Annotated in this window: 39 protein-coding genes and 1 pseudogene; 22 read left to right on the forward strand and 18 right to left on the reverse strand. The window is 74.0% G+C overall.

Going from position 1 to position 51,627, the window contains the following annotated elements; all coding sequences use genetic code 11:
* Positions 1-165: 165 nt before the first annotated feature.
* Positions 166-1,305, forward strand: coding sequence for a hypothetical protein (locus ACFY2K_RS38855; protein ID WP_387717349.1), 1,140 nt, complete (start codon positions 166-168; stop codon positions 1,303-1,305).
* Positions 1,306-1,330: 25 nt separating this feature from the next.
* On the forward strand, positions 1,331-2,191 hold the full coding sequence (locus tag ACFY2K_RS38860) for a DUF3592 domain-containing protein (protein WP_387717351.1): 861 nt from the start codon (positions 1,331-1,333) through the stop codon (positions 2,189-2,191).
* Positions 2,192-2,207: 16 nt separating this feature from the next.
* Here ACFY2K_RS38860 and ACFY2K_RS38865 read toward each other — a convergent pair whose 3' ends face one another.
* A complete protein-coding gene (locus ACFY2K_RS38865; protein ID WP_387717352.1) occupies positions 2,208-3,449 on the reverse strand; it encodes a CynX/NimT family MFS transporter in 1,242 nt (413 codons plus the stop codon).
* Positions 3,446-4,207, reverse strand: a complete 762-nt coding sequence (locus ACFY2K_RS38870; protein WP_387717354.1) for a FadR/GntR family transcriptional regulator — start codon at positions 4,205-4,207, stop codon at positions 3,446-3,448. Before ACFY2K_RS38870 ends, ACFY2K_RS38865 begins: the two co-directional genes overlap by 4 nt.
* A gap of 180 nt (positions 4,208-4,387) precedes the next feature.
* On the opposite strand from ACFY2K_RS38870, the gene ACFY2K_RS38875 reads away from it, so the two are divergent.
* A complete protein-coding gene (locus ACFY2K_RS38875) occupies positions 4,388-4,588 on the forward strand; it encodes a hypothetical protein (RefSeq protein ID WP_380523749.1) in 201 nt (66 codons plus the stop codon).
* Positions 4,589-4,667: 79 nt separating this feature from the next.
* On the opposite strand, the gene ACFY2K_RS38880 is transcribed toward ACFY2K_RS38875, so the two are convergent.
* Positions 4,668-5,540 (reverse strand): helix-turn-helix transcriptional regulator, encoded by an 873-nt coding sequence (locus tag ACFY2K_RS38880; protein ID WP_380593498.1) that lies wholly within the window; start codon positions 5,538-5,540, stop codon positions 4,668-4,670.
* 118 nt (positions 5,541-5,658) lie between these two features.
* Here ACFY2K_RS38880 and ACFY2K_RS38885 point away from each other — a divergent pair, with 118 nt between their 5' ends.
* Complete coding sequence (locus ACFY2K_RS38885) at positions 5,659-6,723, forward strand: aldo/keto reductase (RefSeq protein WP_387717356.1); 1,065 nt, start codon at positions 5,659-5,661, stop codon at positions 6,721-6,723.
* Positions 6,724-6,811: 88 nt separating this feature from the next.
* On the opposite strand, the gene ACFY2K_RS38890 is transcribed toward ACFY2K_RS38885, so the two are convergent.
* Positions 6,812-12,901 (reverse strand): beta-ketoacyl synthase N-terminal-like domain-containing protein, encoded by a 6,090-nt coding sequence (locus ACFY2K_RS38890; RefSeq protein ID WP_387717358.1) that lies wholly within the window; start codon positions 12,899-12,901, stop codon positions 6,812-6,814.
* A gap of 373 nt (positions 12,902-13,274) precedes the next feature.
* Between ACFY2K_RS38890 and ACFY2K_RS38895 the strand changes: the two genes are divergently transcribed.
* Positions 13,275-15,020: a carbohydrate binding domain-containing protein gene (locus ACFY2K_RS38895; RefSeq protein ID WP_387717360.1), complete on the forward strand. Its 1,746-nt coding sequence runs from the start codon at positions 13,275-13,277 to the stop codon at positions 15,018-15,020.
* A gap of 557 nt (positions 15,021-15,577) precedes the next feature.
* Complete coding sequence (locus ACFY2K_RS38900) at positions 15,578-16,399, forward strand: SDR family NAD(P)-dependent oxidoreductase (RefSeq protein WP_380523741.1); 822 nt, start codon at positions 15,578-15,580, stop codon at positions 16,397-16,399.
* 230 nt (positions 16,400-16,629) lie between these two features.
* Here the strand turns inward: ACFY2K_RS38900 and ACFY2K_RS38905 are convergent, their stop codons facing one another.
* Complete coding sequence (locus tag ACFY2K_RS38905) at positions 16,630-18,180, reverse strand: RICIN domain-containing protein (protein ID WP_380643879.1); 1,551 nt, start codon at positions 18,178-18,180, stop codon at positions 16,630-16,632.
* Positions 18,181-18,414: 234 nt separating this feature from the next.
* The gene (locus ACFY2K_RS38910; RefSeq protein ID WP_387717363.1) at positions 18,415-19,215 is read right to left on the reverse strand and encodes an SAM-dependent methyltransferase; all 801 of its coding nucleotides are present in this window, start codon (positions 19,213-19,215) and stop codon (positions 18,415-18,417) included.
* A gap of 201 nt (positions 19,216-19,416) precedes the next feature.
* On the opposite strand from ACFY2K_RS38910, the gene ACFY2K_RS38915 reads away from it, so the two are divergent.
* Positions 19,417-20,352 (forward strand): RimK family alpha-L-glutamate ligase, encoded by a 936-nt coding sequence (locus ACFY2K_RS38915; RefSeq protein ID WP_380593492.1) that lies wholly within the window; start codon positions 19,417-19,419, stop codon positions 20,350-20,352.
* A 29-nt stretch (positions 20,353-20,381) separates the two neighbouring features.
* Here ACFY2K_RS38915 and ACFY2K_RS38920 read toward each other — a convergent pair whose 3' ends face one another.
* From ACFY2K_RS38920 to ACFY2K_RS38930, 3 genes are all read right to left on the reverse strand, one after another.
* On the reverse strand, positions 20,382-20,897 hold the full coding sequence (locus ACFY2K_RS38920) for a nuclear transport factor 2 family protein (RefSeq protein ID WP_380593491.1): 516 nt from the start codon (positions 20,895-20,897) through the stop codon (positions 20,382-20,384).
* Positions 20,898-20,901: 4 nt separating this feature from the next.
* On the reverse strand, positions 20,902-22,308 hold the full coding sequence (locus ACFY2K_RS38925; protein WP_380643883.1) for an FAD-dependent oxidoreductase: 1,407 nt from the start codon (positions 22,306-22,308) through the stop codon (positions 20,902-20,904).
* A gap of 162 nt (positions 22,309-22,470) precedes the next feature.
* Positions 22,471-24,093, reverse strand: coding sequence for a PucR family transcriptional regulator (locus tag ACFY2K_RS38930; RefSeq protein WP_387717366.1), 1,623 nt, complete (start codon positions 24,091-24,093; stop codon positions 22,471-22,473).
* A gap of 154 nt (positions 24,094-24,247) precedes the next feature.
* On the opposite strand from ACFY2K_RS38930, the gene ACFY2K_RS38935 reads away from it, so the two are divergent.
* From ACFY2K_RS38935 to ACFY2K_RS38970, 8 genes are all read left to right on the forward strand, one after another.
* Positions 24,248-25,312, forward strand: a complete 1,065-nt coding sequence (locus ACFY2K_RS38935; RefSeq protein ID WP_380409523.1) for an ABC transporter ATP-binding protein — start codon at positions 24,248-24,250, stop codon at positions 25,310-25,312.
* Between the two features lie 40 nt (positions 25,313-25,352).
* A complete protein-coding gene (locus ACFY2K_RS38940) occupies positions 25,353-26,558 on the forward strand; it encodes an ABC transporter substrate-binding protein (RefSeq protein WP_387717368.1) in 1,206 nt (401 codons plus the stop codon).
* Positions 26,558-27,511: an ABC transporter permease gene (locus ACFY2K_RS38945; RefSeq protein ID WP_387717370.1), complete on the forward strand. Its 954-nt coding sequence runs from the start codon at positions 26,558-26,560 to the stop codon at positions 27,509-27,511. Before ACFY2K_RS38940 ends, ACFY2K_RS38945 begins: the two co-directional genes overlap by 1 nt.
* A 23-nt stretch (positions 27,512-27,534) precedes the next feature.
* Positions 27,535-28,347, forward strand: a complete 813-nt coding sequence (locus ACFY2K_RS38950) for an ABC transporter permease (protein ID WP_380523723.1) — start codon at positions 27,535-27,537, stop codon at positions 28,345-28,347.
* 381 nt (positions 28,348-28,728) lie between these two features.
* A complete protein-coding gene (locus tag ACFY2K_RS38955) occupies positions 28,729-30,639 on the forward strand; it encodes a putative Ig domain-containing protein (protein ID WP_380523720.1) in 1,911 nt (636 codons plus the stop codon).
* 135 nt (positions 30,640-30,774) lie between these two features.
* Positions 30,775-31,224 (forward strand): hypothetical protein, encoded by a 450-nt coding sequence (locus ACFY2K_RS38960; RefSeq protein WP_387717373.1) that lies wholly within the window; start codon positions 30,775-30,777, stop codon positions 31,222-31,224.
* 138 nt (positions 31,225-31,362) lie between these two features.
* Positions 31,363-32,520, forward strand: coding sequence for a serine hydrolase domain-containing protein (locus ACFY2K_RS38965; RefSeq protein ID WP_387717375.1), 1,158 nt, complete (start codon positions 31,363-31,365; stop codon positions 32,518-32,520).
* A gap of 54 nt (positions 32,521-32,574) precedes the next feature.
* Positions 32,575-33,360 carry a MerR family transcriptional regulator gene (locus ACFY2K_RS38970; RefSeq protein ID WP_387717377.1) on the forward strand — a complete coding sequence of 262 codons (786 nt, stop codon included), beginning with the start codon at positions 32,575-32,577 and terminating at the stop codon, positions 33,358-33,360.
* Positions 33,361-33,464: 104 nt separating this feature from the next.
* Here the strand turns inward: ACFY2K_RS38970 and ACFY2K_RS38975 are convergent, their stop codons facing one another.
* Both ACFY2K_RS38975 and ACFY2K_RS38980 read right to left on the reverse strand, forming a co-directional pair.
* Positions 33,465-35,117 carry an ABC-F family ATP-binding cassette domain-containing protein gene (locus tag ACFY2K_RS38975; RefSeq protein ID WP_387717379.1) on the reverse strand — a complete coding sequence of 551 codons (1,653 nt, stop codon included), beginning with the start codon at positions 35,115-35,117 and terminating at the stop codon, positions 33,465-33,467.
* A gap of 258 nt (positions 35,118-35,375) precedes the next feature.
* Positions 35,376-36,452 (reverse strand): alpha/beta fold hydrolase, encoded by a 1,077-nt coding sequence (locus ACFY2K_RS38980; RefSeq protein ID WP_380523710.1) that lies wholly within the window; start codon positions 36,450-36,452, stop codon positions 35,376-35,378.
* A gap of 186 nt (positions 36,453-36,638) precedes the next feature.
* Here ACFY2K_RS38980 and ACFY2K_RS38985 point away from each other — a divergent pair, with 186 nt between their 5' ends.
* Positions 36,639-37,190 carry a CGNR zinc finger domain-containing protein gene (locus ACFY2K_RS38985; RefSeq protein WP_380523708.1) on the forward strand — a complete coding sequence of 184 codons (552 nt, stop codon included), beginning with the start codon at positions 36,639-36,641 and terminating at the stop codon, positions 37,188-37,190.
* A 116-nt stretch (positions 37,191-37,306) separates the two neighbouring features.
* On the opposite strand, the gene ACFY2K_RS38990 is transcribed toward ACFY2K_RS38985, so the two are convergent.
* Positions 37,307-37,738, reverse strand: coding sequence for an organic hydroperoxide resistance protein (locus tag ACFY2K_RS38990; RefSeq protein WP_387717381.1), 432 nt, complete (start codon positions 37,736-37,738; stop codon positions 37,307-37,309).
* Positions 37,739-37,990: 252 nt separating this feature from the next.
* Positions 37,991-38,401 (reverse strand): DUF5662 family protein, encoded by a 411-nt coding sequence (locus ACFY2K_RS38995; protein ID WP_387717383.1) that lies wholly within the window; start codon positions 38,399-38,401, stop codon positions 37,991-37,993.
* A 118-nt stretch (positions 38,402-38,519) separates the two neighbouring features.
* Between ACFY2K_RS38995 and ACFY2K_RS39000 the strand changes: the two genes are divergently transcribed.
* The 3 genes from ACFY2K_RS39000 to ACFY2K_RS39010 all read left to right on the forward strand — a co-directional run bounded on the left by ACFY2K_RS39000 (position 38,520) and on the right by ACFY2K_RS39010 (position 43,724).
* Positions 38,520-39,467 (forward strand): ABC transporter ATP-binding protein, encoded by a 948-nt coding sequence (locus ACFY2K_RS39000; RefSeq protein WP_387717385.1) that lies wholly within the window; start codon positions 38,520-38,522, stop codon positions 39,465-39,467.
* Positions 39,464-40,840, forward strand: coding sequence for an ABC transporter permease (locus tag ACFY2K_RS39005; RefSeq protein WP_387717387.1), 1,377 nt, complete (start codon positions 39,464-39,466; stop codon positions 40,838-40,840). The genes ACFY2K_RS39000 and ACFY2K_RS39005 overlap by 4 nt, the downstream gene beginning before the upstream one ends.
* 136 nt (positions 40,841-40,976) lie before the next feature.
* Positions 40,977-43,724, forward strand: coding sequence for an alkaline phosphatase family protein (locus tag ACFY2K_RS39010; protein ID WP_380593160.1), 2,748 nt, complete (start codon positions 40,977-40,979; stop codon positions 43,722-43,724).
* Between the two features lie 67 nt (positions 43,725-43,791).
* Here ACFY2K_RS39010 and ACFY2K_RS39015 read toward each other — a convergent pair whose 3' ends face one another.
* On the reverse strand, positions 43,792-44,685 hold the full coding sequence (locus ACFY2K_RS39015; protein WP_380643897.1) for an NADP-dependent oxidoreductase: 894 nt from the start codon (positions 44,683-44,685) through the stop codon (positions 43,792-43,794).
* 80 nt (positions 44,686-44,765) lie between these two features.
* Here ACFY2K_RS39015 and ACFY2K_RS39020 point away from each other — a divergent pair, with 80 nt between their 5' ends.
* Positions 44,766-45,422 carry a TetR/AcrR family transcriptional regulator gene (locus tag ACFY2K_RS39020; protein ID WP_380643896.1) on the forward strand — a complete coding sequence of 219 codons (657 nt, stop codon included), beginning with the start codon at positions 44,766-44,768 and terminating at the stop codon, positions 45,420-45,422.
* Between the two features lie 100 nt (positions 45,423-45,522).
* Here ACFY2K_RS39020 and ACFY2K_RS39025 read toward each other — a convergent pair whose 3' ends face one another.
* Complete coding sequence (locus ACFY2K_RS39025) at positions 45,523-46,518, reverse strand: hypothetical protein (protein WP_380523694.1); 996 nt, start codon at positions 46,516-46,518, stop codon at positions 45,523-45,525.
* A gap of 212 nt (positions 46,519-46,730) precedes the next feature.
* Between ACFY2K_RS39025 and ACFY2K_RS39030 the strand changes: the two genes are divergently transcribed.
* Entirely contained in the window at positions 46,731-49,181 is a 2,451-nt protein-coding gene (locus tag ACFY2K_RS39030) for a helicase C-terminal domain-containing protein (protein ID WP_387717390.1), read from the forward strand.
* Between the two features lie 68 nt (positions 49,182-49,249).
* On the opposite strand, the gene ACFY2K_RS39035 is transcribed toward ACFY2K_RS39030, so the two are convergent.
* Positions 49,250-49,756, reverse strand: coding sequence for a GNAT family N-acetyltransferase (locus ACFY2K_RS39035; RefSeq protein ID WP_387717392.1), 507 nt, complete (start codon positions 49,754-49,756; stop codon positions 49,250-49,252).
* Entirely contained in the window at positions 49,750-50,217 is a 468-nt protein-coding gene (locus ACFY2K_RS39040; RefSeq protein WP_387717394.1) for a rhodanese-like domain-containing protein, read from the reverse strand. The genes ACFY2K_RS39035 and ACFY2K_RS39040 overlap by 7 nt, the downstream gene beginning before the upstream one ends.
* Before the next feature lie 174 nt (positions 50,218-50,391).
* Here ACFY2K_RS39040 and ACFY2K_RS39045 point away from each other — a divergent pair, with 174 nt between their 5' ends.
* A complete protein-coding gene (locus tag ACFY2K_RS39045) occupies positions 50,392-51,450 on the forward strand; it encodes a hypothetical protein (RefSeq protein WP_387717396.1) in 1,059 nt (352 codons plus the stop codon).
* A 77-nt stretch (positions 51,451-51,527) separates the two neighbouring features.
* Here the strand turns inward: ACFY2K_RS39045 and ACFY2K_RS39050 are convergent.
* Positions 51,528-51,627 (reverse strand): annotated as a pseudogene (locus ACFY2K_RS39050) (IS481 family transposase); the annotation flags it as partial.

Raw genomic sequence — 51,627 nt, forward strand, 5'->3', positions numbered from 1 at the left:
GCCAGCGGACCGGTGCCGGCGGCCTCGGGGGCCCCGGCGGACCAGGTCCGCCGGGACCGCCGAGGTCAAGAGGGGAAGGCGGTGCGGGAGTTGTGATCGGCTTGTGACCGTTCCGGGTACCCGCGGGACTGTCGGCGGTTGCCCGGGACGTGCACAATCTGCCGCATGACGACAGCCGCGGGCGGACCGCCCTCGCCGAACACGCCGTCCAAACTCGCCCTGGGCCTGCTCACCGGTGCCGTGATCGGGGCGTCGCTGGCCGGGTTCGTCAGCGGCTGCGTGCTCGGGCGGACCTCGTTGATCGTCCTGTCGCTCGCACTGCCGGCGGCCTACGGGCTGGTGGCGTTCCTCGCCTCGCTGCCGCGCTGGGGCCGGGAGGCGGCGGCCGTGCCGGTACGGGCGCTGGCGCTGATCGAGGAGCGGGAGGCGGTCAGGGGCGAGAGCAGTGACGTCCCGGTGCAGTTCGAGCTGAGCGTGGTGCCGGACGGCGCGCCCGGGTTCCGGGTGGGGATCCGGCAGGAGATCAACCTCGTCGAACTCCCCGACTACCGGCCGGGCGGGATCGTGGTGGTGGAGTACCCGCCGGACCGGCCGTGGAAGGCGCGGATCGTGAAGCGGCCCACGCCGGAGTGGGAACGGCGCGTGGCCGGGGCCAGGTTGGACTCGGTGCCCGGCCCGGCGATGCGGGAGGAGAGCGGGCCGGGCTGTGCGGGTTGCCTGCTGACCGTCCTCGGCCTGCTGCTGGGCGTGGGCGCCGTGCTGCTGCCGTTCCACACCGAGCTGTTCGCCGTGGTCGAGGACGGGACCGGCACGGCCCGGCCGGCCGTCACCTCCTCCTCGGAATCCTCCTCCTCGGAATCCTCGTCCGCCACGATCACCGTGACCTCGGCGACCGGCACGGTCGCCCTCGGCCCGGGGCAGTCCATGCTGGACCAGGGCGAACTGCGCAAGGCCGTCGAGTCGTTGACCCCGGGTGGCGAGCCGCGCCAGGCACTCGCCGTCGTCGTGCAGGACCGTCAGCTGACGGTGGTCCTCAACCCGGCCGACGGTGTCCCGGGTGCCGGTGCCCCGGGTGCGGGGAAGGGTCCCGGGTTCGATCCGCGCTCGCTTCCTTACGAGCGGATCCCCGGCCTGGTGGAGGAGGCCCGGAGCACCCTCGGCGTCAAGGCTCCGAAGAGCTGGCAGCTGACCGCCGACGGGACCACCGGCGCGCTGACGCTCAGGATCGTGGTGACCGGCGAGAGCGGCTCCGCGACGCTGGAGGCGGACGGCCGGGGCCAGGTGCTGCGGCGCAACGGCGGCTGACCGGTACGGACGGAGGAGGAGTGCGATGGGGTGGGACGAGATCCTGCTGCTCTGGTGCGGGCTGTGGGCCGTGGTGGCCCTGGTCGGGCTGGTCAGGTCGCTGGCCGGGGTGACCGCGGACCAGCGGAAGGTCCGGCTGACGGGGCGGATCGTCCGGGTGACCGAGCCCCGGCACGGTGGCTCGGGCAAGGGCGGGATCCCGGTGGTCGTCCGCTACCGGGACCCGGTCTCGGGTGAGGAGGTCGAGGTCACCAACGACGGCGAGCGCGGCGAGATGATCACCGTCGCGTGGGAGGGCCGGGAGCTCGGCATCGGGTACCCGCCGGGCCGCCCGCACGCCTACCGGTTCTCTCCCGTCGACGAGGAACCCGGCCGCGGGCTGGGTCGGCCGGGCCTCGCGCTCTTCCTGGTCTGTGCCGGGCTGGTGGCGTTGGCCGCCGTCCGCTGGGGGTGGCCGTGGGCCCTGATCGGTGTGGCCGGCCCGTGGGCCGTCGCCGGGATCGTCCTGCTCCCGCGAGCGGTACGGGAGAAGGCCGACCGGATCACCAGGCTGGCGGCGCTGGAGGCGGTGCCCGGCCGGGTCGTCGCGGTGCTCAGGGACGTCAGCGTCGACGAGGACGGCGACACCTCGACCACCATCACCCCGGTGCTGTCCTTCACCACCCGGGACGGCACGGTCGTCACGGCGCACTGCCGGAACGATCTCCCGGGCCCGCCCCGGACGTACGGCCTGGAACTGACGGTCCATCATGATCCTGCGGATCCGGCCGTGTTCATGCTGGACCGGTCCGCCGGGCAGCGCTCGGCGGAGCGGGGCGTGCTGTACCACGCGATGATGATCGTGGTCCTGGTGGCCACGACCGTGGCGGGAGTGGTCCTCCTCTGAGCCGGGAGCGCCGGGCTCAGCGGGCGGGCGGCCTCACGTGGCGGTCCTGGCCCGCGCCGTACCCGACGGCCGCCATCGCGGTGCTCAGGACGGCCAGGAGCCCGAGGGGGAGCGTCCAGCTGCCGGTGGCGTCGTGCAGGATGCCGAGCAGGAGCGGGCCGGCCGCCGCCACGAGGTAGCCGACGGACTGTGCCATGCCCGCCAGCGCGGCCGCCTCGCCGGCGCTGCCGACGCGTTCGCTCTGGAAGCTCAGCGCCAGGACCAGGCACACGCCGGTGCCCAGCCCGAGCAGGGTGCAGGCCACGACGGTCAGGCCCGGGGCCGACAGCAGGACGGCGAAGCCGGCGGCGACGACGACCGAGGCCCCGGCCGCGGTCCACCGCTGGTCGTGGTGGCCCCGGGTGAGCAGCGGAAGGGCGCTGCTCGCGGCGAGCGCGATCACCTGGTAGTAGAACAGCATCCAGCCGACCGTGGTGCTGTCGGCGCCCTGGTGGAGCAGGATGCTGGGCAGCCAGGCGACGGCGGTGTAGAAGCCCAGGGACTGCAGGCCCATGAACAGGCTCACCTGCCAGGCCAGCGGGGACCGCCAGGGCGCGGGGGAGTGGGTCGCGCCGGTGCCCGCCCCGGGGCGGTCGTGCCGCAGCCGGGGCAGCCAGACGATGAACGCGGCGACGGTGAAGGCGCTGCCCCAGGCCAGCGCGGTGTGCCAGCTGCCCGGCAGGCTGTGCGCCAGCGGTGCGGAGATCCCGGAGGAGAGCGCGGCCGTGAGGCCCATGACCGTCACGTAGAGCGCGCTGACGCCCTGGATGCGGTGGGCGGGCACGTTGCGCCGGATCAGCGCGGGCAGCAGGACGTTGCCGAAGGCGATCGCGGCGGAGAGGACCACCGTCCCGGCGAACAGGCAGGCCACCGAGGGGAGCGAGCGGATCACCGTCCCGACGGCCAGCGTCCCGAGTGCCGCCACCAGCAGCCGGGCGCTGCCGAACCGGTGGGAGGCGAGGGCCACCAGGGGGGAGGTGGCGGCGAAGGTCAGCAGTGGGAGGGTGCTCAGCAGGCCGCCCCAACTCGACGTCAGGCCGCTGTCCTGCTCGATCGCCGGGAGCAGTGTGCCGACACCGGTCAGACCGGTGCGCAGGTTCGCCGCGACCAGGCAGATCCCGATGACGAGCCCGACCGACACGGCGGGGCGGGTGCGGTCCGGGGTCGACGCCTCGGCGGTGGGGCGTTCGGTGGACACCGAGGGGGACGGGGAGCTCACTTCGTCACCTCCGCACCGGAGTTGTGGCCACCGGAGTTGTGGCCGCCGGCGGTGCGGCTGCCGGTTCCACGGCCACCGGCCTCGTGGTCACGGGTGAGCCGGACGATCGCGGCGGCCGCGTCGCGGGCCCCGTCCTCGTCCCGGCCGTCGATCGCGTCGACGAGCCGCCGGTGCAGTCCGGCGTGCTCCTCGGCGTGGGCCGCGTCCCAGGGCAGGCCGCCGAGGGAGGCGGTGAGCGCGGTGCCGAGGTGGTCGTACACCTCGATCAGCAGGCCGTTCCCGCTCGCCCGCACGACGGCCCGGTGGAACAGCGCGTCCACGCTGCCGGCCAGCGACAGGTCCCCGCCCGCGGCGGCCGCGTCGGCGTCGGCCAACAGCTCCCGCAGCCGCTGCACCTGCTCCTCGTCGCGGCGCAGGGCGGCGGCCCCCGAGGCGTACTCCTCCAGTACGGTCCGCAGTTCGAGGACGTTCGCGCGCTGGGCGGTACCGGCCCGGCGCAGCATGACCGCCTGGAGCTCGCTCGACGAGCGGACATAGGTGCCGTCCCCCGCCCGGGCCTCCAGCAGTCCGAGGTGCACGAGCGCCCCGATCGCCTCCCGCAGGGTGCTGCGGCCGACCCCGAGTTCCTCGATGAGGGCCTGCTCCGACGGGATCCGGGTGCCCACCGGCCAGCCGCCGGCCTCGATGTGCGAGCGCAGGCTGTCCACGAGTTGCGCGGACAGGCTCGCCGTCCGACGCGGTGTCTTGATGCGTGTCATGGGAGCACCATAGCCAAACATCAGACATTTGAACATCACACTTCTTGTCCCTGCGGGAGTGGGGCGGTCCTGGCCCGCCCTGCCCCCGCTCATCCCTCCTTCACTTGCCTGGACTTTGCAAACTCTTTAAGGTCCTGGATGTCACCGACCGCAGGTCACACCTCCAACGCAAGGGCGGACATGTCGCCGACAGGACGCAGGGACCGCCGAGCCGCCGCCGTGGACCTGGCGGTGCTCCTGGTCGCACTGGTCGCCACCACGCTGGTCTGCCGCGGGCTGGGGGCCGGCCCCTGGCCCGCGATCCTGATCGGCGGGTGCGCGGGGGCGGCCACCACCCGCCTGGGCCTCGGCGCCCGGCTCCTGCGCGGACGACGGGACTGACCGACCGCCCCCGGGCCGCCGCCCCGGGCCGCCGCCCCCCGGGGCCGCTGTCACCGGGCCGCCGCCCCCCGAGCCGCTGTCACCGCGCGCACAGCCGGTCCAGGGCGGCGCGGCTCTCCTCGTCCGCGGCGCGGTAGATCAGGAGCCGCAGCTCCGGGTCCTCCAGCGGCAGCAGCACCTCGAAGTCGACGGCGATCGCCCCGACGACCGGATGCCGCAGCAGTTTGCGGCCGCGTCCGTTGACGCGGACCTCCCGCTCGGACCACAGGCGGGCGAAGTCCTCGTCCTGGGTGGTGAATTCGGCGATGAGGTCGGTCAGCGCCCGGTCCTGCGGGTGCGCGGCCCACGCCGCCCGCAGGTGGGCGACCCCGTCCCGCAGCGCACCCTCGCGGTCGGCGTAGAAGCCGCGCATCGCCGGGTGCAGCAGGCAGAGCCGCATCGCGTTGCGCCGGACCGGCGACGGGGTGTCGAAGCCCGGGAGCAGCCGGGCCAGCTCGGGGTTCCAGGCCAGGATGTCGTAGCGGTGGTCCAGCAGCATGGCCGGTAGCGGCGAGAGCTCGTCGACCAGGTGGGCCAGCGACGGCGCCGCGCCGGGGGCGGGCCCGTCGGTACGGCCGGGGCGGCGCCGTCCGGCCAGGTCGAAGAGGTAGTCGCGTTCGCCGGGGTCCAGGCGCAGGGCCCGGGCCAGCGCGGCCAGGACCTCCGCCGAGGGCCGCAGCCCGCGGCCCTGCTCCAGCCGGACCACGTAGTCGGTGCTGACCCCGGCGAGTTCGGCGACCTCCTCGCGGCGCAGCCCCGGTGTCCGCCGGGACCTTCGGCGCGACGGCAGGTCCGGCCGGTCCGGCGCGGAGCGTTCGCGTCGGCTCCGCAGGAAGGCGGCCAGCTCCTGGGTGGTCTGGGTGGCCTGGGTGGTCCAGGTGGTCCGGGTGGTGTCCACGGTTCGGGTCGTCATGGCCGGTCCAACCGTGAGGGTGGGACTGGCCTTCCCAGGAAGGGCCTTCCCTTACCCCCGGCCCGCCGCCGCCACAGACTCGGTCCCGACAAACCGATCACGACCGCAGGAGAACCTGATGGCACTGACCCTCGACGACTACCGGCTGCTGGGCCGGTCGGGGCTGCGGGTCTCACCGCTGGCCCTGGGCACGGCGACCTTCGGCACCGAGTGGGGCTGGGGCGCCGAACGGGACGAGGCCCGGAAGCTGTTCGACCGTTACGTCGAGCTCGGCGGCAACCTCCTCGACACCGCCGACACCTACACCGACGGCAGCTCCGAGCGCCTGCTGGGCGAGTTCGCCCACCAGGAGCGCGAGCGCCTGGTGCTGGCGACCAAGTACTCGACGCTGCGCCGCCCGGGCGACCCCAACTCCGGTGGCGCGCACCGCAAGGCGCTGTTCGGCTCGGTGGAGGGGAGCCTGCGGAGGCTGGACACCGACTACCTCGACCTGCTGTACCTGCACGTCTGGGACTTCCGGACGCCGGTCGAGGAGATCCTGCGGGGGCTGGACGACCTGGTCCGGCAGGGCAAGGTGCTGTACGTGGCGATCTCCAACACCCCGGCCTGGCAGGTGTCCCGGATGCAGGCGATCGCCGACCTGCGCGGCTGGTCGCCGCTGGTCGCGCTGCAGACCGAGTACAGCCTGATCGAACGCACGGGGGAGCGCGACCTGATCCCGATGGCCCGCGAGCTGGGCCTGGGCGTAGTCCCGTACTCGCCGCTGGGCGGCGGGGTGCTCAGCGGCAAGTACCGCCGGGAGGACGTGGCCGCGACCGACGCCGGTGCGGGGGACGGCACCCGCAGGAGCCTCAACCTCGCGCTGGGCACGCTCACCGAGCGCAACCTCGCCGTCGTCGGGGTCGTCCGGGAGGTCGCCGCCGAGCTGGGCCGCACCCCGGCCCAGGTGGCGCTGGCCTGGACCCTGCGGAACCCGGCGGTGACGACCTCGCTGATCGGTGCCCGCACCCTGGCCCAGCTGGAGGACAACCTGGGCGCTCTGGCGGTCGAGTTCTCGGCCGCCCAGCTGGACCGGCTGGACGCGGCGGGCGCGGTCGACCTCGGCCAGCCGCACGAGGTGCTGGCGAGCGACCACCTCCGCCGGGTGACCATGGGCGACCTGCGGATCGAGACCCGCCGGTGACGGCCAGGCCCTGTCCGGCGGAGGCCCTGTCCGGCCGACCGGACAGGGCCTGTCCGGACAATGCCTGGCCGGACAGGGCCTGGGCCGGTCACCGTCCGGGGCCCACCGTCCGGGCGAGCCAGGTCCGGATCGCCTCGGCCGTCGTCGCCACGTGCTGGTCGAGCACCGAGAAGTGGTCCCCCGGGATGTCGCCGGGCCGTAGGTGCAGGGTCGGTACGGTCGTCTCCTCCGGCCGGCCGAGGAAGACGCGCACGTACGCGCCCAGGGCCGCGAGCGCGGGCTCGTCCAGGCGGAGCGCGGTGCGGGCCGCCAGCTCGGTGAGCCGTCCCTCGTCCCGGACGGGGTGGGTGTCCAGCAGCACCACGGCCTCGGCACCGACCCGCTCCGCGACGGCCTGCGCGACCAGGCCGCCGGTGGAGCGGCCCAGCAGCACCACCGGCCGGTCGAGCCGCTCGATCGAGGCCGCGTGCGTCCGCACCAGGGCCTCCACGTCCTCCGGTACCGGGCCGCCCCGGTACCCCGGGTGCGGGAGCAGCCACAGGCCGGGCAGGTGCCGGGCCAGCGGACCGTACTCCCCGGGGGGCGAGGTGAAGGCGGGGAAGCAGACGATCGCCGGGCCCGCGCCGTCGCTGAGCCGCTGCGGGGCGACCGGCGGGAAGGCCGCCGCCGACGGCAGTGCCCAGGAGGCGGAGACGAGCAGGTGCATGGCCTCCTGGTGCCGGCCCAGTCCGCACAGCCGGTGGTAGAGGTCGGCGAGCGTTCCCGGGGCCGGCGGCGGGCGCAGCTGGTCGGCCAGGGCCCTCGGGGTGGGGGAGTCGAACACCACGGTGGCGGGCAGCCGCAGGCCGGTTCGCTCCTCCAGCCGGTTGCGCAGCTCGATCGAGGTCAGCGAGTCGAAACCGAGGTCGGGCACCGGGGTGTCCGGGTCCACCTCCGGATAGCTCAGGACGGCGGCGACCTCGGCGCACACCAGCTCCAACAGGTCCGCCGGACGGACCGGTTCCGGTGCGCGCCGCGGCTCCGGGTGGGGGGCGAGGTCGCGGGCGAGGTCGTGGGCGCGGTCGAAGGCGATCGGCACCAGGACCGGCTCGTCGGTGCCCAGCGCGGCCTCTAGGAGCGCCACGCCCTCCGCCGGGGTGAGCGGCAGCAGTCCGGGACCGGCGGACCGGTCGGCCGCCATCCCGACCGTCCACGGGCCCCAGGCCAGCGACAGCGCGGGCAGGCCCAGGCGCTTGCGGTGGCGGGCGAGTTCGTCCAGGTAGCTGTTGGCCGCCGCGTAGTTGGCCTGCCCGGCGTGGCCGAGCACCCCGGCCGCCGACGAGAACAGCACGAAGGCGTCGAGGTCCCGGTGCGCGGTCAGCTCGTGGAGGTGCCGGGCCGCTTCGGCCTTCGGGCGCCACACGGTCGCCAGGCGTTCCGGGGTCATCGAGGTGAGGATCCCGTCGTCCAGGACGCCCGCGGTGTGGATGACGGCCCGCAGGTCCTCGATCGAGTCGACCAGGGCGGCCAGCGCGGCCCGGTCGGTGACGTCCAGCCGGGTCTCGCCGCTGCGACTGGCGACGACGACGCGCACGCCCCCGGCCCGCAGGTGGCCGGCGACCGCGCGTCCCAGCGCGCCGCCGCCGGTGACCAGGACGGTCCCGCGCCAGGCGAAGGAGTCGCCGCCCGCCACCGGGACCAGCTCGGCGCGCTCGGCGACGGTCTCCGGCTCCCCGTCGGCGACCTCGGCCAGGGTGAACCGCCCGGGGTGCTCGGTCTGCGCGACCCGGACCAGCCCGGCCACCGCGGCTCCGGCGAGGTCCCCCGGCCGCACCAGGACGGTCAGGTGCTCGTGGCCGGCCTGCAGCTCCCGCAGCGCGAGCGCCAGGGCGGCGGGCGGGTCCCCGGCCGGCACCTCCAGCAGCTTCCCCCGCGGCTGCCCCGTGACCCGCCGCCACTCCGGACGGAACAGGGCGCCCCGGCCGGTGCCGGCCGCCCGCGCGGTGAGCGACTCGACGCACGCCACCGGCCGGCCCGTACGGTCGGTCAGGTCGATCCGCCCCGCCCGGATCCGGACCCGCAGGGCCGTGGCCCCCCGGGCCAGCAGGTGCACGCCGCGCAGGACGAACGGCACCCCGCCGGTGAGCAGCCGGGCCGGGTGCAGGGCCGCGTCGAACAGGGCGGGGTGCAGGGCGTACCGCCCGGCGTCGGGGAAGTCGCCGCGGACCTCGCCGAAGAGCTCGTCGCCGCGCCGCCACAGGCGGCTCAGCCCGCGGAACGCCGGGCCGTAGTCGGCGTGTTCGACGTCGAGTTCCTCGGCGCCCGGCGGGGGCCACTCGCCGGTCTCCACCTGCGGGGCCGGCCGTGCGTGGAGCCGGCCGTCGGCGCAGCGGACCCCGTTCGCGTACACCTCGAACGCCCGGGTGCCGTCCGGCGCTTCGGGACGGACGACGATCTCGGCCCGCCTGGTCCGGGGCAGGGGCATCGCGGTGTGCAGCACCAGCTCGTCGATGCCGGTGCACCCGGCCCGCTCGCCGGCGTGCAGGACCAGTTCCAGCACGGCCGTGGCGGGCACCAGCGCCGTCCCGTCCACGACGTGGTCGAGCAGCCAGGCGGGGCTGAGGTCGGCGACGCACACCACCTCGCCGGATCCGGGGACGACGACGGTCGACCCGACCAGCGGGTGCTCGGCGCCGGGGTCGAGCCAGTAGCGCCGGCGCCGGAAGGCCCGGGTGCCCCGCAGTCGGGCCGCCGCCCGCTCGGGGTCGGCGGTGGGGACGACGCCCTCGACGAGCGCACCCAGCGTGCTGCCCGGGCCGAGTTCGACCAGGGTGGCGCCCCCGACCGCGGCCACCTGGTCGGCGAAGCGGACCGGCTCGCGCAGGTGCCGCACCCAGTGGGCCGGGTCGTCCGGGCGGGCGCCGATCACCGGGATCGCCGGGGGACGGTACGTCAGGCCCTCCGCCACCCGCGCGAACTCCGCCAGCTGGGGGTCCGTCAGGGGGGAGTGGACGGCGTGGCCGACGGTGAGCAGCAGCCGGCCGCGGGCGGTGACCAGCCGCGCGGCGTCGGGCAGCGACAGGACGCCCGCCAGGTGGGCGGCCGCGATCTGCCCGGCGGAGTGCCCGATCAGGGCGTCCGGGTGGTAGCCCCAGGACTCCAGCAGACGGAACATCGCGACCTCGTAGGCGAACAGGGCCGCCTGGGCGAAGTCGGTGCGGTGCACCAGCTCGGTGTCGAGGGCCTCCCGCAGCGCCGGGTCCAGATGGGCGCAGGCCTCCTCGAAGGCCGCGGCGAACACGGGGTGCCCGGCGGCCGACTCCCGCCCCATCCCCGGCTTCTGCGCCCCCTCCCCGGGGAAGAGGTAGGCCGTCCGCAGCTGCTCGTACTCCTCGACGATCACGTGCGCGTTGGTCCCGGAGATCCCGAACGCCGACACCGCGCCACGGCGCGGACGGTCCCGGGCCGGCCAGGGGGTCGGCTCGGTGACCAGCCGGAGCCGGCCGGCGGTCCAGTCGACCTCGCGGGAGGGTTCGCCCACGTGCAGGGTGGCGGGCACCGTCCGGTGGCGCATCGCCATCACGGTCTTGATCACCCCGGCGACCCCGGCGGCGGCCTGGGTGTGCCCGAGGTTGGACTTGACGGTGCCGACCAGCACCGGATCCGGCCGGGCCTGGCCGTAGGTGGCGAGCAGCGCGGCCGCCTCGACCGGGTCGCCCAGGGCGGTTCCGGTGCCGTGGGCCTCGACCACGTCCACGTCGGCGCCGGTCAGTCCGGCGTCGGCCAGTGCCTGCTGGATCACCGCGGCCTGGGCGGGGCCGCTGGGCGCGGTGAGTCCGTTGGACGCCCCGTCCTGGTTGACCGCCGAGCCGCGCAGCAGGGCCAGGACCGGGTGGCCGTTGCGCACCGCGTCCTCGACCCGCTCCAGGAGCAGCAGCCCCACCCCCTCCGACCAGACGGTGCCGTCGGCGGCCGCGGAGAACGGCTTCACCCGCCCGTCCGGGGCGAGGCCGCGCTGGCGGCTGAACGCGACGAAGCTGTCCGGGCTCGCCATGACCGTGGCACCCCCGGCCAGGGCCAGGTCGCACTGCCCGCCGCGCAGCGCGTCCGCCGCGAGGTGCAGGGTCACCAGGGAGGAGGAGCAGGCCGTGTCCAGGGTGAGGGCCGGCCCGTGCAGGCCCAGGCCGTAGGCGATCCGCCCGGAGGCCATGCTGCCCGCCGACCCCAGCGCGATCTGGGGCAGGAGCTCGTGGTCGGTGCCCCGGAACCGGCCGGCGTAGTCGTCGTACATCAGGCCCACGTACACGCCCGTGCTGCTGCCGCGCAGCGACTCGGGGGCGATGCCCGCCCGTTCGACGGCCTCCCAGGCCGTCTCCAGCAGCAGCCGGTGCTGGGGGTCGGTGGCCAGCGCCTCCCGCGGTGACATCCGGAAGAACGCGGCGTCGAAGTCGGCCGCGTCGGCGAGGAAGCCGCCGCGGGTGACGTAGCTGGTGCCGACGTGGTCGGGGTCGGGGTGGAACAGCTCGTCGAGGGGCCAGCCCCGGTCCGTGGGGAAGTCCGTGACGGTGTCCCGGCCGGCGGCGACCACCCGCCACAGGTCCTCGGGGCCGGCGATCCCGCCGGGGTAGCGGCAGGCCATCCCGACGATCGCGACCGGCTCGGTGGCCCCGCGCGCGGGGGGCGGCGCGTCGGTGGCCCCGCCGGTCAGGTGGTCCGCCATCGCGCGGGGCGTGGGGTGGTCGAACACCAGCGACGGGCGCAGCGAGACCCCGAGCGCGCTGCCCAGCCGCTCCCGCAGCCGTACGGTGCCGAGCGAGTCCAGACCGGCCTCGGCGAACGGCTGGTCCACCTCCGGTGCCCGGCCGGTGATCCCCTCGGTCTCCCGGCGGACCAGGTCCAGCACGTACTGGAACCGCAGTCGGCGCCGGGCCGGCTTGCCGGAGGAGGTCTGCGGGATGCGGCTGACCGGGCGGATCGCCGCCGGCACCCGGTGCGGGGGCAGGTGCCGGCGGCAGAAGGCCAGGACCGCCGCCGGATCCACCGCGCCGACGACGTAGCCGACCGGTACCTCCCCGAGCACCGGGTCGGGTTCGCCCGCCACGGCCGCTGCCCGGACGTCCGGGCAGCGGGCCAGCACCTGTTCGATCTCGGCGGGGTGGACGTTCTCCCCGCCCCGGATGATGATCTCGCTCGCCCGACCGGTCACCACCAGCCGGCCGCCCTCCTCCCGGCCGAGGTCCCCGGTGGCCTGCCAGTCGACGGCGCCGGGCAACCGCAGCCGGATCTCCCCGTCGACGAACCGGGTCTCGATCCCGGGCAGCACGACGCCGTCGACGGCGACCTTCCCGGAGGCCTCCGTGCTGCCGTACCCGTCGTGCAGCTCGTGGCCGGACACCCGGCGGAACCGCTCGCGCAGCTCCGCCGGCAGCGGGGCGCCGGCCGACAGGCAGAGCGGCGGCAACCGGGCCCCGGCGTCCAGGAGTTGGGCGAAGACCGCGGGCACGCCGCCCAGTGCGGTGAAGGGCGTCCGGCGGAGCAGCCCGGCGGCCGCCTCCGGGGTGAAGCGGTCCATCACGTGGGCGCTCGCGCCCAGGGCCAGCACGCCCACCACGCACATCGAGTGCCCGAAGGCGTGGAACAGCGGCAGCGGCCACAGCAGGTGGTCCTCGGCGGACATGCCCAGCAGGCCGCGGTAGGCGTGGTCGGCCGACCGGAGCCAGGCCCGCTGCGTCGACAGCACGCCCTTCGGGTCCCCGCTCGTTCCCGAGGTGTGGTGCAGCCAGGCGGGCTCGTCCGGAGCGAGGTCGTCGCGGGGCGGGGCGCCGGTGGGGGAGAGCAGCTCGTCCACGGTCACCACCCGGACCCCGGCGACCCGGCGGGCCTGCGCCAGGTGGGCGCGGTCGGTGACCACCAGGTCGGCGCCGCCGTCGGCCAGGCGGAACCGGAGCTCGTCGTCGCCGAGCCGCGGGTCGATCGGCACACCGACGGCGGCGGCGCGGGTGACGCCGAGGGTGGCGGTGATCGCGGGCACCCCGCCGGACAGCTGGAGCGCGACCCGACTGCCGCGCTCGACCCGGAGGTTGCCGGCCACCAGGGCCGTGCGGCGGGCGAGGTCGCCGTAGCTCACCGCACCGCCGGAGTCGGTGAAGGCCGCCCGGTCCGGCTGCTCCGAGGCGTGACGGAGGATCAGCTCGTGCATCTGGCACCCCTGCATTCCGCGGCGTGGTGAACGGGTTCCGGCAACCGTCACCCGCGGCATGATCGTGCGTCAAATCCACTCCGCCCCGGGGCCGGGGCCGGACCGGGCGTTCCCGCGGCCGGCCGGCGGTTGGTCCGATCGGACCCCGGCGGCCCGGGGCGGCGGGCCGGGGTGGTGGACGGGCGGCCGTCCGGGTGGCTCAAACCGTGAGTGGTCCAGACCTTAATGGTCCAGACCTATTGACCAACTCCGGCTCCCCTCCTACGATCCGGTCCGGCACAGCCCCACATGTCCCCCACCTCACCCACGGCCGGGCGTCACGCCCCCACGCGTCGGTCACGTCCCTGGCGCCCCGGTCGGAAGGGAGCACAGCATGTTCCGTCGGAGGTCCCGAACCCCACGCCCGTCGGGCGGTTCCCACCCCGCTCCGGAGGCCGGCCGTCCCGGCGGGGAGCCGCGCCGGACGGGTCTGGAACGCGCGTCGCGGCCCACACCCCGGGCCGCCCAGCACCGTCCGAGCGCGCTGGTCCGCTCCCTCGCCGTGGTCGGGACGGCCGCCCTGGTCGGCGCCGGCATCGCGGTGACCGGCTCCGTCACCGCCGGCGCCGCGACCCCCAACCTGGTGGCCAACCCCGGCTTCGAGAGCGGACTCTCCAACTGGACCTGTTCGCCCGGCACGGCGGCGGTGGTCGGCAGCCCGGTGCACTCCGGCAGCGCCGCCCTCCGATCCACGCCGACCGGCCAGGACACCGCCCAGTGCTCCCAGACCATCAGCGTGCAGCCCAACTCCGCGTACACGCTGAGCGCCTACGTCCAGGGCAGCTACGTCTACCTGGGCGCCAGCGGCACCGGCGGCAGCGACCCGTCCACCTGGGCGCCCGGCAACGCCTCCTACGGGCAGCTCAGCGTCAACTTCACCACCGGGCCCGGCACCACCTCGGTGACGGTCTACCTGCACGGCTGGTACGGGCAGCCCGCCTACTACGCGGACGACGTGTCGCTCACCGGCCCCGGCGGCAGCAGCTCCACGCCGCCCACCACCCCGCCGACCACGCCGCCCACGACGCCTCCCACGACCCCGCCGACCACGCCTCCCACCACGCCTCCGACCACGCCCCCCACCACCCCGCCCACGACGCCTCCCACCACCCCGCCGGGCGGCGACACCTGCCCGACCAAGCCCCGGCCCACGGGCAAGGTCCTCCAGGGCTACTGGGAGAACTGGGACGGCGCCGCCAACGGCGTCCACCCGGGCCTGGGCTGGGTGCCCATCACCGACAGCCGGATCGCCGCGCACGGCTACAACGTGATCAACGCCGCCTTCCCGGTGATCCTCTCCGACGGCACCGTGCAGTGGCAGGACGGCATGGACGCCAACGTCAAGGTCTCCACCCCCGCCGAGATGTGCCAGGCCAAGGCGGCCGGGGCGACGATCCTGATGTCCATCGGCGGTGCCGCCGCCGGCATCGACCTGAGCTCCAGCACCGTCGCCGACCGCTTCGTGGCGACCGTCGTCCCGATCCTCAAGAAGTACAACTTCGACGGGATCGACATCGACATCGAGACCGGCCTCTCCGGCAGCGGCGACATCAAGACGCCCTCCGCCTCCCAGGCCAACCTGATGCGCATCATCGACGGCGTGCTGGCCCAGATGCCCGCCGGCTTCGGCCTCACCATGGCCCCCGAGACCGCGTACGTCACCGGCGGGAGCGTCACCTACGGCTCCATCTGGGGCGCCTACCTGCCGATCATCAAGAAGTACGCCGACAACGGCCGGCTGTGGTGGCTGAACATGCAGTACTACAACGGCAGCATGTACGGCTGCTCCGGAGACTCCTACCAGGCCGGTACGGTGCAGGGCTTCACCGTCCAGACCACCTGCCTGAACAACGGCCTCACCATCCAGGGCACCACCGTCAAGGTGCCCTACGACAAGCAGGTGCCCGGCCTCCCGGCCCAGCCGGGTGCCGGCGGCGGCTACCTGGACCCGGGCTCGGTCGGCCAGGCCTGGGGCAACTTCGGCGGCGCCTTGAAGGGCCTGATGACCTGGTCGCTCAACTGGGACGGCTCGAAGGGCTGGACCTTCGGGGACAACGCCAGGTCGCTCCAGGGCCGTTGACGCCGGACCGATCACCGCTGAGACACCGCTGAACCACCACTGAACCACCACCGAAGGCCCGCGCCCCGCCACCCCGGGGCGCGGGCCGTTCAGTTCCCCGCACCACCCCCCGGAGCGCCGCCGGGCCCGCCGTCAGCCGGGCCCGCGTCAGGGAGGCGTCAGGAGTTCGTCAGGGCGGGTGACGGAGCTTGCCCCGGGCATCGGCGCGGGCTTTGATGGACGGCATGCACCGCTCGACCCGCCACCACGACCGCCCGCCGCATAGCCGGCCGCGGTTCGTCGTCGCGGTCGCGGTCGCCACTGCCGTCCGGTAGTACCGAGCTCCTTCCCGCCGGTCACCGGCCGCGCGTACGGGCCCGGGGCAGTCCCGCCGAGCCCGTGCCGATCACCGCCGCCCGTCCTCCGCCCCGTTCGGCTCCGGGGCGGGGGTGGGCGGTCGTCTCCGCAGTACACCTTTCTCGCACCACACTCCTTCTCGCACCGGCGGCCCCGGCGCGGGCGGCCGCGCGCCGCCCCGTCGCCGTACCCCGCCGGTGCCCAGCACCCTTGGATGGGTCATGTCCGACACCGTTCTGTCCGCCCGTACCGCCCTTGTCACCGGCGCCTCCTCCGGCATCGGTTGGGAGACCGCCCGGCTGCTCGCCGGGCGGGGCGCGAACGTCCTGGTGCACGCCCGCACCGCCGCCGAGGCGGAGGACGCCGTCGACCGGCTGATCGCCGCCGGCGCCCGCCGTGACCAACTCGTCGAGCTGGCCGCCGACTTCACCCGGCTGGCGGAGGTCGCGGTGCTGGCCGGCACGGTCGTCAAGCACTACCCGGCGCTGGACCTGCTGGTGAACAACGCCGCCGTGATGGCGCCCGAGCGCTGCACCCTGACCGACGACGGCAACGAGCTCTCCCTGCAGGTCAACTTCCTGGCCGCGCACCTGCTGGCCAAGCTGCTCCGGGCCCCGCTCTCGGCCGCCGGGGACGCCCGGATCGTCAACGTGTCCTCCTCCCTGCACCGCACCGCGTCGATGAACTGGTCGGACCCGCACCGGGTGAAGAAGTACTCCCGGGTCGCCGCGTACGCCCAGTCGCAGCTGGCGCTCACCATGGCGACCGCCGAGATGGCGCCGGCCGGCTCCGGCGTCACCGCCGTCAGCCTCAACCCGGGCCTGTGCGACACGGCGCTGCTGCCGCTCTACGGGCGGGTCGGCGCACCGGCGGCGGAGGGCGCGGCGGCCGTGGTCCGGCTCTGCCTGCCGGATGCCGAGATCGCCAACGGCGCCTACTACGACGGCGGCGTCGCCGCGCCGACGGCCCAGGCCGCCCAGGAGGAGCGCTCGCAGAAGCGCCTGGTGAAGCTCGCCGACCAGCTGGTCGGCCGGGCCGCCTGAACCGCGTCCACCCACCCAGGACCAGGAGGAGCACGGTGTCCAAGCGCGCCCGCAAGAAGAAGGCCCGGCGGAAGAAGAAGGCGAACCACGGCCGCAAGGCCTGTCAGTGACCGCGTAGCGGAGCCCCGGGCCCGCCGTCCTCAGCGCTGAGCGAGGACGACGGGCCCGGGGTCGTGCTGCCGGGGCCTTGGCCCGGCGCCTCGGGGCGTGGTCCAGGGCCCGGGAGCGGCTCAGGCGAGGGTGGCCCAGTCCTGGGTGTTGGCGTTGCCGGCCGCGTTGACGACCACGGCCGCTCCGGTGCTCACGGCGGCGCTGTCGAGCACGTAGCCGGTCGCCGGGTTGGTGATCGTCAGGGTGCCGCTGCCGTTCTGGGTGACCTGCCACTTCTGGTACTGGCTGGCGGAGTTGAAGGCCTGGAGGGTGACCTGGCCGCCGGCCGCGGCGGGCGCGGTGAGGGTCAGCGGGGTCGGGCAGCTGTCGTAGATCCGGGTGGTGCCGTCCGCGTTCGGGTCCAGCTTCCACTTCTCCGAGGCGTGGGTGGAGTCGTAGGTGTCGAGGTCGGCGACCACGTTGGTGGAGTTGGCGCACTGCCCGGCGTGCTCCAGGGCCAGGCCGCCCCCGTTGGTGAAGGCGTGGTACTGGTTGTCGCCCACCGGGTTGGGCCCGTAGTCGACGGTGTGGGCGGCCAGGTAGTTGAGCGCGCTGCCGGTGGTGGCGAGGTTGCCCAGCGGTCGGTCGTTCTTGAAGTAGTCGGCGAAGGTCGACGGGGCGTGCGAGGTCAGCAGGGCGACGGTGCCGTTCCAGCCGCCGTCGACGTTGTTCCACAGGTCGAGCAGCGAGCCGTCCACGTTGCCCTGGACCTGGTCGCCGGTGTTCCAGCCGGTGGTGTAGGTGAACGGGTAGCTGCTGCCGTCGGGCCAGACGTAGCGGTAGTCGCCGAGCAGGTAGGCGGCCGTGGAGTCGGCGAAGCCCTCGGTCCAGGCGCAGCTCGCCGAGCTGACCAGGTTGACGTAGTGCGGGCTGCAGTTGCTCACCGCGGGGAACACGCCGTTGTACAGGCGGTGCATCAGGAAGTGGCCGGACTCGTGCAGCACGGTGTGCTCGGAGTCCGGGTCGGCGGCGGCCAGGTGGACGGTGCCGGCCAGGTCGTAGTACGTCCCGTCGGCCGAGTTCGCCGTCCAGCGGACGGTGAGTTCGGTGCAGGCGTTGTTCGCCTCGTGCGAGGACCAGCAGGCGGTGGCGGGGTTGTTCCGGTGCTGGTAGAGCAGGTTGACGGTGTCGAAGGCGTGCCAGGCCCGGGCGGTGGCCGCCGGGGGTTTGACCGTGCCCAGCGAGGTGCTGGCGGCGATGTTGTTCTGGGTGGCGGAGTCCAGCGTGTACGGGGTGCCCGTGGTGTCGGCGACCTTCCAGTACTGGTTGCTCTCGGTGCGGAACCGCACCCACAGGCTGCTCATCGAGGTGGTGGCGGCCGGGGTGTAGCAGAGGTTGAAGCTGCCGTCGGCGGCGCTGGTCAGCTGGTAGTCGGCGGTCAGCTGGTGGGCGGTGTCGGTGACCTTCTCGGCTCCCCACAGCTGGGCGTCCGCGCTGCGCGCCGGTTTGGTCTGGGTGGGCTTGGCCGGGCCGGCTTCGGCCGACTGGTAGTCGTACTGGAGCGTACCGCTGAGACAGATCGGGCTCGCGGCCCGGGCCGGCGTCGCGGTGAGCGGAACGACGGCGGAGACGGCGAGGAGGACGGCGCCGAGGGCGGCGGAGCCGTGCGACAGCCGGATGCCGAAGGCCATGGAGGGCTTCCTCTCCTGGGGAACACGCCTGCGGAGGTGACACGGTTCGATGACGACCGAGTCCGCAGCCCAGGATCGGGGCCCGACACCTCAGGGGGTAAGAGCGCGCGGTTGCGCGCCGATGAGCCGGTAGTCGGATGGAATCACTCTGGTGGTGAACGCGACGGCGCCCGCTCCGGGCGCCGTCGGCGCGCCGGTGCGCTGCGGCCGGCAGGTCGGCCGTCTGTCCGGCCGTCAGTTCCTGCGGGCCAGGCCGCAGGAGATCAGCCGCTCCCACACCGTCAGGTCGCCGGTGTCACCGTCCCCGGGATCCGGGCGCCACGAGGAGCAGAACTCCAGCCCCGGTTCGAGCAGTTCGAGCCCGCCGAACAGGCCGAGCAGCTCCTCGTCGGTGCGCCAGCGGCCGCGGCCGAGACTGCCCTGGAGCTTCTGCTCCGCGAGCCGGGTCTCCTCGTTCGCGCCGGAGCGGAAGTGGGAGACGTACACCAGGCTGCCCGGGGCCACCCGGTCCGCCCACCAGCGCACCACGTCGGCGGGCCGCTCGTCGTCGTTGAGGTGGTGCAGGACGGCGCTGAACAGGACGCCCACCGGCCGGTCGAAGTCGATCAGGCGCCGCACCTCGGGGTGCTGGCGGATCGTCTCCGGCGCGCGCAGGTCCGCCTGAACCACGGCGGTGCGCTCGTCGGTGGCGAGCAGCGCGCGGCCGTGGGCCAGCACCATCGGGTCGTTGTCGACGTAGACGACGTGCGCGTCGGGGGCGTGCCGCTGGGCGACCTGGTGCACGTTGTCGGCGGTCGGCAGCCCGCTGCCCATGTCGATGAACTGCCGGATGCCGTCGTCGGCCATCGCGCCCACGGCCCGCACCAGGGCCCGGCGGTTGGCGAAGGCGATCGCCACCGAGCCCGGCAGGTCCCGCAGGAAGAAGTCGCCGATCTCGCGGTCGACGGGGAAGTTGTCCTTGCCGCCCAGCAGGTAGTCGTAGACCCGGGCGATGCTCGGCTTCGACCGGTCGATCCCGCTGCTCTCATCGGCCATGCTGGCAACCCCGTCCTCGGCGTCCGTCGTGGGCCCGATCGTAGGAGAACGTCCTGGTCCCGGGCGGTAACCGACGGTTGATGTCGCGGAATCGGGCAGGTCCTGCCTGCTCCTGCCTGGTCCTGCCAGAGCCTGTCCGGATCTGTCCGGGCGGGTGAGGCGGTCTTGTCCCGGGCGGGCATCGGCCGTCCAATGGCCGGTATGGCATCGAGCGAGCTCGTCCTGATGACCGATCACAGCTCGACCGAGGGCAGCCGCGACACCCTCGTCGCCGCGGTGCACGCCCTGACCGGCCGGGCCCCCGCCCTGCTGGACGCGCGACACTTCACCCCCGGCGGCAGCGGTCGGATCCGCACCGACGGCGAGGAACCGCGGCTGGAGGCGGACGGGGTGAGCGTGGGTGCCGACACCGTGCTGGTCTACGAGATCCCGCCACACCGGCGCCGGGACTTCGAGACGGTCCAGCACGGGCTGCGGGCGGCCGGCGTGCGCTCCCTCGGGACGAACGCGGCGGCCTGGCGGGCGGCGACCGAGAAGGACCGGACCGTCGCGTGCTTCACCCGTGACGGCATCGCCCACATGCCGACCGTGGCCTTCACCCGGCCCGACGCCGAGGAGGCCGCCGAGGCGTTCGAGCGGCTGGGCCGCGACGTCTGGGCCCGCCCGACGATCGGCATGGGCGGTACCGACGTCTTCCACGTTTCCACCCATGCCCAGCTCCGGGCCGCGGCCGAGTTCTACGCCCGTGCGGGCACCGGTTGGCTGATCGCCCGTGACGCCCGGAACTTCGGGCCCGACGGGCGGCGCCACCAGTACCGCGTGGTGGTGCTCGGCGGACGGGTCCTGCGGGTGGTCGAGCACGTCCAGCCGGACCCGGACGCACCGTGCAACGAGAGCCGGGGCGCCGTCTCCACTCGCCTGGAGCCGGGGGACCTGCCCGCCGGCCTGGCCGAACTCGCCGTCGCCGCGGCCGAGTCGCTCGGCCTGTCGTTCGCCGGGGTGGACCTCGCCGCGGAGAGCGGCGGCGTCGTCTTCGAGGTCAACGTCCACCCCGCGTTCGGCACCGACCGCGGCCTGGAGACCGTCGCCGTCCCCTACGTCGCCGCTCACCTGGCCGCCGGCGGAGTGTCCGGCTGAACCGTGCTCCGCTGCCCCCGGAGAAGTCCTCAGCCGGACGGGGTGGTCCCGGTGAACGGTGTGGCGGGCGCGGCGTGCGCGGTCGGCGCGGCGGCGGAGTCGGCGGCGGAGTCGGGGAGGACGCCGAGCTGTTGCAGGACGCCGGCCCGGTCGTAGGCGTCCACGGAGCGGGCGATCCGGCCGTCCTCGGCGAACTCGAGCAGGCTCATCAGGTAGAGCGAGAACCGCTTGCCGCGGCTGGACTCCGGGAGGCAGAGGAAAGGCTCCCGGACGGTGGCGCTGTAGTGCACGTGGGCCACCGCGTGGGACGGGCCGACCACCACGCCCTGGCTGACCGAACGGATGTCGGAGAAGAGCTCGCCGGCCCGGCTGAAGTACTCGTGCAGCTCCCGGTGGCCCCGGTAGGTGTGGTCGAACGCCTTGTCCTCGATCACGGCGTCCTCGGTGTAGTACTCCATCGCGTCGGCGGGGGCGGTGGGGGAGTCCCACATGGTCACCCAGCGTTCGACGAACGCCTTCCGCTCGCTCGGGTCGAAGTCCGGCACGGGTTCAGTCCTTTCCACGCGGGGGCGCGGTTCGAGGGGTGGGGCCCGGAGACCAGTGCCGGAGCACGGCGGCCATGACCCGTGGCGCCGCCAGTTCGGCCGGTGAGCCGGTCAGGCTGACGGCGTTCCACACGGCGGTGGCGACCCGGGCGTCCTCGGCCGCGGCGCGCATGGTGGCCTGGAAGGACCTCGCCAGCAGGCCGGCGACGGCGGGGTGGGTGCCGGGGACCTGGGGCATGGCCCGGTCGGCCATGGTGGAGAACAGCCACGGGAGCCGTACCGCCCGGGCGGCCTCCCGGTAGAAGCGCCGGGGCAGGCCGGCCGGACCGGCGGCGAGGCACCTGCGGAGCGCCCTGGCCTCCAGGGCGGCGACCGTCATGCCCGCGCCGTAGATCGGGTTGAGGCTGCACAGTGCGTCGCCGGTGGAGATCAGCCCGTCGGGGAGCCGGCGCAGCCGGTGGAAGTCCCGGCGCAGGGAGGCCGGGTAGGCGAAGGAGGAGACCCCGGTGATCGGCTCGGCGTTGCGGAGCGCGGTCGACGTCCCGGCGGGGAGCAGGTCCTCGGCGAAGTCGAGGAACCGCTCCGGCGAGAGGGGCGGGTGGTCGTCCTTGCCGAAGCCGTAGAGGGAGAGCACCCAGGCGTCGTGCTCCTGCTGGGTGAGGACGGCGCCGCGGGGGCGGGTGGTGGTCGCTCCGATCAGCACGCCCTTGGCTGCTCCCAGGGCGCCCGGGGCGACCCGGTAGCGGCGGCTGGCGTAGGCGACGTCGACGGCCAGGCGGGCCGTGGACGGCGCCCGGTACCCCAGGGACCTCAGCCAGGCCGCGCCCCGGCCCGCGCGGCCCATCGCGTCCACGACCAGGTCCGCGTGGACGGCCTCGGCGGAGTCGGGCTCGCCGGGGCGGGCCAGCCGGACCCCGCCGACCCGGGCCGGACCGGCGGTGATCGGGTCGGCGGTGATGGGGGCGGTGGCCTCCAGCCCCGACCGCAGGGTGACGCCGGGCAGCGCGCGGACCCGCTCGCGCAGCCGGTCCTCCAGGAAGGGCCGGCTCACCTGGAGCACCCGGCCGAGCGGCACCTGCCGTAGGCGCGACCCGAAGAAGACGATGTCGAGCTCGTCCAGGGCCCCGGCCAGGGTGCCGCCGTCGGCCGCCAACTCCTCGACTAATCCCGGGAAGAGCTCCGCCAGGACCTGCGCGCCGCCCGGCGTGAGCGAGTGGACGTGCGCCCCCTGCGGGACGCCGCGCCGGACGTCGGGGGGTTGCGGGTAGGTGTCCCGCTCGACGACGGTGACGTGCTCGAAGAACCCGGAGAGGGCCCGGGCGGCGCACAGGCCACTGATCCCCGCACCGAGCACGAGCGCGTGGCCCGCTCCGCCGCGACTGCCGCTGCGCCTGCTTCGCCGTGGACCCACGGTCGGCTCCGATCCCTCGCCGCCCGCCGACGGACGGGCGCCCCCACCCTGCCACCCGGCTCCCGGCCCGCACCACCGGGCAGTCACCCGTCCGGGTGATGGCGGCGGACCGGGCTCACCCGATCGGGTCCCCACCGCTGGCGGGGTGCCGGCGCGTTGGGGTCAGTCCTGCGGCTGCACGGCCGGTTGGCGCTCGGGGTAGGCGGCGAGCAGGGCCAGCCAGAGCTGGAAGCGGTCCTGCATGGAGGCCAGGGAGCGGCCGGTGAGCCGCTCGATCCGGTCCAGCCGGTAGCGGACGGTGTTGCGGTGGACGTACAGCCGGTCGGCGACCGCCTGCACCGAGCAGTCCGCCGCCAGGTAGGCGTGCAGGGTCGTGACCAGGTCGGCGCGGTTGGCCTCGTCGAAGCGGGTGAGCGGGCGCAGCACCTCGGCGGCGAGCTGCTTCAACGGCAGGTCGGGGCTGGACAGCAGCAGGCGGGGCAGGTTGAGCGGGTCGCCGCCGTGCACCCCGGGGCCTTTGGCGAGGGCGGCCTGGGCCTCGAACCAGCTCCAGCGCAGCCCGTCGACGCCCCGGTAGCAGCCGCCGACGCCGACCGCCGCGCGGGTGTCCAGGCCGGAGAGCGCGGTGCCGAGGCGCCGGGCCAGGTCGTCGACCGGCGCGGAGCGGGGGAGCACCGCCACCAGGTACCGGTTGACGACGGCGGTGAGCACCGGCTCGGCGGAGTCGGGGTGCTCCGCCGGCAGCCAGGGCAGCCGGGCGAGCCGCCGGTCCGCCTCCGGCCCGCCGCGTCCGTCCGCGGCCCGCCCGTCCGCCTGCGCCCCGGCCCCGGCCCCAGAGCCGGACCCGGACCCGGCCCCCTCCGGCGCCAGCCGGCCCAGCACCACCCGGTGGGCGGCCCGGGGGTCGAGCCCGAACGCGGCGAGCCGGCGCTCGGCGGTGGCCGGCGCGATCACGTCCCGCACGATGTCCTCGACGACCTGGCCGACCAGCTCCCGCCGCCCGGCCAGGTGGGCCTGACGGCGGGCCAGCTCCAGCCCGACCAGCCGGACGGCGTACGGGAGGACGTCCGCCGCCGGGCCCGCCGAGCGCAGGCAGAGGAAGGCCGCGACCGCGCCGTCGACCTGCACCGGCAGCCGCAGCGGCCCGGCGCCGCCGGGCACCTCCGGGCCCGTCCGCCCGGCGGCCAGGTGCTCCGGCCGCCCGGCCGCCCGCAGCTCCGCGAACAGCGCCTCCGACCGCTCCGGACTGGCGGCCAGCACCACCCCGTGCCGGTCCACCACGGCGACCTCCGAGCCGGTGGCCCGCCGCAGCACCCGCAGCAGCGCGGTCAGGCCCTCGCCGCCGAGCAGCGCCTGGACCAGCAGGTCGTGCTGGTCGACCAGCCGCCGCTGCGCGCTGTGGTCCTCGGCCGTGATCCGTTCGGCGACCAGCCGGTTCACCGCGATGAACGGCGTCTCGTACGGGACCTCCAGCACCGCCAGGCCCTGCCGTTCGGCCTCGGCGACGGTGGCCCGGGGCACGGCGGGGTGGCTCAGTCCGGTGCCGAAGCCGATCCCCGAGGCGCCGGCGGCCGCCACCCGTTGGACGAAGGCGGTCTGCGCGGCGGCGCCGCGCTGCCGCAGGCCGGTGGTGAGGAGCAGCTCGCCGCCCGTCAACCACTCCGTCGGGTCGGCGAGTTCGGTCACCGCGACCCAGCGCACGACCCGGTCGAGCCCGGCCGTGCCGGTGCACAGTCGCAGGCCGAGGCCCTCTTCCCGAAGCAGATCGCGCAGCGTCACCGGCATGCGCCGGACTGTAGCGCCGCACAACTCGCCGACGGAAGACCGTGCGGGCGTCCATAGCCGGGCGGGGTGATCCCTTCCTAGGGTTCCGTGCGAACCGACACGACAACCCGTCCGTACCGTCCGCTTGTCGTACCAGCCAGAAGGGCCACCGGAGTTGAGCAGCCACGACCGTCCACCCCGACCGGAACCGGCCCCCGGCGCGGTCCGGCTCGAAGGGCTGGCCAAGACCTTCGACGGCCAGGTCCGCGCGGTCGACGGCGTCGACCTGGACATCGGCGAGGGCGAGTTCTTCGCGATGCTCGGGCCCTCCGGCTCGGGGAAGACCACCGTGCTGCGCATGATCGCCGGCTTCGAGGCCCCGAGCTCCGGCCGGGTCCTGCTGGGCGGCGCCGACGTCACCGGCCTGCCGCCGTTCGACCGGGACGTCAACACGGTGTTCCAGGACTACGCGCTGTTCCCGCACATGACGATCGAGCAGAACGTCGGCTACGGCCTGATGGTCCGCCGGGTGCCGAAGCCCGCACGGGCCGAGCGGGTGCGTGCGGCGCTCGCCATGGTCCGGCTGGAGGGCTTCGAGCGCCGCCGCCCGGCCCAGCTCTCCGGCGGCCAGCGCCAACGCGTCGCGCTGGCCAGGGCGTTGGTGAACCGCCCGAAGGTGCTGCTGCTGGACGAGCCGCTCGGTGCGCTCGACCTGAAACTGCGGCACGAGATGCAGGCCGAGCTCAAGCGGATCCAGCGCGAGGTCGGGATCACCTTCGTGTTCGTCACCCACGACCAGGACGAGGCCCTGACGATGAGCGACCGCGTCGCGGTGTTCAACGCGGGCCGGATCGAGCAGGTCGGCCCGCCCGCCGAGGTGTACGAGCACCCGGCCACCGCCTTCGTGGCCGGCTTCGTCGGCACCTCCAACCTGCTGGACGGCCCGGCCGCCGAGCAGGTGGTGGGCGAGGCCGGGCTGTTCAGCGTCCGCCCGGAGAAGATCCGGATAGCGCACCCGGACGACCCGGCCGGGCCGGACGAGCTGTCCGCCACCGGGCGGGTCGCCGAGGTCGTCTACGCGGGCGGCCACACCCGCTTCCTGGTCGACCTGGAGGCCGGCGGGCGGCTGACCGCCGTCCGGCAGAACGTCGACGAGGGCTCCGCCGACGTCCTGCGCCACCGCGGCGCCGAGGTCGTCCTCGCCTGGCAGCGCCGGCACACCGTCCGGGTCGGCTCCTGACCCACCCCCACCCCCTCACCGAAGAACGGAACACCCCGCCATGCGCATCCCCCTGATCGCCCGCGCCGCGGCCGCCGCCACCGCCGCCGTCCTGCTCGCCGCAGGGTGCGGCAGCAGCAGCGGCGGCACGGGCGCCGCGAACGGCTCGCACGGGCTGAACCCGCCGAAGCTGCCGATGCTCCAGTCCCTGGGCGCCGGGGAGGGCCAGGTGAACCTGGTCGCCTGGGCCGGGTACGCCGAGGACGGCTCGGACGACAAGGGCGTCGACTGGGTCCACCCCTTCGAGCAGCAGACCGGCTGCAAGGTCAACGCGAAGATCGCCGGGACCTCCGACGAGATGGTCTCGCTGATGAAGACCGGCCAGTACGACGCCGTCTCGGCCTCCGGCGACGCGACCCTGCGGCTGATCGCCGCCGGTGACGTCGCCCCCGTCAACACCGCCCTGGTGCAGAACTACGCGGACGTCTTCGACGGCCTCAAGAACCAGCCCTGGAACTCGGTGAACGGCCAGATGTACGGCATCCCGCACGGCCGCGGCGCCAACCTGCTGATGTACCGCACCGACAAGGTCACCCCGGCCCCCGACTCCTGGAGCGTGGTCTTCGACGGCGCCGCGCCCTACGCCGGCCACGTCACCGCCTACGACTCCCCGATCTACATCGCCGACGCCGCGCTCTATCTGATGAAGACGAAGCCGGAACTCGGCATCACCAACCCGTACGCGCTGGACGCGACCCAGCTCAAGGCGGCCGTCGACCTGTTGAAGACCCAGCACAAGGCGATCGGCGAGTACTGGAGCGACTTCCAGAAGTCGGAGAACTCCTTCAAGACCGGGGACACCGTGGTCGGCACCAGCTGGCAGGTGATCGCCAACCTGGCCCAGGCGGACAAGGCGCCGGTCAAGGCCGTGCTGCCGAAGGAGGGCGCCACCGGCTGGTCCGACACCTGGATGGTGTCGGCCAAGGCCGCCCACCCCAACTGCGCCTACCAGTGGATGAACTGGATCGTCTCGCCGACCGCGAACGCCCAGGTCGCCCAGTGGTTCGGCGAGGCGCCGGCCAACTCCAAGGCCTGCGACCTGACCACCGACAAGGGCTTCTGCACCACCTTCCACGCCGCCGACGAGGCCTACTGGAAGGACGTGTACTACTGGACCACCCCGGTCAAGAGCTGCCTGGACGGCCGCACGGTGGCCTGCACCGACTACGCCGCCTGGACGTCCGCCTGGACCGAGATCAAGGGCTGATGACCGCGACCGGCACGACCGGACCGACCGGCCCGGCGACCGGCCCGACCGACACGGCCGCCGCACCCGCCCCGGCACCGCAGCCGCGGCGGGGCGGCGTGCGGCGGGCCGCCTCCGTACTGCACCGGCACGCCGGGCTGCGGCTGGCGCTGCTGCTGTCCGCCCCGATGGCCTGGCTGCTGCTCGCCTACCTGGGCTCGCTGGCCGTCCTGCTGCTGTCGGCCTTCTGGACGGTCGACGACTTCACCTACGACCTCGTCCGGGTCTGGAACACCGCCAACTTCCACACCGTCCTCACCGAGCCGGTCTACCGGACGATCGCCCTGCGCACCCTCGGCATCGCCGCCGCCGTCACCGTCATCGACGCCGTGGTGGCCTTCCCGATGGCCTTCTACATGGCCCGGATCGCCCGGCCGCGCACCCGCAAGCTGCTGGTGGTGGCCGTCCTGACGCCGCTGTGGGCCAGCTACCTGGTGAAGGCCTACGCCTGGCGGGCCATCCTCGGCCAGGGCGGCGTGCTGGACCGGCTCGGTGCCCCGTTCGGGCTGTCCAGCCCGGGGTACGGCACCACGGCGGTGATCCTGGTCCTCGCCTACCTGTGGCTGCCGTACATGATCCTGCCGGTCTACGCCGGACTGGACAACCTGCCCGGCAACCTGCTCGACGCCTCCGCCGACCTGGGCGCCTCCGCCTGGCGGACCTTCCGCTCGGTGGTCCTCCCGCTGGTCCTGCCCTCGGTGTTCGCCGGGTCGGTGTTCACCTTCTCGCTCAGCCTGGGCGACTACATCACCGTACGGATCGTCGGCGGCAAGACCCAGGTGCTGGGCACCGCGATCGCCGACAACGTGACGCTCAACCTGCCGCTGGCCGCCGCGCTGTCCTGCGTCCCGGTGGTGATGATCGTCGGCTACCTGCTCGCCGTGCGCCGCACCGGCGCCCTGGACTCGCTGTAGGACCCCTTCGGAGGCGTACCCCCGTGATCCTCTCCCGCCGCACCCGGATCGCGCTGCGCGCGGCCACCTTCCTCGGCCTCGCCGTCGTCTACCTGCCGCTGCTGCTGGTGCTGGTCAACTCGTTCAACCGGGACCGCTCCTTCGCCTGGCCGCCGACCGGGTTCACCACCGAGTGGTGGGTCCGGGCCTGGCAGTCCGAGGGCGCCCGCAGCGCCCTGGTCTCCTCGCTGCAGGCCGGGGCGGGGGCCACCCTGGTGGCGCTGGTCCTGGGCACCATGACGGCCTTCGCCGTCCAGCGGTACCGGTTCTTCGGCCGCCAGGCGGTGTCCTTCCTGGTGATCCTGCCGATCGCGCTGCCCGGCATCGTCACCGGCATCGCGCTCAACGCCGCGTTCCGCACGGTGCTGGGCCCGGCCGGCATCGGCTTCGGCCTGCTCACCGTGGTGATCGGGCACGCCACCTTCTGCGTGGTGGTGGTCTTCAACAACGTCCTCGCCCGGCTGCGCCGGCTGGCCCCCTCGGCCGAGGAGGCCTCGGCGGACCTCGGCGCCCACACCTTCCAGACCTTCCGGCACGTCACCTTCCCGGCGGTGCGGTCGGCCCTGCTCGCGGGCGGCCTGCTGGCCTTCGCGCTGTCCTTCGACGAGATCGTGGTGACCACCTTCACGGCCGGTCCGACCGTCCAGACCCTGCCGGTCTGGATCTACGCCAACCTGGCGCGCCCCAACCAGGCCCCGGTGGTGAACGTGGTGGCGGCGGTGCTGGTGCTGCTCTCCGTCGTCCCGGTGTACCTGGCCCAGCGGCTGTCGGCGGACAGCGCCGGCGGGCGGTTGTGACGGGTGTTGTGCGACAGCTGGTTCCGAAAAAGCTGCAATGTTGAAACGGTGACGTTTCACCGAATGTCGAAACAGTCTTCCGAGCGATATTCAGTGAATGTGAAGGGCGGCGAATTGACTTCCCATCACTCCCTTCACCTGCCCGGACGCCGTTCTTAATGTTTCCTTACCCGCAGCCGTTGACCACCGTTCATCAACTCTGCTTTCCTTCATCCCCAAGCAGCTGGCCCCACCGAGAGACCGTCAATTCCGGCTGTCCGGAAGATAGAACCGGATTCGGCGCTCGGTGGATTCCGCCTGCTGCTCCTTCCCCACAAAGGGATCGTTCGCGGCCCCCCGGCCGCAACGGGCGATCGGTAAGCAGAGAGGCACCCTCACCCCATGGGTCACTCCCCCAGAATGCGGCGCGCGAAGAACGCGGCGCTCACCGGCCTGGCGTCCATCGCGCTCGCCGCCGCCGGTCTCGCCGGCGCGGCCGGACCGGCCGCCGCCCAGGACATCTCCAGCTCCTCGGGCAGCGTCAACAACGAGTTCAACCCCTGGAGCCCCCAGAACGGCCACCCGTACCGCCACGGCGCGGTGATGGGCAAGCAGCAGCAGAAGAAGTACAAGGAGTGGATGGCCGCCCACAACCAGGCGGCGGCCACCGGCCAGGAGACGCTCTCCTACGGCGGCGGCGTCGACGGCATCGGCGTGCAGAGCGGCCACTCCAAGGTCTACCTGGTCTTCTACGGCACCCAGTGGGGCACCCAGAGCACCGACGCCAACGGCAACGCCAAGTTCTCCGGCGACTCGGCCGGCGCGGCCGGTGCCACCCAGCAGATGTTCAAGGGCATCGGCACCAACGGCGAGACCTGGTCGGCCGACCTGACCCAGTGGTGCGACGGCCCCAACGTCGCCTCCGGCGCGGTCAGCTGCCCGTCGAACGCCAACTTCATCCCGTACCAGAGCGGCGGCGTGCTCTCCGGCGTCTGGTACGACAACGCGGCCGCCTCGCCCGCCTCGGCCAGCGGCAACCAGCTGGCCCAGGAGGCCGTCAAGGCCGCCGGCCACTTCGGCAACACCACGGCCGCCGCCAACCGCGACGCGTACTACATCGTCCTGTCGCCGCACGGCACCAACCCGGACGACTACCAGAACCCCACCACCGGGTACTGCGCCTGGCACGACTGGAACGGTGACACCACCCTCAACGGCGGCGCGGCCAGCTCGCCCTACGGCGACATCGCCTTCTCCAACCAGCCGTACAACATCGACCAGGGCAGCAGCTGCGGCGTCGGCTTCGTCAACTCGCCCGGCACGCTGGACGGCTTCACGATGACCCTCGGCCACGAGTGGCACGAGATGATGTCCGACCAGAACCCGGCCGGCGGCTGGACCAACCACGTCTCCGGCAGCTCGTACAACGGCCAGGAGAACTCGGACGAGTGCGCCTGGATCCAGCCCGGCTCGACCGGTGGCGCCGCCAACGTCTCCTTCGGCTCCTACGGCACCTTCGCCGAGCAGGCCAGCTGGTCGAACGACACCAACTCCTGCGCCATCACCCACGCCATCCTGAACCACGGCGGCGGCACCACCAACACCGTCACGGTGACCAACCCGGGCAACCAGTCGGGCACCGTCGGCACCGCGGCCAGCCTGCAGATCGGCGCGAGCGACTCGGCCTCCGGCCAGACCCTGACCTACTCGGCCACCGGCCTGCCCGCCGGCCTGTCGATCAACTCCTCGACCGGCCTGATCTCCGGCACCCCGACCGCCGCCGGCACCGCCAACGTGACGGTCACCGCGACCGACACCACCGGCGCCGCGGGCAGCACCACGTTCAGCTGGACCGAGTCCGGCGGCTCCGGCGGCGGCAACGCCGTCACCAACGGCGGCTTCGAGACCGGCAGCCTGAGCGGCTGGACCGCCGCCGGTACCACCTCCGCCACCACGGGCGCGGCGCACAGCGGCAGCTACGGCGCGATGGTCGGCTCCACCAACCCGACCGGGGACTCCTCCGTCGCCCAGACCTTCACCGCCCCGACCGGCTCCAGCAAGCTGTCCTTCTGGTACAGCAACACCTGCGACGACACGGTCACCTACGACTGGGCCACCGCCACGTTGAAGGACAACACCACCGGCACCACCACCACGGTCCTCGCCAAGACCTGCACCACCACCGGCAGCTGGACCAACAAGACGGCCGCCGTCACCCCGGGCCACTCGTACACCCTCACCCTGAGCAACCACGACGACAACTACCCGGGTGACCCGACCTACACCTACTACGACGACGTGACCGTCTCCTGACGATCGCCTCGGCTCGACGCACCGGGGTGGGCCTCGCGCCCGCCCCGGTGCGGTACTTCCGCATTCGGGGGGATCCGATCCGGCGTCCCGCGCGTCGAACCACCACCGCTTCCACCCCGACCCGGAGGAACCCCCGTGAATCTCGGCAGACCCCTCACCCTCGCCCTCGGCTGCGCCGCCGCCCTGCTGGCCCTGACCGGCTGCGGCTCCACCGGCGCGCCCGCCCCGGCGTCCCCCACAGCCCTGGTCACGATCAAGCCGGCCGCCGTGACCGCCGACGAGAAGGCCAACCACACCACGGTGAAGGCGACCGTCGGGGCCACCGTCTCGGTCGAACTCCAGGGGACGTACTGGTCCGCCGCCACCAGCTCCGCCCCCGAGGTGCTCTCCCCGCTCGGCTCCCCGACCACCGCGCCGTCCCCCTCCTGCCGCCCCGGCGGCGGCTGCGGCACCGTCACCACCTCCTTCACCGCCCGCACGGCGGGCACGGCCCACCTGACCGCCTCCCGCACCGTCTGCGGCGAAGCCCTCAACTGCACGCCGAAACAGCGCAGTTACGACGTGACGATCGAGGTCACCGGCTGAGTCACCGGCTGAGTCCCCGGCGCGGTGCGCAGCGCCGCTGTGAGCCGGATCACGCTTGAGCCCGCCCCTGGGGCAGGGTGGAGATTCGTCGCAGCAGCCGGACAGCGGTCCGGGCACGACGAACACCGGGGAGCACCCATGGCCACCACCCACCCTGACCGATCCGCCGGCCCCGACCAGGGGCAGGACCGACCGGAACTGCTGCGGGCGATCGAGGAGCTGGCCGGCTCCGGCTTCCTCGGCGTGCAGCTGCGGGTGAGCGACGAACGGGGCAGCTGGGCCGGCAGCGCCGGAGCCCGCGAACGGGGCGGCGACGCCCCGGCGCTGACCGACGGGCACTTCCGGATCGGCAGCAGCACCAAGAGCTTCGTCGCCACCACCGTGCTGCTGCTGGTCGCCGAGGGCCGGATCGGCCTGGACACCCCCGCTGACCACTACCTGCCCGAATTCGGGCTGGACCACCGGATCACCGTACGGATGCTGCTCCAGCACACCAGCGGGGTGTTCAGCCACACCGGCGAGCTGCTGGCGGACGGCACGGTCGAGCCCGGCGTCCCCTGGCGGGGCAAGGAGTGGGTGGACCTGCGCTTCCACACCTACCGGCCCGAGGAACTGGTCCGGCTGGCGCTGTCCCGGGCGCCGAGGTTCGCGCCGGGGGAGGGGTGGAGCTACTCCAACACCAACTACGTGCTGGCCCGGCTGGTGATCGAACGGGCCACCGGCCGGACGTTCGCCGAGGAGCTGCGGCGGCTGGTGCTGGCCCCGCTGGGGCTGACCGGCACCGTGGCGCCGGGCAGCTCGCCCGAGCTCCCCGAGCCGCACCACCACGGCTACTACCGCTACCGGGACGGCGGGCAGGAGCGCACGGTCGACGTCACCCGGCACGACCCCAGCTGGGTCGCGGCCGGCGGCGACATGATCTCGACCACCCAGGACCTGCACACCTACTTCGCCGCGCTGATGGGCGGCCGACTGCTGCCCGCCGGGCTGCTGGCCGAGATGCGCACCCCGGAGGAGCGGGCCGGCTACGGCCTCGGCCTGTTCGCCCAGGACCTCGGCCCGGCCGGCGGCACGATCTACCACCACAACGGCGCCACCATCGGCTCGGCGGCGCTGATGTACGGCTCCGCCGACGGGAGCCGGGTCCTGACGGCCGGTCTGAACTTCGTGGACGACCCGGAGATGTCCGTCGCCGCGGGCTTCCAGCGGGCCCAACAGCTGCTGGTGGGCGCGGTGTTCGGCGGCGAGCAGGCCGGGCCGGCCGGGCCGGCCGGGCCGGCCGGGTCGGCGGGCTGACCGGCCGACCGTCGGCCGCCGGGCCCGGGCCCGATCGCACGGGAGACTTGGCGCATGATGAGCGGAGTCACGATCGGTCAGGCGGCGTCCTTCCTCGGCGTCTCGGTGAAGACGGTGCGGCACTACCACGAGCACGGGCTGGTGGCGGAGCCGCCGCGGGACGGCTCCGGCTACCGGCGGTACGGCTCGGACCACCTGCTGCGCCTGGTGCAGGTGCGCACGCTGGCCACCGCCGGGGTCCCGCTGGCCGAGATCGGGCCGCTGCTCGACGCCGGGGCCGAGGAGTTCACCGCCGCCCTGGCCGACGTCCGACGACGGCTGGCCGAGCGGATCGCCGAACTGGAGCAGCGCCGCGCCACGCTGCACCGGCTGGCCGAGGGCGACCGGGCCCTGCTGCCCGACCGCGCCTGCGCCGTCCTGGACCGGATGGCCGGACTCGGCTTCGGCCCGGACTACGTGGCCGGGCAGCGCGAGGCGCTGGTGCTCGCCCGGGTGCTGGTGCCCGGCGGCTTCGAGGCCTTCCTCGCCCAGCTCGAACGACAGCTGGACGACCCCGGTTTCGTCGACCTGGCCCAGCGGGCCTGGGAGGCCGAGGGCTGGGAGCCGGACGATCCGAGGATCGAGGAACTCGCCGACGCCATGGCCGAGCGCTACCTCGCCAACCCCGCGCTGCTGGCCGATCCGGCCGGTCTGGAGGCCTGGAGCAGGGCCGCCACCCAGTACCGGCTGATCGACCGCCACCGCGAGGACCAGACCCCGAGCGCGGCCCGGCTGACCGCCCTCACCGAGGCCAGGCTCCGCTCGGCAGGGGCGCCGGCGCCCCGGGTGCCCCGGCGGTGAACCGCGTTGGGGCCGCCTCGGGGGTGCGCGACGCCCGGAGGGCAACGGCCCGGCGGCCGGCGGGGCTCGGCGCGGCCCCGCCGGCCGCCGCGGGGGAGCGGGCCTCAGGCGGTCGGGGCGCCGGTCTCGGTCAGCGTGCCGTCCGCCAGCCGCAGCCAGCGGTCGACGCCGATGCCGGCCAGGAAGCGTTCGTCGTGGCTCACGACCAGGAACGCCCCCTGGTAGGAGTTGAGGGCGCCCTCCAACTGCCCGACGCTGACCAGGTCGAGGTTGTTGGTCGGCTCGTCGAGCAGCAGCAGCTGCGGTGCGGGCTCGGCGCACAGCACGCAGGCCAGGGTGGCGCGCAGCCGCTCGCCGCCGGACAGTGCCCGCACCGGCAGGTGGGCGCGGGCGCCGCGGAACAGGAAGCGGGCGAGGATGTTCATCCGCTCGGCCTCGGGGCGCTCCGGCGCCGCGGCGGCGAAGTTCTCCGCCACGGTGCGGTCCTGGTCCAGCAGGTCCAGCCGCTGGGAGAGGTAGGCGACCCGGCCGTCGGCGCGCTTGACCTGGCCCTCGTCCGGGGCGAGGTCCCCGACGAGCAGGCGCAGCATGGTCGTCTTCCCCGCGCCGTTGGCGCCGAAGAGGGCGATCCGCTCCGGGCCGCGGACGGTCAGGTCGATCCCGCCGTCCGCGAACAGCGGGCTGCCGTCGCGCCAGACCTGGAGTTGCTCGCCGATGAAGAGGTCGCGCCCGCTGGGCACCCTGGTCCCGGAGAGGTCGAGGGTGAGCCGCTGCTCCTCGCGCACGGCGCGCCCGGCCTCGTCCAGCCGGGCCTTGGCCTCGTCGACCCGGGCGGAGTGCACCTGGCCGGAGCGCCCGGCCGACTCCTGGGCGCCGCGCTTCATGTTCCCGGCGAAGATCCGGGGCAGCCCGGCGTTCTTGAGGTTGCGCGCGGCGTTGCCGGCCCGGCGTTCGGCGCGCTCCCGGGCCTGCTGCATCTCGCGCTTCTCGCGCTTGAGGTCCTGCTCGGCGTTGCGGACGTTCTTCTCGGCGACCTCCCGCTCGGCCTGGACCGCCTCCTCGTACGCGGTGAAGTCGCCTCCGTAGAGGCGCAGTTCGTGCGAGTCGAGTTCGGCGATGCGGTGCATCCGGTCGAGCAGGGCGCGGTCGTGGCTGACCAGCAGCAGGCAGCCGTTGAAGTCCTCCAGCGCGTCGTACAGGCGGTGCCGGGCGCCGAGGTCGAGGTTGTTGGTGGGCTCGTCGAGCAGCAGGACGTCCGGTCGCTTCAACAGCTGGGCGGCGAGTCCGAGTCGGACGACCTGGCCGCCGCTGAGGGTGCCCAGTCGGCGGTCCAGCGGCAGCGCGCCGAGGCCGAGGCGTTCGAGCTGGGCGAGGGAGCGCTCCTCGATGTCCCAGTCGTCGCCGATGGTGGTGAAGTGCTCCTCGGCGACGTCCCCGGACTCCACCGCGTCGATGGCCCGGATCACCCCGGCCACGCCGAGCACTTCGGCGACCGTGAGGCCGGCCGTGAGCGGGAGGTCCTGCGGGAGGTAGGCGGCCGTGCCGTTGATCGTCACCGACCCGGTGGAGGGGCGCAGTTGACCGGCGATCAGCTTGAGCAGGGTGCTCTTGCCCGAGCCGTTGGGCGCGACCAGGCCGGTGCGGCCGGTGCCGACGGAGAAGGAGAGGTCGTGGAACACGGGGGTGTCGTCCGGCCAGGAGAAGGACAGCTGGGAGCCGACGACGGACGCGGAGGACGCAGAGGACGCAGAAGACATGGAGGACTACCTGGAAGTGAGCGGGCGGAGACGAGTCCGGCCCGGATGAGACAGGGGGACTGGGTACGACGATTCCGACCGCTGCACTGGGCGCCCTGCGCCCGCAACGGTCAAGAAGCCCGGGACTCACCCGGAGATGTCGTCGTCACCCGCCATGTCTGCTGCACTCCTCGTAGGGGGGGTAGGTCGTTCGCCAGCGTAGCAGTCCGCTTCGCCCCGCGCCGTTCGTTTTTCCGGCGCGAGGCGCGGGACTCGGCGTCAGAGCCGGTCGGCGTCGACGACGGCCTGGGCGAAGGCCGTCGGCGCCTCCTGGGGGAGGTTGTGGCCGATGCCGGGCAGCGTCCGGTGCTCGTACGGGCCGGTGAACATGGACCGGTACGAGGAGCCGTCGCCGGGGGCGGGGGTGAACGGGTCCAGCGCGGGGTCGAGGGTGACGGTCGGCACCTGGATGGTCGGCTTGCGGGCCAGCAGGTGCTCGTCGTGGTCGTAGCGGCGCTCGCCGTCGGCCAGGCTCAGCCGCCAGCGGTAGTTGTGGACCACGATCGCGGCGTAGTCGGGGTTCTCGAAGGCGGCCGCGGTGCGCTCGAAGGTGGCGTCGTCGAAGTTCCAGGTGGGGGAGGCGGTCCGCCAGACCTCCCGGGCGAGGTCGTGCCGCAGCTTCGGGTCCTGCATGGCGCGTTCGCCGCGGTCGGTGGCGAAGTAGTACTGGTACCAGAAGGCGTGCTCGGTGACCGGTGCGATCGGGTTCCGCTGGGCGTCGCGGTTGGTGATGAGGTAACCGGTCACCGACACCAGGGCCTTGACCCGCTCGGGCCACAGGGCCGCCAGGATGTCGGCGGTCCGTGCGCCCCAGTCGAAGCCCGCGACCACGGCGCGGTCGATCCGGAGCGCGTCCAGCAGCGCGATGATGTCCCGGGCGATGGCCGACTGCTGGCCGTTGCGGACGGTGCGCGCGGAGCGGAAGCGGGTGCTGCCGTGGCCGCGCAGGTAGGGGACGATCACGCGGTAGCCGAGGTCGGCGAGCAGCGGGGCGACGTCCAGGTAGCTGTGGATGTCGTAGGGCCAGCCGTGCAGGCAGAGCACCACCGGCCCGTCGGCGGGCCCGAGTTCGGCGTAGCCGACGTCGAGCACGCCGGCGGTGGCCTGGCGCAGCACCGGGAAGGTGGTGTGGGTGCCGGGGGCGATCGTCGGCACCACCGGGGCCGGGCCGGAGCGGCCGCGGGTGGGTGCGGGGGCGGGGGCGGCGCCGGCCGTGCCCGGCAGGCCGGCCAGCGCGAGGGCGGCCGCGCCGGCGCCGAGTCCGACGGTCCTGTGGAAGCTGCGCCTGTCGATCATGAGTTGCCCTCCGGAAGCTGCGGGGCCGGTACGGGAACCGGACCCGGGCGGAACGTTACTGGTCTGGACAGTGATGGAGCGGGCGACGCGGCGCATCGCCGTCGGGAAGTCCCCCGGAGACCCGGGAAGGCTCAGGGGAGTGCTCCGGGCATTGCGTTCGGGGCGGTGACTGGTCAGTATGGTGACGTGATGCACGCCTTCCCCTGCGGGACCCTGCCCCTCGACTTCGTCGGCACGCTGCGCGCCCGGCGCAACGCCGCGCCGCTGGAGAAGCTGGCCGCCCCCGAGCAACTCGACGCCTGGTTCGTGGAGTCCGGGATGTTCGACGGCGGCGCCGGTGCCGACGAGACCGACCTCGACATCGCGGTCGACCTGCGCGAGTCGATCTACGCCCTGGTGGCCGCCCGGCTGGACGGGCAGCCGATGCCGGCCCGGGCGATCGCCGAGCTGAACCGGCACGCGGCCGGACTGCCGGTGACGCTGCGCCTGCACGCCACCGGGGCGACCAGGAGCGGATCCGTCTCCCAGGGCCTCGCGGCCCTGGCCCGGGAGGCCGTCGAGATCCTCGGCGGCGACGACGCCGCACTGCTGCGGGAGTGTGCCCGGCCGGAGTGCACCCAGGTCTACCTGGACCGCTCCCGCGGCCACCGGCGTGAGTGGTGTGCCATGCGGACCTGCGGCAACCGGGTCAAGGCCGCGTCCTACCGGGCCCGCCAGCACGGCGGTGCCGACGACTGACGCCCCGCCGCAGGGTTGGTCCTCCGCCCCCGCCCCGGCCGCTGCTGCGGCCACCGGGCGGGGGTTCGGCGTTTGCGCGTCCGGTCGGGGCCCGGACGCGACCCGTGCCGGTGGCGTCAGCCGGTCACCGCGGTCGCCTGCACGGTCACCGGGATGTTGCCCCGGGTCGCCTTGGAGTACGGGCAGATCCGGTGTGCCGCGTGGGCCAGCTCGGTGGCCGTCTCCTGGTCCACGCCGCCGAGTTCGAGGGTGAGGACGGCGCTCAGGCCGAACTCCCCGTCGTCCCCGTGGGTCAGCGTGGTCCCGACCGCGATGGAGGTGCTGGTCAGCCGGACCTTGCGGTCGGCGGCGGCGCGCCGGACGGCGCCCAGGAAGCAGGCGCCCCAGCCGGCGGCGAACAGCTGCTCGGGGTTGGTGGCGCCGCCGGCGCCGCCCAGCTCCTTCGGGACGGCGAGCGAGATGGTGAGGCTGCCGTCGCTGGAGGCGACGTGCCCGCCGTTGCGGCCCTCGCCCGTCACGATGACCGTTCCGGTGTAGCTGACTGCCATGACTGTGCCTCCTGGTGAGTGTCCGTCCGGTGCGCCTGCTCTCTGCGTCACCGGTTCAACTGGTGACGAGTATTGAGCGAGGCCGTCGCGGCAGTCAAGGCGCTGGTGCTCAACTGCCCTGGTTTGTCACGGATAATCCGGATCATTCACAGTCATTCGGCTCGATGTCGTAACTTCCTTGACCGGTTATGGATGGATCGGGTTCTGCGGTCAGCCACCCGAAGTGGCCGGCCGTGTTCGTCAGGACGTCCATCAGCTGCGGTGCGATGCCGAACCGTTCGCGGTTGATCGCCAGGCTCTCCACGAGGTCGCCGTGCGGGATGGTTCGGTGGCCGCCTTCCAGTCCGCCAGCATTTCGAGCAGGTCGACCAGGGTCATGCCGTTGATCCCGTCGGCGAAGTGCTCCGGGTGGTGGCGGTTGTGCGCGTAGTGGTGCCGCAGCCCCTCGCCCATCGTGTCGACCAGGGCCCGGTACTCCTCGCTGCCGTAGGCCGCGGCGCGCAGTCGCGGCACCACCGCGTCGTAGACCGGCCGTTCCGGTTCGCGGGTCTTGCTCAGGTCGTGCCGGACGGAGCGGTCGAGCAGCTCCTTGATCAGCTCGCCCATCAGCTCGGCGACCCGCAGGCTGTGCCGGAGGGTGTCCGGCGTGGAGTCGTACGACATGGTGATGTGCCCCTTCGTGTAGGCCCCTCGGACTGCTGTTCCCCCGGAGTTCAACCGCGCGCTCCTGACGCCACCCCGTCAACCCCCTACCTTCCCTGGGGGACTGCGAGAAGGAGCCATGGAAGACACGCAACCTGCCGTACGGGCACGGGGATTGACGAAGTGCTTCGGTGACGTCGTGGCGCTCGACGGGGTCGGGCTGGAGCTGCTCCCCGGGCGGATCCACGGGCTCGCCGGGCCGAACGGCGCGGGGAAGACCACCCTGCTCGGGCTGCTGCTCGGGCTGGCCGTCGCCGACGGCGGCGAGCTGGAGGTGCTGGGCAGACCGGTCGGCCGGGCGCTTGCCGCACCGGACGGCGTGGCCGGCTTCGTCGACGGTCCCGGCCTCTACCCCTCGCTGACCGCGCGGCGGAACCTGGCCGCGCTGGCGGCCCTGCGCGGGGAGGACGCCGGCGCGGGCCGGATCGACGAGGTGCTGTACGAGGTCGGGCTGCGGGACGTCGCCGACGACCGGGTGCGCGGCTTCTCCCTGGGCATGCGCCAGCGGCTCGGCCTGGCGGCCGCGCTGCTCACCCGGCCGCGGCTGCTGGTGCTCGACGAACCCTCCAACGGCCTGGACCCGGCGGGCCAGCAGCACGTCCACGGGGCGCTGCGCCGGCTCGCCGAGGACGGCGTGACCGTCGTGCTGTCCAGCCACCGGATGGACGACCTGGAGTCGCTCTGCTCCGAGGTGACGATCCTCGCCACCGGGCGGGTCCGGTTCTCCGGCCCGCTGGGCGGGTTGGCCGCCGACACCCGCGCGCTCGACCACCGGCTGCTCACCTCCGACCTGGGCGCCGCGCGGCGGGTGGCCGTCGGGACGGCCGGGGTGACGGTGCTGGACGGGGCCGGGGCGTGGCGCGGTACGGAGGCGCTGGTGGTGCGCGCCACCGGGCCGGCCGTGGAGCGGCTGGTGGACGGACTGGTGCGGGAGGGCGTCCGGGTGCGCGAGGTCGCCCCCGTGGTGTCCCCGCTGGAGGCCGCGTACCTGGCCCTCACCGAGGAGCAGCAGGAGGACGGACGATGAGCACGGTCACGGCCGGGGAGACGACGGCCGGTGGTGCGGCGGCAGGGGCCGGGGCGCGCCCGGTGCCGGTGGGCCGGGTGTACCGCTTCGAGCTGGTGAAGCTGGTCTCGCAGTGGCGGATCCGCCTGCTGGTGCTGGCCTGTTGGGCGCTGCCCGGGCTGTTCGTGGCCGCCGTCGCCCAGCAGGGCACGCTGCCCTCCGACACCCTGTTCGGCCGCTGGATGCACGCCACGGCGTGGGCCGGCCCGCTGGTGCTGCTGGGCTTCGCGGGCTCCTGGGCGCTGCCGTTGCTGACCTCGGTGGTCGCGGGCGACGTGTTCGCCGCCGAGGACCGGCTCGGCACCTGGCGGCACCTGCTGGTGGCGGTCCGTTCGCCGCGCCGGATCTTCCTCGCCAAGACCCTGGCGAGCGCCACCGTGATCGTCCTGCTGGTGGCCGGACTGGTGGCGTCCGGTACGGCGGGCGGGCTCGCCGCGGTGGGGAACCAGCCGCTGGTCGGCGTCGACGGGCACCTGCTGGCGCCGTCCGACGCGGCCGTGGGCGTCCTGCTGGCCTGGGCCGCCGCGCTGGCGCCGACGATGGCGCTGGCCTCGCTCGGCCTGCTCGGCTCGGTCGTGCTGGGCCGCTCCCCGATGGGCCTGCTCGTCCCCGCGCTGTCCGCGGTCGCGATGCAGCTCGCCCAGACGCTGCCGCTCCCGGTGCCGCTGCGGCTGGCCCTGCCCGGCTACGCCTTCGTCTCCTGGAACGGGCTGTTCGCCGAGCCGAACCGGCTGCCGGAGCTGCTGATCGCGGTCGCGGTCAGCCTGGTCTGGGCCGTGGTGGCGACCGCGGCGGCCTACCGGCTGTTCGTCCGGCGGGACTTCACCAACGGCAGCGAGGACGGCGAGAAGCGCCGCGCGCTCACCCACGGGGTGCTGCCGCTGGCCGGGCTGCTCGCGCTGACCACCGGGGTGGTCGCGGTGGCCGCGCCCTCGACGGGCTCGGGGATCAGCCGGGCGAAGGTCCAGCGGACGGTCTCCACCGTGTTCGCCCACCTGTACCGGCTGCAGACCGAGCAGTTGCACCGCCCCGCCGTGACCGAGGCCGACCTGCGGGTGGCCGCGGACTGCAACCGGGGCGACGGCCAGGTCGAACCGGAGGGCCCGGGCAACGACTGGCGCTGCGTGGTCACCTGGCACCTGCCCGGCACCGAGGCCCCCGGTACGGCGGTCTACCAGCTCGACGTCGCCTCGGACGGCCGGGTGATGGCCGACGGCGACGGGCCGAAGGAGGTCAACGGCTACTTCCTGGTCCACACCGGCACCGGGGACGCGCCGAACCCGCTCTGGCAGTTCGACGGCCAGATCGACCTGCTCGACTCCTCGACGGACTGAGCGCACTGAGCGCACTGAGCGCATGACCCGCACCACTCGCATCACCGGCACCACGTGCACCACAAGCACCACAAGCACCACCCGCAGCGAAGACACCGGAATCAACGCAGCGCACTCACCACGAAGGGCTGACGCCATGCAGGTAACGCGTCGTCGACGAGTCCAGAGGGAGCACCCGGTGCTCCTCGGCCGCAAGGTCGGCCGCCGGGCCACCCTGGCCACGGCGTGCATCACGGCGGTGGCCGTGGCCACGGGCACCGCTTTCGCCACCACCCACCAGTTCGGCACCGACCAGGTCGGCCAGGTCACCGCCGACGGCCAGGTGATCTCCAGCGACCAGTACATCGCCCCGTACGGCGACCGCCTGGTCATCGACAACGGCAAGCTGATGGGCTCCCGGGTCAGCCCGGACGGCACCCACCTGGCCGCCTCGCTGGCCGACGGCGACGCCTCGCTGGTCGTGGTCGACCTCAGGACCGGCAAGGTGCAGCAGCGCGCCGGCAAGGCCAAGACCGCCGACCTGCACCTGACCGACGGCTCGGTCGGCCAGGAGGCCCCGGTCTACTCACCGGACGGCAAGCAGCTCTGGCTCGGCCAGCTCGACGGCTACACCAGGTTCACCGTGAACGCGGACGGCTCCCTGGCGAACCCGGTGAAGGTCGCCATCCCGGCCGACGGCACCAAGCACGCGCTGGCCTCGGGCCTGGTGTTCTCGGCCGACGGCTCGACGGTGTACGCGGCCGTCAACGGCCAGAACCGGGTGGTCGAGATCAACGCGGCCACCGGCGCGCTCGGGCAGAGCTGGACGACCGGCAACGCACCGCGCGGCATCGTCCAGGTCGGGCACAAGCTGTACGTCAGCAACGAGGGCGGCCGCGCCGCCACCGGCGACGACGACACGCTGAACTCCTACGGCACCCAGGTGCCGGCCGACCCGGACACCGGCGCCACCACCACGGGCACCGTCAGCGTGATCGACCTGGCGGACCGCTCCGCCGCCGTCGGGTCCATCGAGGTGGGCCTGCACCCGACGGCCGTGTACGCCAAGGGCGGGACGGTCTTCGTCGCGGACACCTCCTCCGACCAGGTGTCCGTGATCGACGCGGCACGGGGCAAGGTGGTGCAGCGGATCTCCACCAAGCCCTGGCCGGAGGCCTCGGTGGGCTACGAGCCCACCGCGATCACGCTCACCGACGACGGGCGCCTGCTGGTCACCCTCGGCCGGGCCGACGCGGTGGCCGTCTACCGCTTCGCGGGCGCCCAGGAGCCGGTGAGCTACGTCGGCCTGCTGCCCACCGACTACTTCCCGGCGGAGGTCACCACCGTCGGCTCCAAGGTGGTCGTCTCCAACACCCGCGGCATCGACGCGCGCCGCCCCAACTCCACCGGCGCCCACAACACCCACGACACCACCTCCAGCCTGACGCAGTTCACCCTGCCGTCCGACCAGGAGATCCGCTCCCGGACGGACCAGGTCTTCCGGCAGAACGGCTGGACCAAGGGCGCCGTCCGGACGGCGGACGGGCACAAGGCGAAGCCCGTCGCGGTGCCGGCCCGGATCGGCGACCCGTCGACGATCAAGCACGTCTTCCTGATCGTCAAGGAGAACCGGACCTACGACCAGGTCTTCGGCGACATCGGCAAGGGCAACGGCGACCCGAAGCTGGCCCAGTTCGGTGCCAACGTCACGCCCAACCAGCAGGCGCTGGCCAAGCAGTTCGGGCTCTACGACAACACCTACGACATCGGCACCAACTCCGCCGAGGGCCACAACTGGCTGATGCAGGCGGACAATCCGGAGTACACCGAGTCCTCGGCCGGGGAGTACGAGCGCAGCTACGACACCGAGGACGACGCCCTGGGCCACCAGCGCTCGGGCTTCCTGTGGACCGGTGCCCAGGCGGCCGGCCAGGACGTGCGCGACTTCGGCGAGTTCCACCAGTTCCTCACCAAGCCCGACGGCGCGACCTGGCAGAACCTGTACTGCGACTCGAAGAACATGGACGCGACGGGCGACGACACCGCCTACCCGCTCAACTCCTCCTCGCCGATCCCCTCGCTCAACGACGTGTCGGTGCCCGGCTTCCCGAAGTTCGACACCGATGTGCCGGACCTCTACCGCTACCAGATCTGGAAGCAGGACTTCGAGCAGAACGGTCCGGCGGCCCTCAACATGCTGTGGCTGTCCAGCGACCACACCGGCGGTCCGGCCAGTCCGGCCGCGCAGGTCGCCGACAACGACCTCGCGGTCGGCAGGATCGTCCAGGAGATCTCGCACAGCGAGTACTGGAAGGACACCGCGATCTTCGTGGTCGAGGACGACTCCCAGGCCGGCCTCGACCACGTCGACGGCCACCGCGCCCCGATCCAGATCATCAGCCCCTGGGCGCAGCACGGCGCCGTCGACAGCCGCTACTACTCGCAGATCACCATGGTCCGCACCATCGAGCAGATCCTCGGGATCCACCCGATGAACCAGAAGGACAGCGCGGCCAGCCCGATGACCACCGCCTTCACCGACAAGCCGGACCTCACCCCGTTCACCGCGGTGCCCAACCGCACCTCGCTGACCGACGGCCTCAAGACCCCGCCGTCCTGCGGCGTCGACGTACCCGGGGCCCCGGACGCGGGCGCGGCGGCGCCGGTGACCGTCGCCCCGCCGGCGGCCGAGCGGCAGGTCGCGGCCCAGTGGGAGGACTGGAAGTCCAAGCAGCAGCTGACCGGCCCGAACGCGGCGCCGGACCGGGCCAACCCGGCCCAGATGAACCACCTGACCTGGTACCAGACGCACAACTGGCGGACCCCGTACCCGGGCGAGGACGCGATCCACGCCCCGAACGACGTCCCCGGCGCCTACATCCCCTCCGCGGAGAACGACGGCTGACCCGCCCCGGCCCGAGCGGGGCCCCGGACCGGCACTGCTCGGTCCGGTCCGGGGCGTCAGCCCGCTCTCACACCACGATGACCCGGCGCCCGCGGGTGTGCCCGGCCCGGCTGTCGGCGTGCGCCGCCGCGGCCGCGGCCAGCGGGTACGAGGTGTCGACGGGGATGTGCAGCCGGCCCCGGGCGATCAGGTCGGCGGCCTCGGCGAGCGCCGCCGGGACGCTTCCGGCCGTGCCGGAGAACCGGACCCCGAGCCCGGGCGCGTCGAGGTCGGCGATGGACACCACCCGCCTCGGATCCCCGGTCAGTTCGACGAGTTCGCGGATCACACCGTTGCCGGCGAGGTCCAGGGCGGCGTCGACCCGGCCGAGCCCGCGCACCCGCTCCACCCAGCCCTCGCCGTACGTGGTGGCCAGCGCACCCAGGCCGCGCAGGTAGTCCTGGTTCGCGGCGCCGGCCGTGCCGATCACCGTGATGCCGCGGTCGCGGGCGATCTGCAGCACCGCCGAACCGACGCCCCCGGCCGCACCGCTGACCAGCAGCGTCTGCCCCGGTTGCACACCGACCTCGCGGAGGACGCGCAGCGCGGTCTCCACCACGGAGGGGTACCCCGCCGCCTCCTCGAAGCCCAGCCCCTCGGGCATCCTCGCCCAGGCGGACAGCACCGCGAACTCGGCGTAGGTGTCGACCCCTTCGCCGAACACGTGGTCGCCGACCTCGACCCCCTCGACGCCCGCCCCGACCTGGTCCACCACCCCGGCGGCGTCCAGCCCGACCCCGGCGGGCAGTCGGAGCGGATGGGCCCCCAGCACCTGGCCCTCCCGGAGCCGCCAGTCCACGGGGTTCACGCCCGCCGCCCGTACGGCGATCCGAATGCGGCCGGGGCCCGCCTCGGGCCGCGCGGCGTCCACCAGGCGCAGGACCTCCGGGCCGCCGAACTCGGTGTAGCTCACCTTCTTCATGGTCTCCATGCGGCCGACCGTAGCACTAACGGTTAGGATTTTGGAACTGTTCCGTTTTCATGGCTGATAGCATCACGGGCATGACCGAGCCGACCGGGACCATCGAGCCGACCGGGACCACCGGGACCATCGCCGCGACCGGGACCACCGGGGCCGGCGCCGCGCCCGAGCCGACCGGCCGCCGCGAGCGCAAGAAGGCCGCGACCCGCCGGAAGATCGCCGACACCGCCCTGCGGCTCTTCCTGGAGCGCGGCTACGACGCGGTGGGCATCCGCGAGGTGGCCGCCGAGGCCGACGTCGCCGTCACCACGGTCTTCTCCCACTTCGCCGCCAAGGAGGCCCTGGTCTTCGAGCAGGACGAGGACTTCGAACAGCGCCTCGTCCGGGCCGTCACCGACCGGACCCCCGAGGACCCGCTGATCCCCGCCCTGCGCCGCGAGATCCACGCCATGGTGCGGCACTGCACCGCCGACGGCGCCGCCACGATCTGGCGCCTGATCGACTCCTCGCCCGCCCTGCGCGCCTACGAGGAGTCGATGCGGCTGCGCCACGCCGCGGCCCTCGCCGCGGCCGTCACCGCCCTGCCCGGGCAGACCCGCACCCCCACCGCCTGCCGGGCCGTCGCCCGCTTCGTGATCGACGCCTTCTCACTGGCCCGCGACGCGGCCGACCCGGCGGCCACGGTGGACGAGGTCTTCGGGATGATCGAAGCCGCCTGGGCGCCGCACCCCGCCTGACCGGACGCCGGAGCCCGGGGTGGGGCGGCCGTGTTCAGGGCCGCCCCACCCCGGGCAGTGTCAGGTCGCCGGTCGGGCCCGGTTCGGGCTCAGTTCGGGCTCAGTACTGGCGGGACTGCTTCCACATGACGTACCCGTTCAGGTTGGTGGCGACCAGGTAGGCGCGGTAGGCGTCCATGATGAGCCGCGGGCCGTACGCCGAGGCGAAGGCGACGGCCTCGCGGGTCCAGTCGCCGTGCGAGCCGGTGTCCTGGACGTCCTCCAGGTACAGCACGCCCGTGCCCTGCTGCCGGACGGCGACCTGCCCCCAGCCGGAGCCCGCCATGGCGATGGCCGGCTCCGAGTCGGTCTGCACGCCGTCCAGGATGCTCCGCCCGTACCAGCCGTTGTTCTGGTAGTACGTGCGGATGACGTTCACCCGGTTGTCGAGCCCCCGGTAGGCCATCAGCAGCAGGTTGTTGGCGGGGCTGAACGCCAGCGCCGGGGAGGAGTTGCTCGTGGCGCCGGCGACCCGCACCGGGTCGCCCCAGAGGTTGTTCGGGATGTTGAAGATCATGCTCCAGATCTCGTTGCTGTTCGCGCCGTGGAACGCCAGCGAGATGTTGTTGTGCGGCAGCGCGGCGATGGCCACCGGGCGGCCGTCGTTCGTCTGGGCGCCGTTCGGGACCTGGATCCAGTTGCCGAAGTTCAGGTACCGCTGGCCGTTGTTGGCCTGGTTCACGGTCAGGACGCAGTAGAAGATGAACCCGTTGGTGCCGGTGTGGAACAGCACGAACTGGGCCCCGCCCATGTAGACCACCTGCGGGCTGGCATTGGTCGCCCCCGCGAGGCGGACCGGCCGGCCGTGGTCGAGCGAGAGGTACATGCCGGGGTTGTCGTACCCGCGCCACACCTGGATGAGATCGCCGTTGACGGCCCGGGCCTCGCCCATGAAGCCGTTCGCCCGGACCGGGACGTTGTCCTCGATCTCGCTGGCCCAGGTGCTGCTCTCGCCGAACACGGCGGCGGACGCGGGGGCGTTGGAGAACATCAGCACGGCCAGGGCGGTCGTCGCGGTGACGGCGGCCATGCGCCACTTGGCGCGAAGGGAGCTCATGGGAATTCCTTGGAAGAGAACATCGGGGGACCGACGGCCGGGGGTGGGGCACCCTCCGACCGCCGCCACCGATGCTTCCCGCTCCGACGCACACGCAGCATCAGTCATTTGACTGTCGAGTCCCGGACGTCGCATTCCGGGAGCGGTGCACCGCGCCGCTGCCGATGGGCCATCCTGGTACCCCCGGGCGAGTACGGCCGCCCTGCTGAGCGGTGAGGTGTCCCATCGGTAAGAACAACGGGTCGGCGCTGGTCGCCTGGCTGCGCGGCCTCGACACGGCGGCCCTGGAACGGATCCTGGCAGCGCGCCCGGACGCCGCCTCGCCCCCGGAACCGCGTTCGGTCGGCGAACTGGCGGACCGTCTGCAGCGCCCGGCGTCGGTGGCCTCGGCCCTGCCCCGGCTGACGCTGCCGTGCCTCCAGGCGGCGGAAGCCCTCGCCGCGCTGGGGAACGCGTCGCAGGAGGAGCTGGCAGGCCTCCTGGACGCGACGGGCGGTGCACGTGCCCATGGACTGGCCGCCGCCCTGGGGGAGTTGGCGGACCGCGCGCTGGTGTGGCCGGGCGGCGACGGCCGGTTGCGGATGGCGGCGCCACTGGGGGGCGCGTGGCGCGCGCCGCTGGGGCTCGACGCACCGCTCGCACGCCTGCTCGCGGGCGCGAACTCCGACGATCTCGCCCGCATGCTGGCGAAGGCCGGGATCAAGCCGGACGGCAACAGGAAGGAGCGGCGGCTGGCGGCGCTGATCGACCACCACAGTGATCCTGCCCGGGTCGCGGCGCTGGCGGCCAAGGCGCCGGAGGCCACCCGGGAACTCCTGGCACGGCGGGCCCGTACGGTTCCCGAGCACGTGGGCGCCATCATGTTCGGGGGGCCGCCTGCCGCCTCCGCACCCGGCGAGCAGTGGGCGGTGGAGCGGGGACTGCTGATCCGGGACCGCTACCACTACGGGCCCACGCGCATGCCCGCCGAAGTGGCCCTCGCCCTGCGCGGTGCCGACTGGCACGCCCCGTTCACACCCCTCCCGCCCGCCGTGCCGACGGCGCCCGCCACCGCCACGGACGTCGAACGGGAGGCCGCGGCCGCCTCGATGGCCTTCGCCGCCGACGCGACGTCCGTCCTCGCCGTGTGCGCCGCCGCCCCGCCGGTCCGGCTCAAGGCCGGCGGGATCGGCGCCCGTGAGCTCGCCAGGATCGGCCGGGCCGCGCAGTGCGGCGAACTGCCGCTACGCCTCGTGCTGGAGGCGGCGAGCGCCGCCGGGCTCCTGGCCGTGGAGGGCGACCGGGTCGTCGCGACCGCGTCCTACGACACCTGGGCGGGGCGGGAACCGGCCGAGCGGCTCGCCGTCCTGCTCCGGGCCTGGTGGTCGCTCCCCCTGACCCCCGGCCGGAGCCGCGACGAGGACGGGAAGGCGCGGCCGGCGCTCGCCGGGGCGCCGCCCTGCGGGGGCTGCGTCCAGGCCCGGCACGGGCTGCTCACCGCCGCCTCCCGGCTCCCGGCCGGTGAAGGCGCGGCGAAACCGGCGGACCTGGGGGCGCTGCTCCGGTGGCTGCGCCCGCTCGCCGACGAACTCCCGCAGGACGCCGAGCCGTTCGCCACCCTGATCCGGGAGGCGGAACTGCTCGGCGCCCTCGCCCTCGGGGCGCTCTCCCCGATCGGGGCCGCCCTGCTCGGGGCCGCCCCGCTCGGCGACGACGCCGAGGCCGAAGCGCTGGTCGACGCCTGCCACCGGCTGCTGCCCGCCGCCAGCACGAGCGCCCGCTTCGGCAGCGACCTCACCGCCGTGGTCGCCGGCACCCCGTCCGCGCACCTCCACGCACTGCTGGACTCCGCCGCGGACCGGGAGAGCGCCGGTGCGGCCTCCGTCTGGCGGTTCGGCCCGGGCAGCGTCCGCCGGGCCCTCGACGCGGGCCTCACCCCCGACGCCCTCACCGCCGACCTGGCGGCGGTCGCCGTCGAACCGCTGCCCCAGCCGCTCTCCTACCTGATCCACGACACCGCGCGCAGCCACGGCCGGGTGCGCGTCGCGGCCGCCGCCTGCGTGATCCACGGCCAGGAACCCGCCCTGCTGGCCGAACTCGCCGCCCACCGCAAGCTCGCCCCGCTCGGCCTACGGCACCTCGCGCCGACGGTACTGATCAGCCGGACCCCGCCCGACAAGACCCTCGCGGCCCTGCGCGCCGCGGGCTACGCCCCCGTCGCCGAGACCCCCGACGGGACCGTCCGGATCGAACGGCCCCCGCACCCCCGCGCCGCGCGCCCGGCCCCGCCCCCGCGTCGGCCCGGCAGGCCCCGCACGGGCGCCCGTACCCCGACCAAGGACGAGCCCGCCGACCTGCGCGCCCTCGCCGCCCGGCTCCGCGCCGCCCCGCAGGACGGCGCGGAGCCCGCCCCGGACGACGGCCGCCCCTACGCCGGCGACACCGAGGAGATCATCGCCCGGAACGCGCGCCATCTGACCTTCACCGACGTCCGCCAACTGGCCCACGCCGTCGACCACGGACAGGCCGTCACGATCGAGTACGTCGCCACGTCCGGCAACACGACCGTCCGCACCCTCAGCCGCCTCGCCCTGGACGCGCCCTACCTGAACGCCTGGTGCCACCTGCGCGAGGACGAGCGCGTGTTCACCCTCTCCCGCATCCACGGCGTGATGCCCGGGTAGCCGGGGCCGCCGTTCCCCTGTCCGTACATGTCTGGCCGTTCGGGCCAGGTCGGCGCGGCCCATCCGGACTACGTCGCGTACGAGGTGGTCGGCTGAGCGGTCGGGCGGGTGGGGAGCGAGAACCTGGCCTTGGGGGGGCTCAGGGCCCCCGTCCGGTGGTAGAAGCGGATGGCGTCGGTGTTCCAGGCGGGTGTCTGCCACTGCAGCTGCGCGGCGCCCAGTGCTGCGGCCGCGTCCCGTACGGCGTCGAGCAGGGCGCGGCCCCACCCGCCGCCCCGGTGGGCCTCGGTGACGAACAGGCAGTCCAGGTGGACGTAGTCGGCGGCCTGCCAGGTGGAGAACTCCCGGGAGAAGCTCGCGTAGCCGGTCAGTTCGCCGCCGTGGTCGACCACCAGGCACCACGCCCTCGGCCGCGCGGCGAACAGTGCGGGCGCCAGCCGGGCGGCGAGGTCCGCGGGCACCGGCTCGGCGCGCTCGTGGGCGGCGTGGTCGGCGCACAGGCGGGCGAGCGCGGGCAGGTCGGCCGGGGTGGCCGGGCGGATCGTGCCGCCCGGCCGTGCGTCGGCGCTCAGCACGCGCAGGAGATGCCCGAGCGCGGGGCGGTCAGGTCGTCGACGGGGCGGCTCTCGGGGCCGGTGGCGGTGTCGTACGCGAAGCCCTCGCGGACCCAGTACTCGAAGCCGCCGAGCATCTCCTTGACGGGGTGGCCGAGGAGGGCGAAGGCCAGGGCCGCCCGGGTGGCGCCGTTGCAGCCGGGGCCCCAGCAGTAGGTGACCACGGTCGTGGTGGCCGGGTCGATCAACTTCGGTGCGAGCTCGGCGATCCGCGCGGTGGGGATGTGCACGGCGCCGGGGATGTGGCCCTGGTTCCAGGCGTCCTCGCTGCGGGTGTCGACCACCACCACGCCGGGTGCGCCGGACGCCAGGTCGGCGTGGACGTCGGAGACGTCCGCCTCGAAGGCGAGCCGGGCGGCGTAGTGGGCGGCGGCCTCGGCCGGGGTGGCGGCGGGCACGGTCAGGACGGCGCTGGCGGACATCGGAAACCTCGTGTTCCTGCTGGTGGGGCGGGGTTCGGTGGGCCGTTCCGGGGTTCCCCGGTCGGCGATGACTCCATCCTCCGGTCCCGGGGCCCACCCCCACGAGTGGCGTGAACGCCGAAGGTCGTCAAGATCCCGCCAGGTGCTGTCGGCCCGTCGGGAGAGGATGGCGACATGACGATCACCCCCACGCCGGTGGCCAGCTACCCGATCCCGAGCGGGAGCAACTCCCGCTCCTCCGTCGATCCGACCGGCCCCGTTCCCCGCCTGGAGGTCCACGACGGCACCTCGCTGCGCCTCTACGACCTGCGGGAGCAGGCCGAACTGAAGGCCGAGTTCCCGGCCCCGGGCCCCGAGTGGTGGGCGCCGGTGTGGACGGCTCCCGACCTCACCTTCGCCGTCTTCGGCACCGGCGACGGGTACGTCGCGACGGCCCAGGACGGCACGGAGCTCTGGCGGCAGCCGTACGGCACCTGGCGGGTGGACCGCTGGGGCTACGTCCTGTTCACGATGACCGGTCCCGACCGGGAGCTCCGGATCTGGCTGCGGCTGCCCTCCGGACTGCCGGACGCCACCCTCTTCCTGACCCTGGACGCCGAGGGGCGGGTGCTGGCCCGGAGCGTGCTCGAGTGCGGCGGCTACGAGCGGTACGCCCACCTGCTCCTGGACGCCGACGGCGAGGTCATCGGGGTGGACGTCTCGGGCGGTTCCGGGCCGACCACCCGCCACCGGCTCCGCCGGGAGTCCGGCGCCCTCGTCCTGGCCGAGCCGCTGCCGCAGGACGCGGTCCCCCGGCTCCCGGCGGACCGCGACTACCTGGACGCGGACTCCGGCAACACCCGCTGCATGACCGTCGATCGGAGGGGCCGGGACATCAGCTGGCACGCCGTGCCCTCCTACGAGGTCACCGCCACGCTCCGGCTGAGCGACTTCCCGGCCCCCGGCACCGGCGACTGCTCGGTCCACAACGACCCGTCCATCTCCTCCTTGTCCGGTTTCGTGGACGACTCCACCGTGCTGGTGACCCTGCACAACCGCTACGACGAGGGCGCCGTGCTCCTCTTCGGCGAGCAGGACTGGCGCGAGTACAGCCACTGGCTCGCCGACCCCGCCACCGGCGCCCTGCACGGCCGCCTGGAGTACCCGATGCCCGAGGTCGACTACGTGCTGCCCCTGGGCGACGGCACCTGGCTCACCCAGGAGTGGAACGCCTACCGCCGCTGGCGTCGCTGACCACCCCCGGGTGCCAGGGCCCGTCTTCGAACCCCCGCCCGCCCTCCGGGCGAACGACGGGATTCCGAAGGCGGGCCCTAGATGTTCTGTCCTGTGAGGTTGGGGACGCGGCTGGCGGGTGGCTTGCCTGCGAGTGCGGTGTGTCCGCGGTGGTGATTGTAGGTGTGGAGCCAGTCG

Source organism: Kitasatospora sp. NPDC001309, assembly GCF_042896295.1.
In the GTDB taxonomy this organism is placed as follows: domain Bacteria; phylum Actinomycetota; class Actinomycetes; order Streptomycetales; family Streptomycetaceae; genus Kitasatospora.

What these genes read in the sequence shown, in the direction of transcription:
- ACFY2K_RS38855 (WP_387717349.1), top strand. Translation starts at nt 166, where the DNA reads ATGACGACAGCCGCGGGCGGACCGCCCTCGCCGAACACGCCGTCCAAA.
- ACFY2K_RS38860 (WP_387717351.1), top strand. Translation starts at nt 1,331, where the DNA reads ATGGGGTGGGACGAGATCCTGCTGCTCTGGTGCGGGCTGTGGGCCGTG.
- ACFY2K_RS38870 (WP_387717354.1), bottom strand. Translation starts at nt 4,207, where the DNA reads ATGACACGCATCAAGACACCGCGTCGGACGGCGAGCCTGTCCGCGCAA.
- ACFY2K_RS38875 (WP_380523749.1), top strand. Translation starts at nt 4,388, where the DNA reads ATGTCGCCGACAGGACGCAGGGACCGCCGAGCCGCCGCCGTGGACCTG.
- ACFY2K_RS38880 (WP_380593498.1), bottom strand. Translation starts at nt 5,540, where the DNA reads ATGACGACCCGAACCGTGGACACCACCCGGACCACCTGGACCACCCAG.
- ACFY2K_RS38885 (WP_387717356.1), top strand. Translation starts at nt 5,659, where the DNA reads ATGGCACTGACCCTCGACGACTACCGGCTGCTGGGCCGGTCGGGGCTG.
- ACFY2K_RS38890 (WP_387717358.1), bottom strand. Translation starts at nt 12,901, where the DNA reads ATGCACGAGCTGATCCTCCGTCACGCCTCGGAGCAGCCGGACCGGGCG.
- ACFY2K_RS38895 (WP_387717360.1), top strand. Translation starts at nt 13,275, where the DNA reads ATGTTCCGTCGGAGGTCCCGAACCCCACGCCCGTCGGGCGGTTCCCAC.
- ACFY2K_RS38900 (WP_380523741.1), top strand. Translation starts at nt 15,578, where the DNA reads ATGTCCGACACCGTTCTGTCCGCCCGTACCGCCCTTGTCACCGGCGCC.
- ACFY2K_RS38905 (WP_380643879.1), bottom strand. Translation starts at nt 18,180, where the DNA reads ATGGCCTTCGGCATCCGGCTGTCGCACGGCTCCGCCGCCCTCGGCGCC.
- ACFY2K_RS38910 (WP_387717363.1), bottom strand. Translation starts at nt 19,215, where the DNA reads ATGGCCGATGAGAGCAGCGGGATCGACCGGTCGAAGCCGAGCATCGCC.
- ACFY2K_RS38915 (WP_380593492.1), top strand. Translation starts at nt 19,417, where the DNA reads ATGGCATCGAGCGAGCTCGTCCTGATGACCGATCACAGCTCGACCGAG.
- ACFY2K_RS38930 (WP_387717366.1), bottom strand. Translation starts at nt 24,093, where the DNA reads ATGCCGGTGACGCTGCGCGATCTGCTTCGGGAAGAGGGCCTCGGCCTG.
- ACFY2K_RS38940 (WP_387717368.1), top strand. Translation starts at nt 25,353, where the DNA reads ATGCGCATCCCCCTGATCGCCCGCGCCGCGGCCGCCGCCACCGCCGCC.
- ACFY2K_RS38945 (WP_387717370.1), top strand. Translation starts at nt 26,558, where the DNA reads ATGACCGCGACCGGCACGACCGGACCGACCGGCCCGGCGACCGGCCCG.
- ACFY2K_RS38955 (WP_380523720.1), top strand. Translation starts at nt 28,729, where the DNA reads ATGGGTCACTCCCCCAGAATGCGGCGCGCGAAGAACGCGGCGCTCACC.
- ACFY2K_RS38965 (WP_387717375.1), top strand. Translation starts at nt 31,363, where the DNA reads ATGGCCACCACCCACCCTGACCGATCCGCCGGCCCCGACCAGGGGCAG.
- ACFY2K_RS38970 (WP_387717377.1), top strand. Translation starts at nt 32,575, where the DNA reads ATGATGAGCGGAGTCACGATCGGTCAGGCGGCGTCCTTCCTCGGCGTC.
- ACFY2K_RS38975 (WP_387717379.1), bottom strand. Translation starts at nt 35,117, where the DNA reads ATGTCTTCTGCGTCCTCTGCGTCCTCCGCGTCCGTCGTCGGCTCCCAG.
- ACFY2K_RS38980 (WP_380523710.1), bottom strand. Translation starts at nt 36,452, where the DNA reads ATGATCGACAGGCGCAGCTTCCACAGGACCGTCGGACTCGGCGCCGGC.
- ACFY2K_RS38990 (WP_387717381.1), bottom strand. Translation starts at nt 37,738, where the DNA reads ATGGCAGTCAGCTACACCGGAACGGTCATCGTGACGGGCGAGGGCCGC.
- ACFY2K_RS38995 (WP_387717383.1), bottom strand. Translation starts at nt 38,401, where the DNA reads ATGTCGTACGACTCCACGCCGGACACCCTCCGGCACAGCCTGCGGGTC.
- ACFY2K_RS39000 (WP_387717385.1), top strand. Translation starts at nt 38,520, where the DNA reads ATGGAAGACACGCAACCTGCCGTACGGGCACGGGGATTGACGAAGTGC.
- ACFY2K_RS39005 (WP_387717387.1), top strand. Translation starts at nt 39,464, where the DNA reads ATGAGCACGGTCACGGCCGGGGAGACGACGGCCGGTGGTGCGGCGGCA.
- ACFY2K_RS39010 (WP_380593160.1), top strand. Translation starts at nt 40,977, where the DNA reads ATGCAGGTAACGCGTCGTCGACGAGTCCAGAGGGAGCACCCGGTGCTC.
- ACFY2K_RS39015 (WP_380643897.1), bottom strand. Translation starts at nt 44,685, where the DNA reads ATGAAGAAGGTGAGCTACACCGAGTTCGGCGGCCCGGAGGTCCTGCGC.
- ACFY2K_RS39020 (WP_380643896.1), top strand. Translation starts at nt 44,766, where the DNA reads ATGACCGAGCCGACCGGGACCATCGAGCCGACCGGGACCACCGGGACC.
- ACFY2K_RS39025 (WP_380523694.1), bottom strand. Translation starts at nt 46,518, where the DNA reads ATGAGCTCCCTTCGCGCCAAGTGGCGCATGGCCGCCGTCACCGCGACG.
- ACFY2K_RS39040 (WP_387717394.1), bottom strand. Translation starts at nt 50,217, where the DNA reads ATGTCCGCCAGCGCCGTCCTGACCGTGCCCGCCGCCACCCCGGCCGAG.
- ACFY2K_RS39045 (WP_387717396.1), top strand. Translation starts at nt 50,392, where the DNA reads ATGACGATCACCCCCACGCCGGTGGCCAGCTACCCGATCCCGAGCGGG.